The sequence below is a fragment of the Clostridium sp. Marseille-Q5894 genome, from assembly GCF_946902305.1.
Taxonomy (GTDB): domain Bacteria; phylum Bacillota_I; class Bacilli_A; order Erysipelotrichales; family Coprobacillaceae; genus Thomasclavelia.
Map to the genome: position 1 here is coordinate 1 of NZ_CAMPPT010000005.1, position 57,671 is coordinate 57,671.

58 protein-coding genes and 2 riboswitches (1 of these 60 running past the window's edge) are annotated in these 57,671 nt (G+C 30.8%); of the genes, 38 read left to right on the forward strand and 20 right to left on the reverse strand.

All coding sequences use genetic code 11. The annotated features are described in order from the left end of the window. The 12 genes from OC535_RS08550 to rpsO all read left to right on the forward strand — a co-directional run. Positions 1 to 1,055, forward strand: a 1,055-nt coding sequence (locus tag OC535_RS08550; protein ID WP_498823591.1) for a PD-(D/E)XK nuclease domain-containing protein, incomplete at its 5' end; no start/stop codon positions are given. 393 nt (positions 1,056 to 1,448) lie between these two features. Continuing rightward, entirely contained in the window at positions 1,449 to 2,735 is a 1,287-nt protein-coding gene (locus tag OC535_RS08555) for an SPFH domain-containing protein (protein WP_227053022.1), read from the forward strand. Positions 2,736 to 2,747: 12 nt separating this feature from the next. Further along, positions 2,748 to 3,815: a TFIIB-type zinc ribbon-containing protein gene (locus OC535_RS08560; protein WP_024722679.1), complete on the forward strand. Its 1,068-nt coding sequence runs from the start codon at positions 2,748 to 2,750 to the stop codon at positions 3,813 to 3,815. An 8-nt stretch (positions 3,816 to 3,823) separates the two neighbouring features. Continuing rightward, positions 3,824 to 5,095 carry a TPM domain-containing protein gene (locus OC535_RS08565; protein ID WP_498823592.1) on the forward strand — a complete coding sequence of 424 codons (1,272 nt, stop codon included), beginning with the start codon at positions 3,824 to 3,826 and terminating at the stop codon, positions 5,093 to 5,095. Positions 5,096 to 5,321: 226 nt separating this feature from the next. Next, positions 5,322 to 6,092: an EFR1 family ferrodoxin gene (locus OC535_RS08570; RefSeq protein WP_498823593.1), complete on the forward strand. Its 771-nt coding sequence runs from the start codon at positions 5,322 to 5,324 to the stop codon at positions 6,090 to 6,092. A gap of 4 nt (positions 6,093 to 6,096) precedes the next feature. Continuing rightward, positions 6,097 to 7,257 (forward strand): glycerate kinase family protein, encoded by a 1,161-nt coding sequence (locus OC535_RS08575; RefSeq protein ID WP_498823594.1) that lies wholly within the window; start codon positions 6,097 to 6,099, stop codon positions 7,255 to 7,257. Between the two features lie 249 nt (positions 7,258 to 7,506). After that, positions 7,507 to 8,133, forward strand: coding sequence for a type A chloramphenicol O-acetyltransferase (catA, locus tag OC535_RS08580; RefSeq protein WP_024722675.1), 627 nt, complete (start codon positions 7,507 to 7,509; stop codon positions 8,131 to 8,133). Between the two features lie 58 nt (positions 8,134 to 8,191). After that, positions 8,192 to 9,340 carry an aldo/keto reductase gene (locus tag OC535_RS08585; RefSeq protein ID WP_498823595.1) on the forward strand — a complete coding sequence of 383 codons (1,149 nt, stop codon included), beginning with the start codon at positions 8,192 to 8,194 and terminating at the stop codon, positions 9,338 to 9,340. Positions 9,341 to 9,349: 9 nt separating this feature from the next. After that, the gene (locus OC535_RS08590) at positions 9,350 to 10,096 is read left to right on the forward strand and encodes an alpha/beta hydrolase (RefSeq protein ID WP_024722673.1); all 747 of its coding nucleotides are present in this window, start codon (positions 9,350 to 9,352) and stop codon (positions 10,094 to 10,096) included. 67 nt (positions 10,097 to 10,163) lie between these two features. Further along, positions 10,164 to 10,919: an EFR1 family ferrodoxin gene (locus OC535_RS08595; protein ID WP_498823596.1), complete on the forward strand. Its 756-nt coding sequence runs from the start codon at positions 10,164 to 10,166 to the stop codon at positions 10,917 to 10,919. A gap of 4 nt (positions 10,920 to 10,923) precedes the next feature. Next, positions 10,924 to 11,682: a peroxide stress protein YaaA gene (gene yaaA / locus OC535_RS08600; RefSeq protein WP_498823597.1), complete on the forward strand. Its 759-nt coding sequence runs from the start codon at positions 10,924 to 10,926 to the stop codon at positions 11,680 to 11,682. Between the two features lie 109 nt (positions 11,683 to 11,791). Then, complete coding sequence (gene rpsO / locus OC535_RS08605; RefSeq protein ID WP_024722671.1) at positions 11,792 to 12,058, forward strand: 30S ribosomal protein S15; 267 nt, start codon at positions 11,792 to 11,794, stop codon at positions 12,056 to 12,058. 65 nt (positions 12,059 to 12,123) lie between these two features. Here rpsO and OC535_RS08610 read toward each other — a convergent pair whose 3' ends face one another. From OC535_RS08610 to OC535_RS08640, 7 genes are all read right to left on the reverse strand, one after another. Continuing rightward, a complete protein-coding gene (locus tag OC535_RS08610; protein WP_227053016.1) occupies positions 12,124 to 12,948 on the reverse strand; it encodes a hypothetical protein in 825 nt (274 codons plus the stop codon). Between the two features lies 1 nt (position 12,949). After that, positions 12,950 to 13,618 (reverse strand): sortase, encoded by a 669-nt coding sequence (locus OC535_RS08615; protein ID WP_024722669.1) that lies wholly within the window; start codon positions 13,616 to 13,618, stop codon positions 12,950 to 12,952. Continuing rightward, the gene (locus tag OC535_RS08620; protein ID WP_227053015.1) at positions 13,618 to 14,175 is read right to left on the reverse strand and encodes an LPXTG cell wall anchor domain-containing protein; all 558 of its coding nucleotides are present in this window, start codon (positions 14,173 to 14,175) and stop codon (positions 13,618 to 13,620) included. Before OC535_RS08620 ends, OC535_RS08615 begins: the two co-directional genes overlap by 1 nt. Before the next feature lie 85 nt (positions 14,176 to 14,260). Then, positions 14,261 to 15,286, reverse strand: a complete 1,026-nt coding sequence (locus OC535_RS08625) for a hypothetical protein (RefSeq protein WP_498823598.1) — start codon at positions 15,284 to 15,286, stop codon at positions 14,261 to 14,263. Next, positions 15,286 to 16,017, reverse strand: a complete 732-nt coding sequence (locus OC535_RS08630) for a CpsD/CapB family tyrosine-protein kinase (protein WP_227053014.1) — start codon at positions 16,015 to 16,017, stop codon at positions 15,286 to 15,288. The genes OC535_RS08625 and OC535_RS08630 overlap by 1 nt, the downstream gene beginning before the upstream one ends. Further along, on the reverse strand, positions 16,018 to 16,779 hold the full coding sequence (locus OC535_RS08635) for a tyrosine-protein phosphatase (RefSeq protein WP_498823599.1): 762 nt from the start codon (positions 16,777 to 16,779) through the stop codon (positions 16,018 to 16,020). After that, positions 16,779 to 17,465, reverse strand: a complete 687-nt coding sequence (locus OC535_RS08640) for a YveK family protein (protein WP_227053012.1) — start codon at positions 17,463 to 17,465, stop codon at positions 16,779 to 16,781. Before OC535_RS08640 ends, OC535_RS08635 begins: the two co-directional genes overlap by 1 nt. Before the next feature lie 280 nt (positions 17,466 to 17,745). Here OC535_RS08640 and OC535_RS08645 point away from each other — a divergent pair, with 280 nt between their 5' ends. Continuing rightward, positions 17,746 to 19,647, forward strand: coding sequence for a polysaccharide biosynthesis protein (locus tag OC535_RS08645; protein WP_227053011.1), 1,902 nt, complete (start codon positions 17,746 to 17,748; stop codon positions 19,645 to 19,647). 119 nt (positions 19,648 to 19,766) lie between these two features. Continuing rightward, entirely contained in the window at positions 19,767 to 20,288 is a 522-nt protein-coding gene (gene loaP / locus OC535_RS08650) for an antiterminator LoaP (protein ID WP_024722632.1), read from the forward strand. 53 nt (positions 20,289 to 20,341) lie between these two features. On the opposite strand, the gene OC535_RS08655 is transcribed toward loaP, so the two are convergent. From OC535_RS08655 to OC535_RS08670, 4 genes are all read right to left on the reverse strand, one after another. Next, on the reverse strand, positions 20,342 to 21,256 hold the full coding sequence (locus tag OC535_RS08655) for an RluA family pseudouridine synthase (RefSeq protein ID WP_024722631.1): 915 nt from the start codon (positions 21,254 to 21,256) through the stop codon (positions 20,342 to 20,344). 76 nt (positions 21,257 to 21,332) lie between these two features. Further along, positions 21,333 to 22,175 (reverse strand): 4Fe-4S binding protein, encoded by an 843-nt coding sequence (locus tag OC535_RS08660; protein WP_498823703.1) that lies wholly within the window; start codon positions 22,173 to 22,175, stop codon positions 21,333 to 21,335. A 52-nt stretch (positions 22,176 to 22,227) separates the two neighbouring features. Continuing rightward, positions 22,228 to 22,374: a CD1871A family CXXC motif-containing protein gene (locus OC535_RS08665; RefSeq protein ID WP_034864362.1), complete on the reverse strand. Its 147-nt coding sequence runs from the start codon at positions 22,372 to 22,374 to the stop codon at positions 22,228 to 22,230. Next, positions 22,374 to 22,997: a TlpA family protein disulfide reductase gene (locus OC535_RS08670; RefSeq protein WP_498823600.1), complete on the reverse strand. Its 624-nt coding sequence runs from the start codon at positions 22,995 to 22,997 to the stop codon at positions 22,374 to 22,376. The genes OC535_RS08665 and OC535_RS08670 overlap by 1 nt, the downstream gene beginning before the upstream one ends. Before the next feature lie 447 nt (positions 22,998 to 23,444). Here OC535_RS08670 and OC535_RS08675 point away from each other — a divergent pair, with 447 nt between their 5' ends. The 3 genes from OC535_RS08675 to OC535_RS08685 all read left to right on the forward strand — a co-directional run bounded on the left by OC535_RS08675 (position 23,445) and on the right by OC535_RS08685 (position 25,344). Further along, complete coding sequence (locus tag OC535_RS08675) at positions 23,445 to 23,687, forward strand: NTP transferase domain-containing protein (protein ID WP_498823601.1); 243 nt, start codon at positions 23,445 to 23,447, stop codon at positions 23,685 to 23,687. A gap of 213 nt (positions 23,688 to 23,900) precedes the next feature. Then, complete coding sequence (locus OC535_RS08680; RefSeq protein WP_498823602.1) at positions 23,901 to 24,362, forward strand: hypothetical protein; 462 nt, start codon at positions 23,901 to 23,903, stop codon at positions 24,360 to 24,362. A gap of 40 nt (positions 24,363 to 24,402) precedes the next feature. Beyond that, a complete protein-coding gene (locus OC535_RS08685) occupies positions 24,403 to 25,344 on the forward strand; it encodes a hypothetical protein (RefSeq protein WP_498823603.1) in 942 nt (313 codons plus the stop codon). Between the two features lie 121 nt (positions 25,345 to 25,465). On the opposite strand, the gene OC535_RS08690 is transcribed toward OC535_RS08685, so the two are convergent. Together OC535_RS08690 and glmS are read right to left on the reverse strand one after the other, a co-directional pair. After that, on the reverse strand, positions 25,466 to 25,789 hold the full coding sequence (locus tag OC535_RS08690; protein ID WP_024722626.1) for an alpha-helical endospore appendage domain-containing protein: 324 nt from the start codon (positions 25,787 to 25,789) through the stop codon (positions 25,466 to 25,468). An 87-nt stretch (positions 25,790 to 25,876) separates the two neighbouring features. After that, positions 25,877 to 27,694 (reverse strand): glutamine--fructose-6-phosphate transaminase (isomerizing), encoded by a 1,818-nt coding sequence (gene glmS / locus OC535_RS08695; RefSeq protein ID WP_024722625.1) that lies wholly within the window; start codon positions 27,692 to 27,694, stop codon positions 25,877 to 25,879. A 393-nt stretch (positions 27,695 to 28,087) separates the two neighbouring features. Here glmS and OC535_RS08700 point away from each other — a divergent pair, with 393 nt between their 5' ends. Further along, the gene (locus OC535_RS08700) at positions 28,088 to 28,606 is read left to right on the forward strand and encodes a hypothetical protein (protein ID WP_227053003.1); all 519 of its coding nucleotides are present in this window, start codon (positions 28,088 to 28,090) and stop codon (positions 28,604 to 28,606) included. 21 nt (positions 28,607 to 28,627) lie between these two features. Here OC535_RS08700 and OC535_RS08705 read toward each other — a convergent pair whose 3' ends face one another. Next, positions 28,628 to 29,293, reverse strand: coding sequence for a YoaK family protein (locus tag OC535_RS08705; RefSeq protein WP_498823604.1), 666 nt, complete (start codon positions 29,291 to 29,293; stop codon positions 28,628 to 28,630). Between the two features lie 34 nt (positions 29,294 to 29,327). Further along, positions 29,328 to 30,518: an acetate/propionate family kinase gene (locus tag OC535_RS08710; protein WP_024722622.1), complete on the reverse strand. Its 1,191-nt coding sequence runs from the start codon at positions 30,516 to 30,518 to the stop codon at positions 29,328 to 29,330. Positions 30,519 to 30,633: 115 nt separating this feature from the next. Next, positions 30,634 to 30,733: riboswitch (TPP riboswitch) on the forward strand. Positions 30,734 to 30,808: 75 nt separating this feature from the next. Between OC535_RS08710 and OC535_RS08715 the strand changes: the two genes are divergently transcribed. The 13 genes from OC535_RS08715 to OC535_RS08775 all read left to right on the forward strand — a co-directional run bounded on the left by OC535_RS08715 (position 30,809) and on the right by OC535_RS08775 (position 47,351). Further along, the gene (locus tag OC535_RS08715; protein WP_024722621.1) at positions 30,809 to 31,333 is read left to right on the forward strand and encodes an energy-coupled thiamine transporter ThiT; all 525 of its coding nucleotides are present in this window, start codon (positions 30,809 to 30,811) and stop codon (positions 31,331 to 31,333) included. A 127-nt stretch (positions 31,334 to 31,460) separates the two neighbouring features. Next, entirely contained in the window at positions 31,461 to 31,988 is a 528-nt protein-coding gene (locus OC535_RS08720; RefSeq protein ID WP_227053002.1) for a DUF402 domain-containing protein, read from the forward strand. Positions 31,989 to 31,998: 10 nt separating this feature from the next. Then, the gene (gene tsaE, locus OC535_RS08725; protein WP_024722620.1) at positions 31,999 to 32,448 is read left to right on the forward strand and encodes a tRNA (adenosine(37)-N6)-threonylcarbamoyltransferase complex ATPase subunit type 1 TsaE; all 450 of its coding nucleotides are present in this window, start codon (positions 31,999 to 32,001) and stop codon (positions 32,446 to 32,448) included. Beyond that, on the forward strand, positions 32,445 to 33,047 hold the full coding sequence (tsaB, locus tag OC535_RS08730) for a tRNA (adenosine(37)-N6)-threonylcarbamoyltransferase complex dimerization subunit type 1 TsaB (protein ID WP_024722619.1): 603 nt from the start codon (positions 32,445 to 32,447) through the stop codon (positions 33,045 to 33,047). Before tsaE ends, tsaB begins: the two co-directional genes overlap by 4 nt. Next, positions 33,041 to 33,484: a ribosomal protein S18-alanine N-acetyltransferase gene (rimI, locus tag OC535_RS08735; protein ID WP_227053000.1), complete on the forward strand. Its 444-nt coding sequence runs from the start codon at positions 33,041 to 33,043 to the stop codon at positions 33,482 to 33,484. The genes tsaB and rimI overlap by 7 nt, the downstream gene beginning before the upstream one ends. Positions 33,485 to 33,486: 2 nt before the next feature. Then, positions 33,487 to 34,521 carry a tRNA (adenosine(37)-N6)-threonylcarbamoyltransferase complex transferase subunit TsaD gene (gene tsaD / locus OC535_RS08740; protein WP_498823605.1) on the forward strand — a complete coding sequence of 345 codons (1,035 nt, stop codon included), beginning with the start codon at positions 33,487 to 33,489 and terminating at the stop codon, positions 34,519 to 34,521. Next, positions 34,514 to 35,143, forward strand: a complete 630-nt coding sequence (locus tag OC535_RS08745; RefSeq protein ID WP_024722617.1) for a redox-sensing transcriptional repressor Rex — start codon at positions 34,514 to 34,516, stop codon at positions 35,141 to 35,143. The genes tsaD and OC535_RS08745 overlap by 8 nt, the downstream gene beginning before the upstream one ends. 55 nt (positions 35,144 to 35,198) lie before the next feature. Beyond that, positions 35,199 to 36,584: an asparagine--tRNA ligase gene (gene asnS, locus OC535_RS08750; RefSeq protein WP_024722616.1), complete on the forward strand. Its 1,386-nt coding sequence runs from the start codon at positions 35,199 to 35,201 to the stop codon at positions 36,582 to 36,584. 106 nt (positions 36,585 to 36,690) lie between these two features. Continuing rightward, on the forward strand, positions 36,691 to 38,154 hold the full coding sequence (locus OC535_RS08755) for a metallophosphoesterase family protein (RefSeq protein ID WP_227052997.1): 1,464 nt from the start codon (positions 36,691 to 36,693) through the stop codon (positions 38,152 to 38,154). A gap of 384 nt (positions 38,155 to 38,538) precedes the next feature. Beyond that, entirely contained in the window at positions 38,539 to 39,552 is a 1,014-nt protein-coding gene (locus OC535_RS08760) for a D-2-hydroxyacid dehydrogenase (protein WP_498823704.1), read from the forward strand. 413 nt (positions 39,553 to 39,965) lie between these two features. Beyond that, positions 39,966 to 45,527, forward strand: a complete 5,562-nt coding sequence (locus OC535_RS08765) for a DUF7927 domain-containing protein (protein WP_498823606.1) — start codon at positions 39,966 to 39,968, stop codon at positions 45,525 to 45,527. 182 nt (positions 45,528 to 45,709) lie between these two features. After that, positions 45,710 to 45,859: a hypothetical protein gene (locus tag OC535_RS08770; protein WP_164468313.1), complete on the forward strand. Its 150-nt coding sequence runs from the start codon at positions 45,710 to 45,712 to the stop codon at positions 45,857 to 45,859. Between the two features lie 118 nt (positions 45,860 to 45,977). Then, complete coding sequence (locus tag OC535_RS08775; RefSeq protein WP_227053469.1) at positions 45,978 to 47,351, forward strand: sodium-dependent transporter; 1,374 nt, start codon at positions 45,978 to 45,980, stop codon at positions 47,349 to 47,351. A 94-nt stretch (positions 47,352 to 47,445) separates the two neighbouring features. Here the strand turns inward: OC535_RS08775 and OC535_RS08780 are convergent, their stop codons facing one another. From OC535_RS08780 to OC535_RS08790, 3 genes are read right to left on the reverse strand one after another with little or no spacing between them, the layout of a single operon-like run. Further along, complete coding sequence (locus OC535_RS08780; RefSeq protein WP_227053468.1) at positions 47,446 to 47,955, reverse strand: spore maturation protein B; 510 nt, start codon at positions 47,953 to 47,955, stop codon at positions 47,446 to 47,448. Continuing rightward, positions 47,948 to 48,520: a hypothetical protein gene (locus tag OC535_RS08785; protein WP_024722348.1), complete on the reverse strand. Its 573-nt coding sequence runs from the start codon at positions 48,518 to 48,520 to the stop codon at positions 47,948 to 47,950. Before OC535_RS08785 ends, OC535_RS08780 begins: the two co-directional genes overlap by 8 nt. Further along, positions 48,513 to 49,529: a D-alanyl-D-alanine carboxypeptidase family protein gene (locus OC535_RS08790; RefSeq protein ID WP_227053467.1), complete on the reverse strand. Its 1,017-nt coding sequence runs from the start codon at positions 49,527 to 49,529 to the stop codon at positions 48,513 to 48,515. Before OC535_RS08790 ends, OC535_RS08785 begins: the two co-directional genes overlap by 8 nt. A gap of 453 nt (positions 49,530 to 49,982) precedes the next feature. Next, positions 49,983 to 50,107, forward strand: a riboswitch (FMN riboswitch). 59 nt (positions 50,108 to 50,166) lie between these two features. Here OC535_RS08790 and OC535_RS08795 point away from each other — a divergent pair. Beyond that, entirely contained in the window at positions 50,167 to 50,766 is a 600-nt protein-coding gene (locus tag OC535_RS08795) for an ECF transporter S component (protein WP_024722349.1), read from the forward strand. Positions 50,767 to 50,778: 12 nt separating this feature from the next. Continuing rightward, a complete protein-coding gene (locus tag OC535_RS08800; protein ID WP_024722350.1) occupies positions 50,779 to 51,234 on the forward strand; it encodes a pyridoxamine 5'-phosphate oxidase family protein in 456 nt (151 codons plus the stop codon). Positions 51,235 to 51,270: 36 nt separating this feature from the next. On the opposite strand, the gene OC535_RS08805 is transcribed toward OC535_RS08800, so the two are convergent. Next, complete coding sequence (locus tag OC535_RS08805) at positions 51,271 to 52,794, reverse strand: 4Fe-4S dicluster domain-containing protein (protein WP_227053465.1); 1,524 nt, start codon at positions 52,792 to 52,794, stop codon at positions 51,271 to 51,273. A gap of 156 nt (positions 52,795 to 52,950) precedes the next feature. Between OC535_RS08805 and OC535_RS08810 the strand changes: the two genes are divergently transcribed. From OC535_RS08810 to thrS, 4 genes are all read left to right on the forward strand, one after another. After that, positions 52,951 to 53,676 carry a pseudouridine synthase gene (locus tag OC535_RS08810; protein WP_498823607.1) on the forward strand — a complete coding sequence of 242 codons (726 nt, stop codon included), beginning with the start codon at positions 52,951 to 52,953 and terminating at the stop codon, positions 53,674 to 53,676. Between the two features lie 67 nt (positions 53,677 to 53,743). Further along, positions 53,744 to 53,980 (forward strand): hypothetical protein, encoded by a 237-nt coding sequence (locus OC535_RS08815; RefSeq protein ID WP_227053463.1) that lies wholly within the window; start codon positions 53,744 to 53,746, stop codon positions 53,978 to 53,980. Positions 53,981 to 54,254: 274 nt separating this feature from the next. Continuing rightward, positions 54,255 to 54,779: a GNAT family N-acetyltransferase gene (locus tag OC535_RS08820; RefSeq protein WP_024722354.1), complete on the forward strand. Its 525-nt coding sequence runs from the start codon at positions 54,255 to 54,257 to the stop codon at positions 54,777 to 54,779. Then, entirely contained in the window at positions 54,776 to 56,509 is a 1,734-nt protein-coding gene (gene thrS / locus OC535_RS08825) for a threonine--tRNA ligase (RefSeq protein ID WP_498823608.1), read from the forward strand. Before OC535_RS08820 ends, thrS begins: the two co-directional genes overlap by 4 nt. Positions 56,510 to 56,577: 68 nt before the next feature. On the opposite strand, the gene OC535_RS08830 is transcribed toward thrS, so the two are convergent. Beyond that, the gene (locus OC535_RS08830) at positions 56,578 to 57,255 is read right to left on the reverse strand and encodes a beta/alpha barrel domain-containing protein (RefSeq protein WP_034595739.1); all 678 of its coding nucleotides are present in this window, start codon (positions 57,253 to 57,255) and stop codon (positions 56,578 to 56,580) included. 225 nt (positions 57,256 to 57,480) lie between these two features. On the opposite strand from OC535_RS08830, the gene OC535_RS08835 reads away from it, so the two are divergent. Beyond that, positions 57,481 to 57,671, forward strand: the 5' portion of a protein-coding gene (locus OC535_RS08835; RefSeq protein ID WP_498823609.1) for a helix-turn-helix domain-containing protein. Its footprint extends 166 nt past the window's final position; the window shows 191 of its 357 coding nt (coding positions 1-191); the start codon lies at positions 57,481 to 57,483; the stop codon falls past the right edge of the window.

Consider the following 57,671-nt stretch of genomic DNA (forward strand, 5'->3'; position numbering starts at 1 on the left):
AAAAATATCTGGATTATTTAAGACTGTTATTCAAAGAACAGCCATATGTCGAACTGGTCTATATGACGGGAATCTTGCCAATCAAGAAATATGGAACCCATAGTGCCTTGAATATGTTTGATGAAATTTCAATGGTTGATTCAGGATTGTCATCAGAATATATGGGCTTTACAGAAAAGGAAGTTGAAAAACTTTGTTATCAGTATAATATCAGCTATGATGAAATGAAAGAATGGTATGATGGTTATCATTTGACAGATACGATATCAACATTTTCGCCAAGATCAGTTGTAGCATCGATTACAAGGAAAAAGTTTGGGAATTATTGGACATCAACCGAGACGTATGAAGCCTTAAGAGTGTATATCGATATGAATTATGACGGCTTGAAAGATGATGTTGTCAAATTATTGGCTGGAGAAGAAGTATATTTGAATACAGACAAATTTCAAAATGATATGACGACGTTCAAATCAAAAGATGATGTCTTGACACTGCTGATACATCTAGGTTATCTAGGATATAGCAGTTCCAATCAGACATGTTATATACCTAATAAGGAAGTAACAAGTTCATTTATAGCATCGATTGAAGATTCATCATGGAATGAAACAACGAAGGCGTTATTAAACAGCAGAGCCTTATTAGAAGCAACATGGAATAGAGATGAAGAATTAGTAGCCAAGTATCTAGAAGAAGCCCATTTAGATACAGCGATACTAACATATAATAATGAAAATGCGTTATCCTATACAATTTCGATTGCGTATATGTATGCAAGAAATCATTATACGATAATAAGAGAGATGCCAAGTGGCAAAGGCTATGCAGATATGGTGTTTATTCCTAAAGGTGATAAACCAGCGATGATAGTAGAATTAAAATGGAATCAGGAAGTAGAGACAGCAATAGATCAGATCAAAGCGAAGAAATATTATTTTGGATTAGAAAAGTATTTGGATAATTTACTGATAGTAGGAATCAGTTATGATCAGAAAACCAAGAGACATATATGTAAAATAGAAGATATTCATAATATTAATATAATAAGATGAGATTAAAAAAGAAAATTAGGTTAGTGAAATACTATGGTGAAAAAATTGTATTAGTTAGTAAAATTATATTTATGACATTTACTAATATATTATTAAAGAATTTTAGATAATAATTTATAAACTGTTAGGTTCAATGCGATTGTATAATAGATAAATATTTAGAAATAAGTTATAATTTAAGGGATAACTAAGTAATTTAGTTATTACTTGATAATGGATAATAAAAAATAGAAATTAGACTTGATGAGGTAATTTTTATTGGTAATTCATTAAGTTATTATCAAGTTAATACTGGTGTTGATTTTGTCCTCTAGAATAGTGTTTTTAATGAAGAAATAGATAACCCGGCTTATAATTCTAGAGTTGTTAATAGGGGATTGAAAGGAGAAAAATATGGGCTTAATTAAAGCAATAAGTGGTTCTGTGGGAGGAACTTTAGCTGATCAATGGAAAGAGTTTTTTTATTGTGAAGCAATGGATAAAGATGTATTAGTTACAAAAGGAGTGAAAAGAACGTCTAGTCGTTCGTCTAATAGTAAAGGTGATGATAACATCATTTCTAGAGGCAGTGGAATTGCTGTATCTGATGGACAGTGCATGATTATTGTCCAGCAGGGGAAAATTGTTGAAATGTGTGCAGAACCTGGTGAATTTACTTTTGATAGTTCAACAGAACCAAGTATATTTACTGGTAATTTAGGTGATTCTGTGATGGAAACATTTGGAACTGTGATCAAAAGGGTTACTTATGGCGGAGACACAGGTAGAGACCAAAGAATTTATTATATTAATTTAAAAGAAATAATTGATAATAAATATGGTACGGCAAATCCAATTCCTTTTAGAGTAGTTGATGCTAATATTGGTTTAGATATTGATATTTCGATTCGCTGTCATGGAACTTATTCTTATAAAATCGTTGACCCTTTACTTTTTTACGTTAATGTCTGTGGTAATGTAAGAAGTGAATTTAAACGTGAAGAAATCGACAGTACTTTGAAAGGAGAACTGCTGACAGCATTACAGCCAGCTTTTGCAAGAATTTCTGATATTGGAATCCGTTACAGTAGACTGCCTGGGCATACAATTGAAATTGTAGATGCTTTAAATGAGATTTTAAGTGAAAAATGGCAACAGTTACGGGGAATTAAAATTGTTTCATTAGCAATTAATTCTGTTGTTGCTAATAAAGAAGATGAAGAGTTAATTAAAAAGGCACAACGAACGGCAATTTTAAAGAATCCTTCAATGGCTGCAGCAACTCTTGTTGAAGCCCAAAGCGAAGCTTTAAAAAAAGCAGCAGATAATGATGGCGGAGCAATGCTTGGGTTCATGGGAATGAATATGGTTCAAAATGTTGACAATCTAAATACCCAAAATTTATATGAAATGTCACAAAAACAGCAGGAAAAAGCTAAAGAAGAATGGATATGTTCATGCAAAACAAAAAATACTGGTAAATTTTGCATTGAATGCGGCAAACCTAAAATAGTTGGCTGGGTCTGTAAGTGTGGAAATATTAATAAAGGAAAATTTTGTAGTGAATGTGGAAAACCGAAACCATTAGATGAACCATTATATCGTTGTGATAAGTGTGGCTGGGAGCCCGAAGATCCTCGTCATCCCCCAAAATTTTGTCCTGAATGCGGTGATGTTTTTGATGATAATGATAAAAGATAGTGGAGCTAAGCTATGGAGACGATGATAGTATACCGATGCCCTAATTGTGGTGGAGAAATCAAATTTGATAGTGATAAACAAAAATTAGCTTGTCCATATTGTGATTCTGTCTTTGAGATTGCAACACTAAAAGAATATCAGAAACAATATCAAGAGATCAAAGAAGATGAAATGGCTTGGGATGAGATAGCGGACCATGATGTTTTTAGTGATGACAGTATAAGTGTCTATTCATGTGAAAACTGTGGTGGAGAAATCATTGGAAATAGTCAAACAGTTGCTACTACATGTCCATATTGTAATAGTCCTGTAATTATGAATAAAAATGTTAGTAATCAGTTAAAGCCTGATTATGTTATTCCTTTTAAATTAGATAAAGAAGATGCTAAAGCTAAATTACAAGAGTTTTTTAAAGGTAAACCTTTTTTACCTAAAACATTTAAAACAAACAGCACATTAGATGAGATAAAAGGAATTTATGTTCCTTTTTGGATCTATAATTGCACAGCAGATGTAAAACAACAATATCGAGCAACTAAAACAAGACATTATAGTGATAGTAGATATGATTATACAGAAACCAAATATTATTCATTGATTCGTGAAGGGAACATCGAATTTAATAATGTTCCAGTAGATGGTTCATCTAAGATTGATGATGAGTTTATGCAGTCGATTGAACCATTTGATTTTAATGAAGCAGTTGATTTTGATAGCGCATATTTAGCTGGTTATCTTGCTGATCGATATGATGAAAACAGTAAAGTTAGTGAAAGTAAAGCTAATAGTCGAATTAGAAATAGTACGAATACGATATTTAAAAATTGTATTAGTGGATATGATCATAAAATATTAGAAAATTCCAGTATTGAATTAAAAAATAAAAAGATAACCTATTATTTTTTACCAGTGTGGATCTTAAACTTATCTTGGGATGATAAGATCTATCCTTTAATGATGAATGGACAAACAGGTAAATTAATTGGTGATTTACCAGCGGATAAAAAAGAATTTTGGAAAGTAGTAGCAAGAAACACCATTATTATTACTTTGGTAATTTTTGTTATATATAATTTATAGTGGTAAAAATGAAAAAAATAAAAACGATTTTATTGATCCTATTAGTTATCTACTTACCAATTATTCCTGTACAAGCCCAAGAAAATTATGTTTATGATCCCAATAATTATTTTAATACTAATTGTTTAAATGTTTTAGAAACTCTAACTAATAGTTTTCATGATAAATATAATCTTAATATACCAATCATATATATTGATAATGATGATGAAGGATTTGATTTATCTAGTTATGCAAATCAATATTACTATGATCACTATGGTGACAGTGATGGTATTGTTATTGCTGTCAATCAATCTGGTGGTTTTTATGGAACCCAATATATTAATACTTATGGAAAAGCTAAAGAATATCTTGATCTAACAATGGATTTTAGCCCTTACTTTCATGTAAGTGGCAGATATAAAGAAACTTATTCAATTCAACAAATTTTACATTTAGTCCGACTAAATATTGAAGGTAGAGATAGTTGTAAAAGTGTTGTTGATATGGCGAATCTTTTGACGGATGAAGAAGTTACAGATCTGGTTTTAAAAATCAGTAATATAATTACAACTTATAGTCTAGATGTTGCAATCGTAACAACTTATTCAACAAATGATATCGGTTTAATTCAAAATTTTGCAGATGATTTTTATGATGAAAATGATTATGGACTTGGTTATACTTACGATGGTTTACTTTTAGTTTTAGATATGAGTGAACGTGAATGGTACATTACTACTCATGGAAAAGCCATCAAAATTTATACTGATTCAATAATAGAAGCTTTAGGAGATGCGATGCTGGCTGATCTTAAAGAAGAAAATTATTATAATGCTTTTAATATTTTCATAGAGCAGGTCGATGAATATGCTAAAAATTATCGTGAGCCTGTTTCAACTACTGTAACAACAGAAAATAATCAAAGTTCTCACCAAAAATATTATCTTATTGAAAACCTGTTGGCATCACTCCTTATTGGATTTGTGATTGCTTATATAATGGGTAGATTGAAATTACGGAAACTAAAAACAAAACAAAGGGTTTATGATGCAAATAATTATATCAAAGAAAATAGTTTTGTTTTAACTAAATCAAATGATCTATTCTTGTTTTCAAATGTTAAAAAACGTCGTAAAGAAGAGCCAAAACAAGATTATCATAGTTCTGGAGCTAAAACATCAAGTCATAAAACTACTAGCAAGGTCAGTAGCAGACCAAGTAGTAAAAGTAGTGGATCGACTACTCATCGTAGTTCATCAGGACGTACTCATGGTGGGGGCGGAGGAAAATTTTAAAGATTTGATTTATAAGAATATGATTTATATTATGATAAGGGTACCTAAAATGCTAGGTACCCTTAATATTTTTGAAGTATAAGTGATTTAAAGAGTTTGTTGTAACTATTTCATTAATTTATAAGTTGTAAAGATACAATGAATTAATAGTATTATTGCATTATAAAAAATAGTAGCTTATAATTATAAGTGGCTATAGGATGAAAAAATAGAAGGTGATAGACTGATGAAATTATATGGAATTTATTTTAGTCCCACTGGTGGGACTAAAAAAGTTTTAGATATGTTGATGAATGAATGGAAGATCGATGCAGAATTAATTGATTTAACACAACCGCAATTTAATCAAAAAAAAGTATTAGATCGTAACGATATTTGTATGATTGCGATTCCTTCATATGGGGGTCGGGTTCCTGAAATAGTAATAAAAAGATTAACAAATATTAAAGGAGATCATACTAGAGTAATTTTGATTGTTGTATATGGCAATCGAGATTATGATGATACTTTATTGGAATTAAAAAATACCGTAGAGGATAATGGTTTTAATCCGATTGCAGCAATTAGTGCGGTTGCTAGACATTCAATTATGAATCAGTTTGCCAGTGATAGACCAAATGCAATTGATCAAATGGAATTACAGGTTTTTAGTAGAGAAATAAAAAATTTGGTTGATACTAAGGAAAAATATGCAGAATTAAAAGTTCCTGGTAATTATCCGTACCGTAAATATGATGGTGTTCCTTTTAAACCAAAAGGGAATAGATTATGTAATAGTTGTGGAGTTTGTGCTAGATCATGTCCTTTACAGGCTATACCATTGGATAATCCTAAGCAGGTTGATAAAAGTAAATGTATTTCCTGTATGCGCTGTGTAAAGGTTTGTCCTAATCAAGCACGACAGGTTAATTTGACACTTTTAAAAGTGGCAGGTAAATTGATGGCAAAAAAGTGTTCTTTGAGAAAAGAAAATCAATTATTTTTTGAAATGGAGTAAAAAGATGAAAGTTGTAATTGCGATTGATTCATTTAAAGGGAGCTTGACTTCACTTGAAGCTGGCAGGGCAATTGAACAGGGAATCAAACGTGTATATCTGCAAAGTGAAGTTTTAGTAAAACCATTAGCTGATGGCGGTGAAGGTACAGTTGAAACTTTAGTTGAAGGAATGAATGGAAGAATTCGCAGATTAAATGCAATGGGACCTTTAGGTAATATGATTGAATGCTCATATGGAATAATTGATGCTAAAAATACAGCAGTTATAGAAATTGCTAAAATAGCTGGTTTAACTTTGATTACTAAAGAACAAAGAAATCCTTTAAATACTACTACATATGGAATTGGTCAAATAATCATTGATGCAATTAAGCAGGGCTGTCGTCATTTCATTATTGGAATTGGTGGCAGTGCAACTAATGATGGTGGAATTGGAATGTTGCAGGCCCTTGGGTTTGGAATGTTAGATAAAAGGGGTAATCAAGTTGAATTCGGTGCTAAGGGATTAAAGCAGCTTGAAAAAATCGATGATAGTGGTGTTTTACCAGTAATTAAAGAATGCAAATTTATGATTGCCTGTGATGTAACGAATCCTTTATGTGGACCTTTTGGGGCTAGTGCTGTATATGGTTTACAAAAGGGTGCTGATCAAGAAATGATCAAAGAGATGGATATTTGGTTAAATAACTATGCTGTATTATCGAAACAAAAATTCATTCAAGCTGATGCTTGTTATCCAGGCAGCGGCGCAGCAGGTGGTTTAGGTTTTGCTTTTTTAACTTATCTAAATGCTAAATTAGAATCGGGAATTGATTTGATTTTACGTGAAATTAAATTAGAAGAAGAAATTAAAGATGCTGATCTTGTAATTACTGGTGAAGGGCGACTGGATTATCAAACGGCAATGGGAAAAGCACCAGCTGGAGTCGCTAAATTAGCTAAAAAATATCAATTACCAGTTATTGCTTTTAGTGGAGCTGTAGCAAAAGGAGCTGAAAAATGCAATGATCTTGGAATTGATGCTTATTTTCCCATTTTAAGAGATGTGACAACTTTATCAGAGGCAATGGATCAGCAGACTGCTAGCGAAAATATGATCAATGCTGTTGAGCAGGTTTTTAGACTATGGCAAATATGTAAAAAAGCAGGTGATATAGAATATTAAATTATGAATCAGTAGATGAAAATATAAAAAAGTTAACGATTGAAAAAGTAATAATTTTTATTTGATGATAGTTGAAATTATAATAGCTTTTTTATTGATCTACTATTTCATACAAGATTCCTAGCTATTATGGTTATCAAAGATTGATTGCTAGGAAAATAGATATTAAAATTATCTAAGCGATTTTATTTTAGTTATAATATATTTAATTAGATTATTTTTATTAATAAAAAGTTGTGGGGGATGCACATGAAGTTTAAAGTTATTGACAAAGAAAATTGGAAAAGAAGTGAATATTTTGATCATTATTATTCAAATGTACCTTGTACATATACAATGACAGTTAAATTGGATATTACAAAAATAAGAGAATCTGAACAAAAATTATATCCAACGTTATTACACAGTATTACTAATATCGTTAATAGACATGAGGAGTTTAGAACATCATTTAATTCAAATAACCAATTAGGGGTTTTTGATTACATGTTTCCTCATTATACAATATTTCATAAAGAAACAGAAACTTTTTCAAATGTTTGGACTGAGTATACAGAAGACTACGATGTTTTCTATGAACTATACAAACGAGATATGCGGGCTTTTGGATCTGTAAATAAAAGAGAAGCTAAACCAGATCTGCCAGCTAATACTTTTAATATCTTTGCGATACCATGGATTACTTTTGAAGGTTTCAATTTTAATTTACAGAAAACGCAGGATTGTTTATTGCCGATTTTTACAATAGGGAAATATTATGAAGAAAATGATAGTTTGATATTACCTTTAGCTATTCAGGTACATCATGCTTTGTGTGATGGATTTCATCTCTGTCGTTTTGTAAATGAATTGCAATATTTAATAAATCGTTTATAAAATATTACTTGACATAAAGTTTGCTTTAACATGTAAAATAAAACCGAGGTGATTAACTATGAAATACCGTTTATTAGGAAAAACTGGGATAAAGGTTAGTGAAATAGCGTTAGGCTGTGAAGGTTTTATGAAAAAAAGTACTGCAGAAATCAAAGAATTCGTTGAAAAAGCGCATGAGGAAGGTATTAATTTTATTGATTTTTATTCTTCTAATCCTGATGTTCGCAGTGCTTTTGGTAAAGCAATCAAAGATAAACGCGACCAATTGGTAATTGAGGGCCATCTTTGTACTATTTGGAGAAATGATCAATACTTAAGGACGCGTAAAATTGATGAAGTAAAAGAAGGATTTAATGATCTTTTGACAAGACTTCAGACAGATTATATTGATATTGGGATGATTCATTATATTGATGCACAAAGTGATTTTGATGAAGTATTTAATGGTGAAATCATTAAGTATGCGTTAAGCTTAAAAAAGCAGGGAATAATAAAATATTTAGGAATTAGTTCCCATAATCCTAATATTGCAATCAAAGCTGTTAAAACAGGTTTGATCGATGTAATTTTATTTTCTATAAATCCTTGTTATGATATGTTACCGCCAAGTGAAGATGTTGATGATTTATGGAATGATGAAAATTATGAAAAACCATTGATAAATATCGATCCTGTTCGTCAAGAGCTATATGAATTATGTCAAAGTCAAGAAGTTGCTATTACTGTAATGAAAGCTTTTGGTGGTGGGGATCTGCTTGATGAAAAATTATCACCATTTAAGGTAAAGATGACACCATTGCAATGTATTCATTATGCTTTAACAAGACCTGGTGTTGTTTCTGTTATGGCTGGAAGTCATACGATTGCGCAAATGCAAGAAGCAGCTGCTTATAGTAAGGCATCTTTAAAAGAAAAGGATTTTGCTAATGTGCTTGCAAATGTTGAGAAGCATTCTTTTTTTGGTAATTGTGTTTATTGTGGTCACTGTGCTCCATGTATAAAGAAAATTTCGATAAGTGATGTTAATAAATTTACGGACTTATGCATAGCTCAGGGTGAAGTTGTTGAAACTGTAAAAGAGCATTATGCTTCACTAAAACATCATGCTAGTGAATGTATTGCTTGTGGTAATTGTATGAAAAATTGTCCATTTGCAGTTGATATTATTACAAAAATGAAAAAAGCAGTAGAAATATTTGGTTATTAGGAGAAGAAGATGATTGAGAAATTTGATGTTAAAATAACGCCATTTGATTTATTTAGAACGATTCACGTCTATTTACCAGATAGTTACTTTTATAGTGATGAAAGATATCCTGTTATGTACATGTTTGATGGACATAATTTATTTTATGATGAAGATGCGACTTATGGTAAGTCATGGGGCTTAAAGGAATTTATGGATCATTATGATAAGCCACTAATTATAGTTGGTATTGAATGTAATCATGAAGGTCATGAGCGTTTAAATGAATATTGTCCATATGATATTAAGAAAGGCTATTTTGGACCAATCAAGGGTCGTGGTAAACAATTAATGAAGTGGCTTATCGATGAATTAAAACCACTAATTGATCATAAATATCGTACTTATCCTTTTAGAGAATGCACTGGTGTTGCGGGTAGTTCAATGGGTGGTTTAATGGCTTTATATACTGTAATTAGACATAATCAGTATTTTTCTAAAGCTGCTTGTATTTCACCAGCAATATCTATATGCATGAATGAACTTAAGCAGGAATTAAAAGATAATCGAATTGATGAAGATACCAGGGTTTATTTTAGTTTTGGAACAAAAGAAATCAAAGATGTTGATAAGATGCTTAAAAATATTTCTTATTTTAATGATTATTTGCTTAGTTTGAATGCTGGCAGTTATATTAATGTAGTAGAAAATGGTGAGCACAATGAAAATTCATGGCAAAAAGAAAATGTTGTTTATTTAAATTATTTATGGAAATAAAGTTCAAATTAAATCTTTGAACTTTTTAATATTATAACAGTAATTATCATATATAGGAGATAGATCAATGATTTTATATTTTAGTGGAACAGGCAACAGCAGATATCTTAGTGAAGTACTTAATTCAGAAATTAAAGATGAAATTATTTCAATAAATGATTGTTTAAAAACAAAGAAAAAATATTCTTTTACTAGTAAAAAACCATATGTTATTATTTGTCCTACATATGCATGGCAAATACCTAGAATCGTTGAAAGCTTTATTAAAAAGACAAATTTTGAAGGAAATAAAAAAATATATTTTATTTTAACTTGTGGAGGTGGAATTGGTAATGCGAAAAGATATGTAAAAAGGCTTGTTCAAAAAAAGAATTTAGAATTTATGGGAATAAAAGCAGTAATAATGCCAGAAAATTTTATTACGATGTTCAAAGCGCCAGAACCAAGTGAAGGTAAAAAGATTATAACCAGGGCTATCGAGCCAACTTTACAACTTGGTAAAATAATTAAAAAAGAAATGAAATTTGAAAAAGATAAATATCATTTTGGTGATATTATAAGTAGTTCTCTTATAAATAAGTTATTTTATGCGATATTTGTAAAAGCTGATGGCTTTTATGTTAATAAAAATTGTACTGGCTGTGGTAACTGTAAAAAAATATGTCCTTTAAATAATATCGAAATAAGTGAAGAAAAACCTAAGTGGTCAAGTCATTGTACACAATGCATGGCCTGCATTGGATCATGTCCTATGCAAGCTATAGAGTATAAAAATAAAACACAAAATAAAGTTAGATATTATTTAAATGAACATTACGAGTGATAAAATGAAAGTAATAATAACACCAGCTAAAAGAATGAAAGATGATATCACTTATCTTGAAGCCAAAAGCAGTCCAGTATTTTTAAAAGATACAGAAATTTTATTGAAAGAGTTAAAAAAATTGTCAGTTTCAAAAGTTAAACAGCTATTAAAATGTAGTGATAAGATTGCATTTGAAGCATATACTAATTACCAAAAAATTGACTTAAAGAAAAATACGGTTCCCGCAATCTTATCATATGAAGGAATTCAGTATGATAATTTAGCTGCCCATATTTTTACTATTGAAGATTATGAGTTTTCCAACAAATATATCCGTATTCTTTCAGGTTTTTATGGTGTCTTAAGACCATTTGATGGGGTCATCCCATATCGTTTAGAATTAAATAATAAGTTATCTTTTGGTAAATATCGTAATCTTTATGAATTTTGGGGTAATAAGATGTATCTTGAATTAATTAAAGATGATAAAGAAATTCTTGATTTAGGCGCAAAACAATATACTAGAATATTAAGAAAATATTTAGATGATGATGTAAGATATGTAAAATGCTATTTTATGGAGAAAGTAAATGATGAATATAAAGAAATTGGTGTATATGTAAAACAAGCTCGAGGTGAAATGGTTCGTTATATCGTGAAAAATCGTATTACTACTTTTGATTCAATAAAGCATTTTAATGGTTTAGGATATCGTTTTTGTTTAGAAAAATCAGATTCTCAAAATTATATTTTTATCCGTGAAAAAAGAAAATTTACTTGACTTTAGCATGATATTTGGTAAAATAATGATTGCGGCAACAGCTAGGATATACGAATACTCGACGTATAGCTTGGGGTTAGCTAAGTTAAATTAATGGAGGAAATAAACGATGTTAACTAAAGAAGAAAAAACAGCAATTATGCAAAAATATGCTACTAAAGAAGGAGACACAGGTTCTCCAGAAGTACAAATCGCAGTATTAACTGCTGATATCAACAAATTAAATGGGCATTTTAAACAACATCCAAAAGATAAACATTCAAATAGAGGTTTATTAAAAAAAGTTGGACGTAGAAGAGATTTATTAAAATATTTAAAAAATAAAGATATCGAAAGATATTCTGCTTTATGTGAAAGCTTAGGATTAAGAAAATAATTTTAAGATGCTTTGAAGAGCATCTTTTTCTTTTGATAAAAAATAATCTAGGGAAAGTCCCTAGATTAATGTCTTTTTTTAAACCTTAAATATGCAGTTATATTACCGATAACGATCATAACAATACCAATAATAATATATATTAATAAATAACTGCTAATTGTAGATGTAACAAAATCATAGAAATATTGTGGTGATAAGCTTATTCTATCAACAAAATTACCAAAATAGATAAATGCGGGAAGAATCAGACATATTAATCCTGTACTTGATAGAGCATAAGCAAAATATCTTCTTCTAGTACGATAATGACTATGTAAATGATATAAAATAAAGCTGGTTATTAAAATCAACAAAATTAAAATAACTGCAATAAAATAGTAATATGTATTGTATGTATTAATAAGATTAATTATTAAATTTAAATAAGGAATTGTTAAATAGGTTTGATAATAACTAATCAAATTGCCTTTTAGTGTTGCAATAGCTATTTCCTCTTCACTATTAATAATAATGTTAGCTGATTGAAGATATTCATCAATATCTTCAGTTAGTTTTGTTTCAAATGTCGTAGTATCAATATCGGTATTTCCTGTTGAAAAAGCATTTTCAATATATTTTTTCATTATTTCATCTGCCGATTCTTCATCAACATAATTTTCAAACATTTCTAAAGGAAATCCGGTAGACTGTGTCTCTTGTTGAATTTGTTTATTTAAATTAATAATAGATTGTCGATAAAAATCAGCACTTTCCATTTTAGAAATTAAATAACTAGAATTCATGATCGTTACATTAGTAACCGTTAGAACAATAAAAATACTAATAAATATAGTCAATAATAAAGCTAATAAATATGATAAATGATTACGACTGCTTTTTCTACTCATCTTACTGTCCCTCCACTATAGTAGGTCCACTTATTTTATCAGCATAAACAAATAATCGCTGTGATTTATAACCAATTATTTCAAATGGATAACATGTATATAAAATTAATTGTTCTTGATCATTTTGTTCAAGATCATAATTGCTGCTATCATTAGCATCAGAAATTTTAGTATTAGTAATTTTATACTCAAAATCTCCATAGTGTGTAGAAATTTTAATTATGTCGCCAATTTTAATATCGCCTAAAGGTTCAAAATATGGAATTGAATGACCTGCAATCAAGATTGTTCGATTAAAACCAGGTAAAAAAGATCCCCCAAATAGCCCTACACCATTACGAAGCTGGTCTCTACCATCTCCATAATATAGATTTACTTTAATATTTACAGAATCAATGGTTAATTTTCCAAATAGATCACCATAAGTTGGCTGAACTATTTGAGATGCATTGATTGTATCTGAAGCTACTAATTTATTTGCATATAAATCTTTAGAATTTTCATCATTTAAAGTAGGTGCATAATCACTTGAAATTAAGCTATAGATAGACATTAATGGCTCAATTACAGGACTTATTAATAAATATAATGTTAAATAACAAAGAAGCGTAAAAGATAATGGCACTAAAATTAGTGCCATCACTTTACGTTGTTTATGATTTAATTTCATTATTTAGAAAACAAACGTTTCTTCTTAGCATAATATCCTGCACCTAATAAAATAACAACTAAACCTGATGCAATAACTACAGTTTGAGTTATATCATAACCAGTTTTTTTGATAACCTGAGTTGTAGTATAAATTAGTTTATCACCATCATAAAATAGAATTGTTCTATCAGCAGCATTTAATGTGACTGTTAAACCAATTGCACCTCCAGCTGCTTGAAGAAACTCTAAAATATCATATGCTTGTTTTCTTGTGATCGCATCGAAATTTGTAATATGATTAGCTTGTAAATAAGCTTTAGTAGCTTCAATATTGTTAATAATAATATTTTTTTGCTCAGTTGTTAAATCGAATCCATCTTGCATCATATAATTTTCTGCTGTATTAATATCAGCAGCTTGTAATTTAAGTGTAACGCCATCTACTTTTACTGTAGAATTTAAAGCAGTTAAAAGCTCTTTTTCGTTATCATTTAAATATCCTACTGCATGTGTAGGTGATATAGTTGAAATAGCAAGAAGACAAGCCACAAGTAGTGAACTGATGATTTTCTTCATATTTCCTTCTTCCTCCTTTTTGAGTTTGCGTATATACATATCTATAATATCCTTTTTTTTTTCAAATGACAAGTAATTTCACAAATTACTTTAAAATATTTTTGTTAATATATTTTAAATCGATTAATTCATTTAAAATTTGTTGAGCTAATAACTCACTGTATTTATCATTACCGTTTATATCATTAGCCCGGAGACTGGCAGGAATCTTATTATCAGAGATATTTTGTAGATCCTGTTCAGTAGCGGTTATTCCAGCATCTTTTAAACCATCATCTAACAAATAACTTTTAAAATCTAGATAATGTTCACCGAAAGCAGTTTTTAAAGATTCATTAGTTTCATTACGATCATCTTGAGTCAATGATACAACGATATATTTATCGGTATTAAAAGCACTGATGATTTGTTTTTGGTATTCAACTAAACTTCCTTTAACACTTTTTTCATAAGCACCACTATAAAGAACTAAAATACCATCAGGTTCGATATTATTATTAACTTGAATCAACGTTGGTGAATTAACAGTTACTTCTTCACCAGGTTGATCTCGAGTAAATAATAATGTGTTACCTTCATAACGATAGGTAATTTTACCAGTAATACCGTTTATTGTAACGCTATCGATTGAACCTTGACTTTTTAAAAGATCATTATTAGCTTTACCACCTTGATTCAAAAAGACGATTGGTGTAGGTGTAGTTGAAGCCGGTATCGTTAATTTATCAACATAGACAGGAGTAACTCCTAATTTTACTAACAAACCGGCACTTGTTATATTTTTATCACCAATTAATTTGATATTAAAATTAGCAAGATTATCTATATAAGTTGGATAAGCGTTATTTTGATTTTCAACACCTAAAGTAGTACTATCACCAACACAATATAAAGTCGGGATATCAGTTGAAGTTGAATCTACTTTTTTTGTTGTTGTTTGATTACTTTCATTTTCTTCAAGATTAGCTGTCTCACTAGTTCCATTATCAGTAAATTGATTTGCAAAGTTTCGTGTTTTATTACGATCATAAATAAATATTAAAGCAGTTAAAGCACATAGAGCAATGACAACGATGGCAAAAATAAGATTATTTTTCTTTTGCTCAATCATTAATAGTAGTAATAATAGTAATATCCAGAATTTGTACCATCGTTTTCAATTTGAGTTAAAACTGTCCCTAAAATATTTACATTATTTTTTTGTAAAACTTCAACGGCTGCTTTAGCATCTTTGCGATTTGTAGATTTAGATGAACATACGAAGATCGTCCCATCAACTACATTACCAACAGGAATGGCATCACTGACTAACATTACTGGTGGACAATCAACAATAATGAAATCATAACTTTGCTTCAAGGTTTTAATGAATTCTTCAAAAACCGGATTACTTAATAACTCTGAAGGATTAGGAACCTTTACCCCAGAAGTTAAAACAGTCAGATCACCAACAAATGATTTGTCTTTTATTTTTTGAAAACATGATTGATTGATTTCTTTTGTTTTTCCATAATCGATCAATGCATTAGTAAGACCACTGCTGTTTGAGATATTTAAATATTTATGCTGTACAGGTTTTCTTAAATCAGCATCAATCAGTAAAATATTAGGATACTTTGTAGCATAGATCATCGCTAAATTTAATGCTGTAGTACTTTTTGATTCAGTTGGTACAGCAGATGTAAGATTAATTGCTTTAATATCCTGTCCAACAGTTGAATATTCAATGTTTGTACGAATATGACGGTAAATTTCTTTATAATCTATTTTATTATTTTTTTGTTTAGGATTTGTTATTAATAACGTTGATTTGTTTTCATGTTTTGTTTTTTTCTTGAACATTTATTTTCTCCTTTTAAACCAGGGTATTTTTGTAACTTTCACAGGCAAAACAGTTTTTCCATTAATAATAGCAAGCGGATTATCATACATTAACTGCTTTATTTGGTTCTGTGAATATTTTTTTATTAATAATTCATAAGTATCTTTTAAATTTGGACATCTACGATCACTGCTTCGATGGGTATCATTGGCGATAACATGAATAAGACCTTTTTCTAATAGTTTATAGGCATTATTTTTTATGTGTTTACCATTTTCACCCAAAAAGCTTGAACTATTTACTTGGATGATATAGCCATTATCGATCCATGATTGGATCATTTGTAAATCCAATTTATTATAAAAGTATCTTTCAACATGAGCAATTACTAATTTATATTTTAGAGAATATTCATAAAGGCGATCATCACTTTCTTCATTGATACCTTGAGAAAGATTGAATTCTACTAATAGATAAGGACCATTATTCAAAGGTATTAATAAGTTGTTTTTTAGACCAGTTAAATAATCACTGTTAAGCATTACTTCACTGCCATAGTATCCTTGAATTCCATAATTTTTAGCTAATTCAATAAATTCTTTGATTCGTTGTTTGATTAAACAAAGATTAGTAGTTGTTTCAGGAATAATATGTGGTGTAGCTACTATTTGTTTGATACCTTGTGCTTGTGCTTTTGCTAAAGCATTTTTGGCATCTTCAAGACTGCTGATTCCATCGTCAATATCCCAAGCATAATGACTATGTATATCAATAAATTCCATTATTGATCCTCAAAATATGGAATGGCACCTAATACTGGTAGATCCAAAACTTGTTCTGCAGTTTCACCGTTTTTAATTTTACTATCTAATAAATATGCTAATAAGATATATCCTAAAGATATTACAACGCCAGCAACCGCTCCTAACATCATATTCTTTTTAATACTTGGGGAAACAGGACTTGTGTTGATCTCAGCATTATCAACAATGATAATATTGGAGATATCTAACATTTCCTTTACTGTTTCTGTAAATACACTGATCGTTTCATCTACAATTCGTTTAGATAGCCCAGGATCAGTAGTGATTGCCCCAATTTCAATGATCTGGGTGTCTTCAGTATTAGAAATTTGTAAAGCACCGCGAACTAGACCAGTCGAAATATCTAAGTTTTTAGCAATCTTATCTTGGATATTGTTTCCTTGCAATAATTTAATATAATTAGCAATCATGGAATTATTAGAATTTAACTGCGTAGAATCTACCGTTCCATCAACTACTTGCGCTTTTAAAAGAATCGTTCCTTGAGAAGAATATTTTTTATCGATCATGAAGGTTGTATAAGAACCAGCAACAATGACTCCTATTAACATAAAAATAATAATTAGTTTAAGATGTTTTTTTATTAATTTAAATAATTCTGATAAGTCTATTTGAACCTCATCATTTAATTCAGTTTTATCCATAAGTCCTCCTAATAAATACGTTTCAGGAGTATTATGCTTTATTAACAGATAAATTGCAAGAATTAATCAACAAAAAATGTTAAAGAATTACTTTTTTTATCTAATTCGGACATCTGTAATAATAAAAATCTAATAATCTAAATTATTTCTTTGAAAAATAAGAAATAATAAAAAATAACTTGATTTATTACTATAAATTTATAATAATAGAGTTGATTTTGTCATATAATGTTTTTTATTTATTTTTTTGACTTATTATAAAAGGGGAGGGTGTGATTCAATGGATGAGACAAAAAAATCCCAGTTAAATTTTAGAAGAATTATCTTGATACTGGTAGATTCATTATGTATCACTTTATCAGGATATGGCGCACTGCTGCTTAGATTTAATGGCCCAATACCTAATCAGTATTTAGAAAATCTAACAGTGATGCTTTTACCAATGATTGCCTGCGGTATAGTAGTCTTTTTCTATTTTAAACTTTATCACAGCTTATGGCAGTTTGCCTCAATTATCGAACTTAAAAATATTGTGTTGGCGACTTTTGTTGACAGTATCGTTAATGCATGTTTTCTTGAAATTACCGGCAATAATTTGCCTCGAAGCTGTTACTTTATTTATTTTCTTCTTTTAACAATGTTTTTAGGCGGTAATCGTTTTACTTATCGTCTAGCTAGATTAAAAAGAAGCAAGATTGGCTTTGGCAGTGTTAAGGAAAGAAAAGATTTAGAAAAAGTTATGATCATCGGTGCTGGTCTCGCTGGTGAAAAGGTATATCGTGAAATCATCAATTCTCAGGAAGTCTATAAACAGGTAATGTGCTTTATTGATGATGATCGTTCAAAACACGGGCGAAATGTTCATGGCGCAATTATTTATGGCGGGAGAGATAAGATCATTGAAGCTGCTGAAAAATATGAGATCGAAGAGATTCTCGTAGCAATACCTTCAGCTGATAAAAAAGAATTAGCAAAGGTATTAAATATTTGTAAAGAAACAAAGTGCAAGATCAAAAGATTACCAGGAATCTATCAGTTACTAAATGGCGATATCCATATCAGTGACTTTAAGGAAGTCGAAGTTCAGGACTTATTAGGACGTGATCCGATCGAAGTCAATTTAGAAGATATCATGGGATATGTAACAGATAAAGTGATCATGGTAACCGGCGGTGGTGGATCGATTGGAAGTGAGCTCTGTAGACAAATAGCAGCCAACAAACCAAAACAGCTGATCATCGTCGATATTTATGAAAACAATGCCTATGATATTCAATTAGAACTAAAAGATAAATATCCAAAATTAAATCTAGAAGTAATGATTGCATCGGTAAGAAATACGAAGCGCATGGAAAGTCTGTTTGAAAGATTCCATCCTGAGATCGTTTATCATGCCGCAGCACATAAACATGTACCATTGATGGAGGATTCACCAAATGAAGCGGTAAAAAATAATGTCTTTGGGACTTTGAATACCGCCAGAGTGGCTGACAAGTATGGAACGAAACGCTTTATCCTGATTTCAACCGATAAAGCCGTAAATCCAACGAATGTCATGGGAGCGACAAAAAGGATCTGTGAGATGATCGTGCAGTCATTCAACAAGAAATCAAAGACGGAGTTTGTCGCAGTAAGATTTGGAAATGTCTTAGGATCAAATGGATCAGTAATACCGCTGTTTAAAAAACAGATCAAAGCAGGGGGACCAGTAACAGTAACCCATCCAGATATCATCAGATATTTCATGACGATACCAGAAGCAGTGTCACTAGTACTACAGGCAGGAGCATATGCAAAAGGTGGCGAGATATTTATCTTAGATATGGGAAAACCAGTCAAGATAGCAGACATGGCAAGGAATCTGATCAAGCTTTCAGGATATGAACCAGATGTAGATATAAAGATCGAGTATACCGGACTACGTCCAGGGGAGAAACTGTATGAAGAGCTGTTAATGAAAGAAGAGGGGCTACAGGAGACACCGAACAATCTGATTCATATTGGGAAACCAATTGAGATGGATGAAGAAAGTTTCTTTGAAAGATTAGTAGATCTAAAAGAAGAAGTATATAAGGAAGTTGACAATATCAGACCATTTATTCAGGAGCTGGTACCAACTTATACATATAAAAAACCATTTAAAAGAAAAATACCAGAAGTAAAATCTAAAGAAAAAGTTTAAAAAAAGATTATCAAAAATAATCGTCGCGATGTCGCGTTATTAAAGATAATCTATTATATTATTTAAAGTCGGTATAAAATATACGGACTGGTAAAGTATGCCCAAATGGAGGTATTTTCATGTATGATAACTGGTATGTTATTCAGGTTAAAAGTGGAAAAGAGGAGAAGATCAAAGAAATTTGTCAACGATTGATTTCGCCAAAAATATATGAAGAATGCTTTATTCCTAAGTGTAAACGAATGAAAAAATATCGTGGTAAGTGGAATGAAGTAGAAGAGATTTTATTTAAAGGTTACGTCTTTATGATAACTGACCATATTGATATATTATTCAACCAATTAAAGCTTGTTCCTGATTTAACAAAGGTATTAGGAAATGATGGTAGTAATATTTTACCGATTCTTGAAGAAGAAGCAAAAGCATTGCTTAGATTTGGGAAGAGCGAGCATATTATTGAAATATCAAAAGGTTATATTGTTGGTGACGAGGTTAATATTATTAGTGGACCTTTAGTTGATTACCATGGTAAAATCGTTAAAATAAATAGGCATAAACGTATTGCGTATATTGAGTTGAAGTTATTTGATCAGGTTACTACGGTAAAGGTAGGTTTAGAAATTATCAGTAAAGAAATGTAGAAAATATTTAGATAAATAAAAGGTTTGAAAATTAGTTTCAAATCTTTTTTTGATTAAAGAGAAGAAAAATCTATTTGATTACTAATAAATTCCATATCTTGAGGCAGTGGTGCCTTTACAATAATTGGGCTATTAGTAATAGGATGAAGAAATTCTAATTTATAAGCATGTAAAGCAGTACGCTTGATAAATTTACTTTTATATCCATATAAAGGATCGCTTAATAAAGGATGATTGATCGAAGCTAAGTGAACACGAATTTGATGTTTGCGTCCGGTTTCTAGATCACATTTACAAACAGTATAGTTTTTTTTGTGATTAGAAGCTAAAATTTTTATGTTTGTAATAGCTTTTTGACCACTTTTTGAAATTCTCATTTTATTTTGATGACGATCACGAGCAATTGTTTTATTAATGGTAATATCATGATCGATAATACCGTTACAAACAGCAAGATAACTTCTTTTAATTAGTTTATTAGCCATCATATTATCTAATAATGGTTGAATAAGAGGGCACTTGCAAAATATTACCAGACCAGTAGTATCTTGATCAAGACGATGGATATGGCGAATCGTTAAGGCTTGATTTGTTTCTAGATAATAGTTAGCTACATAATTACATAATGTATTTAATTCTTTTTTTGTTTCTGGATATATAGTAGTGTTTATTGGTTTATCGACGATCAAAATAAAAGCATCTTCATAAACTATTTTTAAAGGAAATTCTTGAGGGAGATAGTCAATATATTCTTCATTAAAAGCTTTTATTTTAAATAGATCATTTTTATTTAGAGGATGGTTTTCATTTACATAGGTATTATTTAAAAAATATTCTTTATTTTGTTTTAATAAATGAATAGTTTTTTTAGATAAATGTAACCAGTCTAGTAATTCTCTAACTGTTTTATTGGTAAACTGTTCATCAATGATCAATGTTAAATAATTCCCCTGAATTTTATAATTCATTTAGTTCACCCCTATTATATATTTAAAGTTTTTGAATAAATCAGGTCATCTGCATTATAACATTATATTAAAATTATTAAATATTTATTTTATTACAGTTTTTATTTGTTTTGGCAAATTCACTTTTTAAATAACCGGAAGTAATTGCACCAGTCGGACATGCTTTTTTACATGATCCACAGCGAATACATTCAAAATAATTAGCATTTTTAACAGGATCGACCTGCATTTTACAAACTTTAGCACAGTTATTACAATGACAGCATTTTTCTTTATCTACGCGATATTTAAAGATTGAAACAGAATTAAACAAAGAATAGATGGCCCCTAGTGGACAAAGATATTTACAAAACGGACGATAGATGATAATTGATAAAATAATTATTGATGCTAAAAGAAAATTTTTCCAGACATATAGCCAGCTAAGAGCACTATGCATCGATTTGTTTAATAAAACTAATGGAATTCCGCCTTCTAAAGTTCCTGCTGGACAAATCAATTTACAAAAATAAGGCGTGCCTTGACCTAAAATATCTACTAAAAATAATGGCAGCAGAATTACAAAAATCACAAGAATAACGTACTTTGATTTTCGCAAAAGTCGATCAGCAGGAAATGTTTCTATTTTTTTGTAAAAAGGAATTTTATGCAGTAGATCCTGAATCAATCCAAAAGGACATAACCAGCCACAAATTAAGCGACCCACTAGTCCACCAATAAATAAAAGGAAACCAATCACATAAAAAGAAAACTTAAAATTCCAGCTTCCAATAACGGCTTGAAGGGAACCGATGGGACAAGCTCCTAATGCTCCTGGACAAGAGTAACAATTCATGCCTGGGACACATAAGTTTTTTAATTTTCCTTTATAGATTTTCCCTTGAATAAAACCAATTAAATAACTATTAGTTAGTAACATCCAAAAAATTTGAATTCGATGTCGTCCCCACTCTTTTATTTTTATATTTTTCTTATCCAATTCCAATACACTCCAAACAAATATTTATCGCTTTTGTAAATAATACAGCTACTTCACCACGATAGATTCCTAATAACATCATTATGAGTCCTAAAACAGTTATTAAAAGACCGTTTGCACATGAACGATAGCGCTTCATTAATTATCCCTCTTTAAATCAGCTAAATTATCTTCTATTAATTTTTTCCAATCTTCAAAATCACGACTGCCGCTGTAAGTTTCACCAACGATATTACCGTTTTTATCGACAAAGAAACTTTCTGGAATTGCTTCAATGCCTATTAATCGCCCATTCATATAAGTTGAATCAGGTATTAAGATAGGATATGTGGCACCGGTTTGTTTAGCTAATGATTGTGCTTTTTCAAGATATTCTTGAATAATATTGCCTTTTTCATCTAAGACATCCAATACTACTCCTACAACATTAACTTTTTGTTCAGCCATGGTAGTATGGATTTTTTCTAAGTCAGGAATTTCAGCTACACAAGGCGAACACCAGGTAGTGAATATATTGATCATCGTCAAATCATAATCTTTGAACATATCTTGATTATATTGTTTGCCGTTGATATCTTTAATAGTAAATTTACCTAGTGATGTACCAGTAAAATCGGATTGTAGAGATTCGTTTACTGATACATTATTTTTATCAATATTGTTGTTATTTGAGGATTCGGTAGAAGAGCAGGCGCTTAAAGCTGTAAGCCACAGCATCCCGGCAATTAAAATTTTATTACTTTTTTTATTTTTGAATGTCATTTAAATTACTCCTTTCTTTTAGTATCGTTACATAATTAAGATAAAATCTTTATTAAAAATAACGAAGATTGTAAATTATATTTGTTCTATTCAAGATGGTTTTAATTGAATAGAACAAACTATTATAAAATTAGTATAATATAAATTATTAATATTATGAAGACTAAAATACAATATGCTTTTAAAAGGATGATTGCATATAGTAAAAATGATAAAAAAGTAAGAAAGATTTTATTAGTATGTGAATGAATTTTAAGATAGTGTTGAAAGGGTAAATGTGTTTGATTAAAGTAATTTCTTGAAGAATCAATAAAGTTTAAATTAGGAAGTAGTATTTGTATCAACGCTGTTTTTTATGACAAATTAAGGCAATTTACTACATTGCCTAGAAAAAAAAGATGTTATGGTATATAATTAATACGATAACGCTAAGAAATGGGGGAAAGTATGAAGAATATTACATTAGTTATTATGGCGGCAGGTATCGGCAGTCGTTTTGGTGGTGGGATAAAGCAATTAGCACCAGTGGGACCAAATGATGAAATTATTATGGATTATTCAATTTATGATGCAAAAGAAGCAGGTTTTAATAAAGTGGTATTTGTAATCCGTAAGGATTTAGAAGAAGAATTTGATCGGGTGATCGGCTCAAGAATCAAACAAGTTATCGATGTTGAATATGTATTTTAGGAGTTAAATAATATTCCTGAAGTTTATCAAGAAAAATTAAAAAATAGAACTAAGCCATGGGGAACAGGGCAGGCTATTTTATGTTGTAAGGATGTAGTTAAAGAACCGTTTCTAGTAATTAATGCTGATGATTATTATGGTAAACAGGCATATAAAGAAGCATATGATTATTTAGTTAATGATCAGGTAAGTAATGGTAAAGAACAAATTGCCATGGTGAGTTTTATTTTAAAAAACACTTTAAGTGATAATGGTGGGGTAACTAGAGGTATCTGCAGTGTGAATGAAGATAATCATTTAATTGATATAGTTGAAACACATAATATTGAAAAAGGTAATAATTGTGCATTTGTAAAAGCGGGTGAAGATATGATCGATATTGATTTACAAGTGCCTGTATCAATGAATATGTGGGCATTACAACCAGGTATTTTTGAGATTTTAGAACGAAAATTTAAAGAGTTTTTATCTCAATTAGATGATGAAGATATAAAAGCTGAGTATTTATTACCGACAATAATAGGAGATTTATTGAAAGAAGAAAAAGCTGATGTTACTGTTTTAAAATCGCTGGACAATTGGTTTGGTGTTACTTATCAGGAGGATAAGCAGTCTGTAATTGACAGTATTAAAGAATTGATTAGTGCAGGTATTTATCCAGATAAGTTATATTAAGAGATTATGAAAAATAATCTCTTTTTTAAAAGGAGAAGTGATGATGGAAATAGTTGAGATGTTAGAAAAGGAAATAAAAGCTGGTAATTTTATAATTATTGAATGTGAATTTGATTATCAGTGTTATCGAGCTTTTTTGAAAAAAAGCTTGCAACTAAGGAAGATTATTATCAAATATGACAACATTTTTGATGAAGCTTATTTAAAAGTATTTAATCGTTTACGAGATAGTATTTTAAAGGCATGGCGTATTTATGAAAAAGGTGATATACGAAGTGCCAGTAATATTATTTATAATATTCTTTTTTCAAATAAATATTTAAATCATTCTTTAGCTGATGAATTTGAAAAAGAGAGTAAAGTTGATTTGTTGTATCGAGGGCGGATCATCAATGATCATGATTTGATTGATGCCAAAAGATTTGTGAAACAAATTTTTCATATTCCTTTTGATAAAAGAAATCTTGTTGGTAATGAAAGATATAGTATTTCAGGATTTCCTTGTTTATATTTAGCTAGCAGTGTTGAAGGTGTCAAAGCGGAATTGAATATAGATGATTTTACGGAAAATTTTTTTATTGGTGATTTTGAGGTTAAAAGACCGTTTAAATGTTTTGATTTAACACCATTCTTTTTAAAAGATCTTGAAAAAATGTCATTAATAGAGATAAAAATGGCAATGTTAAAGCTATTGTTATTGATGGCTTGTAGTATTAAAGTTAATAATAAAAAGAGTACTTATAGTTCAAATTATGTAATTCCTCAATTGGTTACAGCTTCAATTGCTAGTAAGCGTAAATATGATTATCGGTGTATAAAATATTTATCAATCAAAAGTTATGAAAATAAACGTTTTGATGATAATTATGTTTTTATTCCTGAATATCATCAGGATGAATTGTATGATCATAAATTGCTAAGTCTATTTAATATAACTCCTAATAAAAATTATAATATTTTTAAAGAATTGACATATAATTAATTTTAAAAGAAACAAAATATAAAAAGTAAAGGTGCTTTTTTGAATACATGTTGATATAAATATGAAAGGAATAAGACATTGAGCTTATTCCTTTTGCTTGTACACTGTTTTTAATAATAGTCTATTTTTTATTTGATAATTCGTTTAGAGCTTCAATTGCATAAACAGCTTTTTGTTTTAATGATTCTTCTAATTGGCTAATTGCATCAAGTGTTTCTTGAACAGATTCATTAATTCTAATTAATGAATCAAGATCATTAGCTAAACAAACAGCTTTTTTTAATTTCATTGCTTCAACACAAATGATTGAAGATAAAGAAGCTTCTATCATAGCTACTGATTGAATAATTGCAGTTAAAGCACAGCGTTGATCAACACAGTGAATGTTGTTGCAGTCTTCAATGCACCATTTGTCGTTACAATGTTTTTTATCATATGATTCCATTCTCTCATCTCCTTTCTAATTTAAGATATGTATTAGAAAGAAAATGAACTAGACGATTATAATAAAAGAACGCGATTTCACGTTCTTTTATTCTACAGTAACTGATTTTGCAAGGTTACGAGGTTTATCGACATCGCATCCTTTAATTTTTGCAGCATAATAGCCAATCAATTGTAAGGGAATAGCTACTAACACAGCTTGAAGAATCGGATTTACATTAGGCATATAATAAGTTTCATTAACATTACCGACTTCTTCACCTTCTAAGGTAAATAAGATAACTTTCGCTCCACGAGCAATCGTTTCTTGAATATTGCTGATCGTTTTAGCAGCAATATGCGGTTGTGTTGCAACAGCAATAACGACACTGCCATTTTCAATTAATGCAATTGGACCATGTTTCAATTCTCCAGCAATATAGGCATCAGCATGAATATAAGAAACTTCTTTTAATTTTAATGCCCCTTCTAAAACAGAAGCATAATCTAAACTACGTCCGATATAATAAGCATCATGCTGATCTTTTAAATAATTAGCATAATTTTCAAAAATCTTTTCATCTTTTAAAATATCTTCGATTTGTTGAGGTAATTTAGCAATTCCTTTAATAAGGTCTTTATAAATTTCGTCCTCTTTACCTAAACTTTGAGCAATATAGATTGCAAGTAATAGTAAAACAATTACTTGGGTTGTATAAGCTTTAGTACTGGCAACAGCAATCTCTGGTCCGGCGCAAGTATAAATAGTGGCTTCAGCTTCTCTAGAAATACTTGAACCAAGGACATTTGCAATTGCAAGAGTCGTTGCCTTTTTTTCTTTAGCTAATCTTAAAGCTGCCATTGTATCAGCAGTTTCTCCTGATTGAGAAACAAAGATACATAAAGTCTTTTCATCAATGATCGGATCACCATATCTAAATTCAGAGGCGGCCTGGGTAAAAGTTGGAATACCAGTAAGTCTTTCTAAAATATTAGCTCCTGATAAACACGCATGATAAGCGGTACCGCAGGCAACGAAGTATACCTTATTAAAAGTTGCAAAACGATCTTTTAAACTATCAAGTTCAGGTAGAATGATTTGATCTTCACCTTCAACACGTCCTCTAAGAGTTTCACTGATAGCATAAGGCTGTTCATGAATTTCTTTTAACATAAAAGTATCATAACCACCTTTTTGCGCTGCTTCATTATCATATGGGATATGAGTAGTCTTTTTATTGATCGTGTTACCTTGATGATCATAAAAAGTGATTTTATTTTTACATAATTTCGCAATTTCATAATCTTCGATGAAATAAACATCTTTAGTATAGTCCAATAACGCAGGAATATCACTTGCTCCAAAGCTGGCTTCGTCATTTATTCCTAAAACTAAAGGACTGTCTTTTTTGGTTACGTAAATCGTATCTGGTTCTAAAGTTGAAACAATACAAAGAGCATAGCTGCCTTCAATTCGATCGATTACTTTTCTTAAAGCCTCAAGCATATCTCCTTGATAATAAGAATCTAATAAATGAACAACGACTTCACTATCAGTTTCACTATGAAAAGTATAGCCTTTAGCAATTAATTTTTCTTTTAACTCACGATAATTTTCAATAATTCCATTATGCACTAAAGAAATAGTGTTGTCATTATTAGTATGAGGATGAGAATTAAGATTTGATGGGACTCCATGAGTTGCCCAGCGAGTATGACCAATTCCCACACAGCCGCTAGGGACAGCTTGATCTAAACGATCAACTAGATTTTGAAGTCTTCCTTTAGCTTTGATCGTGAATAGTTTATCTTTATCAACAAGAGTCACTCCAGCTGAGTCGTAACCACGATACTCCAGCTTGTGAAGTCCTTGTAATAAGAATGGTAAAGCTTCTTCTTTACCTGAAAACGCAGTAATTCCGCACATAAAAAATTCCTCCATAATATTTAATTTTTATTATGTTATTAATGGAGGATACCGAATGAATTTGTTTAATGATCACTCATTATTTTTGTTCATTGTTTAGGTAGTATCATACCTCTAGGTCACCCGCCGAATATTTCGATAAACCTAGTCCTCGTCAACTAATTGAATTAGTCCTGGCGCTATTTTTTTACTTGTCTCCTTAATAACAGTTGCTATTATATACAAATAGAAATAAAAAAGCAACCTAAATTATTATATGTTTTTTTGCTGAAAACGTTACCAAAATAAAAAAATTAAAAAATTGTTGTAATAATGAATAAAAAAATAAAATCAGTAAAAAATAAAAGTAATTTTACAATTAGTGATGTAAAAGATAATAGGAGGATAAAAAATATGAGTATTCATGATAATTTAGCTGAAATCAGTAAATCATTAGAAAACCTTGAAGAAACAGGCATTTATGATGTAGAAAAATACAGCTGTTCGTTAAAACATTTAACAAATCAGTTAGAATATTTTTACTGTCACTTAGTTAAAGATGGGGGTCGTGATATTGACAGTACATATTATCATTTACCTTGTCGACCTAAAATTCATCAGTTGGCTTATTTCAATATCGGCCGTGGTTTTCCTAAAGAACTAATGGATGGACATTGGTGTTATGTACTTAAAGATTTAGGGTATAAAATGTTGATCATTCCCTGTACTTCGTTGAAAGGAACTAGCTGTAATCCGGAATTTGAATTTGATATTGATGTAATGATGTCAAAAACCAAAACAAAGAGCCGTTTACAATTAAGTGAGATTCGTTGTGTGGATATGCAGCGTTTAGATTTAAGAAAACCGTTTTGTGAAGTTTTAAGTAATCGTCAGGAAATTATCGATTATGTAGAAGAGCATTTATTAAAATAAAAAAAGAGCCTAATCAATAGGCTAATAAACTAAAATAAGTAAAATGATAATTAGAATAAGACAGCAAAATAATAAAGCCATATGATCAAAAATACTAACTAAAATAGTTGCAATAATGGCACCTGAAATAAAAGAAGCAATGATGATCAAATAACGAAAACAATGACTTAAAGCATCTTTATCGTCTTTAAATAAATAAGAAGCTAATTTTTGTCCCGCTGATCTTAAATTACCTGTACACATAGTTGATGCATAAGGTAGGCCGTTTGTGGTCTTAAAAGCATTTACTTGTAAAGAACAAACTAAACCGATCGTAACATTACAAATTAGATTTGGGACATTTTTAGGAAGAAAAGCAATTATTACTAGAATGATGATCTCAATAATGATGATCAAGTGCTGCCATTCGATATATTGAACTTTACTTAATTTATGTTTTATATATTCACTAATGATAATTCCCAAAAAAAAGGCTGATATAGGAATCAAATAGTAAAAAGCACCAAGATAATCCTGATTAGCTAATTTTAACCCCATTAAAACCATATTCCCAGTTTGGGCATTGGCAAAAACATTACCTTTTAGAATGTAAGTATAAATATCTAAAAAACCCCCAACTAAAGCAAGTAGAATGCCGATAAGCAGTGATTCGTGAATCGTTGCTTTAAAAAAACTTTTGATCTTCATAGACAAAACATGTAGCTTAAAGCTACATGTATTTTTATAAGTTTAATAAGCGTTTAGTATCGCGAGCGATAACTAACTCTTCATTAGTTGGGATTACAAAAACTTTTACTTTTGAATTAGGGGTGCTGATCAAACGATCGCCCTGACCATTTACATTAGCATCTTCATCAATTTCAATACCTAAGGCATCTTTTAATAAATCACAAATTCCTTTACGAGCAAAGAAAGAATTTTCACCAATTCCAGCCGTAAAGCAAATTGCATCTACACCACCTAAAGCAATGAAATAACGTCCAATATAAGCAATGACGCGGCGATAGAAAATATCGATTGCCAACTGGGCTCTTTCATTTCCTTCCATCGCAGCATTTTGAACATCTCTAAAATCACTGGATATTCCTGAAATACCTAATAACCCTGATTCTTTATTCAACATCTTGATAACTTCTTTCATATCCATACCGACTTCTTCGATCAAATAATCGATTACCGAAGGGTCAACATCACCGCTACGCGTTCCCATCATGATACCTGCTAATGGTGTAAAGCCCATTGAGGTATTTACAGAGATTCCATCTTTAACAGCACTTAAAGATCCGCCGGCTCCTAAATGAGCGACAATGATTTTTGAATGTTCAGGATTTCCCATCATTTCAATGCAGCGATGAGAAACATAGTAATGACTAGTTCCATGAGCACCGTATTTACGAACTTTATAATCAGTATAGTATTTATATGGAATAGGATAAATATAACATTTTGGTTCTAATGTTTGATGGAAAGCTGTATCAAATACAGCTACAGCACCAGCATTAGGAATAGCTTCTTTAAATGCATAATACCCTGTTAAATGAGCTGGATTGTGTAAAGGTGCAAGTGATTTTAATTCATCAATCTTATTTACAACATCTTCATCGATAACTGCTGATGAGCTGAAATAAGCGCCCCCTTGAACAACACGATGTCCAACCCCTTTGATTTCATTTAAATCTTTTACGATTCCTTTTTCGATTAATGTATCTAATAAAAGCTGCACTGCAACTTTATGGTTTTCGATCGAACTAGTTGTAACGGTTTTTTTACCATTGTATTTGATCGTAAAAATTGAATCATTTAAACCAATTCTCTCGATTACCCCAGAAGTGATAACAGATTCATCATCCATTTCAAATAATTGAAATTTTAATGAAGAACTACCTGCGTTTACAGAAATAATTTTTGCCATTTTCACAAAGCCTCCTTAATCTATGGACATTATAACACCATTTTATAAAATTGCTAGTTAAATGCATAAGCTTTATTGTTTTTTTCTTGCTATTTTGTCGATAACATTTATAATATAAATGAGCCAGGGGCGCGTTAGCTGAGAAAGGATAAAACCTTGTCCCTTATCATCTGAACTGGGTAATGCCAGCGTAGAGAGAGCAATTTTAAATTATTTGCTTTTTTACGCTTGTAAAAAAGCTTTTTTAATTTTGTTTGGCTCTTTTTATAAGAAAGGGGAAACAAAGAAAAATGAAAAACAAAAAATTTGAAATCAACACCAAGACCATGACTTATATGGCAATATTTGCAGCATTACAAATTGTTTTAGAATATCTAACCCAATTTACACCAACTATGCCACAAGGCGGAAACGTTGCATTTTCACTAGTAGTATTGATGCTTTGCAGTTATTTGATGGGAGCCTGCTATGGAATCGTCGTTTCGTTAGTTTGTGTCGGATTACATTTTGTCTTAGGATTAGCGACTTTTTATGGCGCACTATCAGTAATATTTGATTATTTACTGCCAATGGCAATTGTGGGAATGGTGGGATTTATTCCCTTGATCAAGATCAAAAATTTTGATCTTCCGATTGGAATCATCATTGTAATGATATTAAAGACGATTTGTCATTTAATTTCAGGATGGTATGCTTTTGCAACACCGTTACAAGCAAATTTAGCTTATAATGTTCCATATAATCTAGCAACTTTAGTAGCTTGCTTTGTTTTATTTGTGATTCTATATCCACGATTAAAAAATACCATCAAATAATAGTTTTTTAAATCTCATTACCAGTTAGTGAGATTTTTTTGATTGGTATCAAGAATTAAAGTTACATCTTTAAAAAGGCACTCAATTTGTGTATAATGTTACTGTTATAAAAGAGAGGTAGTAAAAGATGTCAAATTCCCTGATAGGAAAAAAAGTATTAATTCATTGTTATAAGCATGATGGAAGTATTCATCGTTGCTGGTCCAAGGGATTTATTTTAGATGAAAATGAAGAACATTTTATTGCAATAAATAATCGTACTTTGGTAACGGAAGCAGATGGGAGAATGTGGCATACAAGAGAACCGGCGATTTGTTATTTTCCTAAGAAAAAATGGTATAATGTTATTTGTATGATTCGTAAAACGGGAGTCTATTATTATTGTAATATTGCTTCTCCAACTTTATATGATGGTGAAGCTTTAAAGTATATTGATTACGATTTGGATCTAAAGGTATTTCCTGATGGAAATTACCGAATCTTAGATGAAGAAGAATATAAGCAGCATGCAAAACAGATGAATTATTCAAAAGAATTAGATAAAATATTGAAAAAACAGTTAAATATCTTAATTGATCGTGCTTCAAAGGGTGAAAAGCCTTTTAATGAAGACTTTACTAAACACTGGTATCATGTTTATGAAGATTTAACATAGGGAGGTAAAGATGGAGAAAGTAATCAAAGTAAATAATCTCGAAGAAACAATTGAATTAGGCAAAAGATTAGGCGAAAGCTTAAAACCCCAAATGCTGATTACTTTAAGCGGTGATCTAGGGGCTGGTAAAACTACTTTTACTAAAGGAATTGGTTTAGGATTAGGAATTGAAAAGATTATAAATAGTCCTACTTTTACCATCTTAAAACAATATCATGGTAGATTGAATCTATCACATTTTGATGCTTATCGCTTAGAAGATCAAGATGCTGATCTAGGTTTTGAAGAAATTTTTGATAGTGATGATATTTGTGTGATTGAATGGGCAAAATTTATTGCTGATATTTTACCAGTGGAGAGATTAGAAATTATAATTAAAAAAATCGATGAAGATGCTCGTGAGTTTACTTTTAAAGCAGTAGGTTCTAAATATGAACAATTGATGGAGGACTTTAAATGAAAACAATTGTAATGGATACATCAAATATTTATTTAGTAATAGCTTTGTATGAAGATGGTCAATGTATTGATAAATATCAAGAAAAAGGCAATCGGCGCCAGTCAGAATATGCTTTAACATATTTAAATGAGATGTTAGAAAAAAATAATTTTGATGTTCTCGATGTTGATGAAATGATCATCACGATCGGTCCTGGTTCCTATACCGGACAAAGAGTTGCTTTAACGATTGCTAAAACTTTAGCTGCGATAAGTAAGATCAAAATCAAAGCAGTATCTTCTTTACATGGTTATGTAGGAAAAAATAAAGCAATCAGTGTTATTGATGCCCGCAGTAAAAAAATATTTGTTGGTGTTTATGATAATAATCATAGTGTTGTCGCTGATCAAATCATGTTGATTGAGGAATTTGCGACTTTTAAAAAGCAATATGCCAATTACCCTGTTTGGGGTGATAGTGAAATAGTGGGTCATGATAAAGTTGAAATTGATTTAAGTAATAATATATATCAGGCTGCTAAAAGTGTCGATTATGTAAAGGATGTCGATAATCTAGTACCGCAGTATTTAAAAGATGTTGAGGCTAAAAAGATATGCTGATTAGACGGATGGATCTTTTAGATATTGATAAAATCGTCGCTTTAGAGCAGGAACTGTTTAGTTCCCCTTGGGATAAAGAAGCATTTTATTATGAATTGGAAAAAAATGCGTTTTCAACAATTCTAGTTTTAGAAGATGAGTTAGAAATAATTGGATATATTGGGATGTGGTTATTAGGCGATCAGACGCAAATAACGACGTTAGGGATAAAGAAAGCATATCAGGGTAATGGTTATGCTAAAAAATTAATGGATAAATGTGAAGAAATCACGAAAATGATGGGATATGCTAATATTAATTTAGAAGTTAGGATATCAAACCAAAGAGCAATCAGGTTGTATGAAAAATGTGGTTTCAAGATCGTAGCAATTAGAAAGAACTATTATCAGGATAATCATGAAGATGCATATTTAATGATAAAAGAAATGGAGGTATAAAGATGTCACTGATTTTAGCAATCGAATCAAGTTGTGATGAAATGGCAATGGCAATATTAAAAGATAAACGGGAATTTTTATCAAGTGTAGTAGCTTCACAAATTGATGTTCATGCTCTATATGGAGGCGTCGTTCCAGAAATTGCCAGTAGAAAACATGTAGAGTGTGTAAGTCTAGTATTAAAAGAAACTTTAAAAAAGGCCAATATCACGATTGATGAAATTGATGCCATAGCGGTTACTAAAGGACCAGGGCTGGTTGGATCACTGCATATTGGTCTGCAGGCGGCTAAGACGATAGCCATGGCATATCATAAACCATTGATCGGAGTTCATCATATCGCCGGACATATATACGCTAATAATTATAATCAAGATATGATTTATCCAAGTTTATGCTTAGTTGTAAGCGGTGGACATAGTGAACTGGTTTTGTTGAAAGCACCATTTGAATTTGAAGTAATTGGGATGACTTTAGATGATGCTGTTGGTGAGGCTTATGATAAAGTAGGTCGAGTATTAAACTTACCATATCCTGGTGGACCGGTAATCGATAAGATGGCAAGTGCTGGTAAACATACTTATGATTTGCCTGTTCCTTTAGATGATGATAGTTATAATTTTAGTTTTAGCGGGTTAAAATCAGCAGTAATTAATTTAAATCATAAAGCTAAACAGCGTGGTGAAATAATAAATAAAGATGATTTAGCTGCTTCTTTTCAAGAAGTCGTGATTGAAGTTTTGGTCAATAAAACAATCAGAGCCGCTAAAACTTATGGGATAAAACAAGTAATGCTGGCTGGTGGTGTCAGTGCTAATCGGGGATTAAGAAAAGCTATGGAAACAGCTGTTAAAGATTTAGATGGGGTTGAATTATTATTACCGCCAATGAGCTGTTGTACCGATAATGCGATGATGATTGCTTTAGCAGCTAAAGAAATGTATGATTTAAAAATGTTTAGTGATTTATCTTTAGGGATAAAACCTAATTTGGATCTTGAAAATGAATCGGTTAGTGAGGTAAATCGAAATGGATAAAAAAATCTCTAATGCGACGATGTCGCGTTATCCGGTTTATTTAAAAGCATTAAGAAAGATGCAGCATGAAGGAAAAGAAAATTGCTTATCTAGTGAACTATCAGAATTAACCGGAATCCAGGATACCACGATTCGTCGGGATTTTACTTATTTGTCAAAAACAGATAATTTTGGACAACGGGGTAAAGGTTATGACGTTAAACACTTGATCGATGGCTTAAGTGAAGTGCTTGGTTTAGGTCTAGATGAGTCGATTATTTTGATCGGAGTCGGAAATTTAGGTAGTGCGATCTTAAAATATAATCGCTGGCAATATACAGTAGGAAAAATCGTTTGTGGTTACGATCAGGATAAAAATAAAGAGGGCGAACGTTTTGGGGTCAAATTATATAATATCGATGATTTAGAAAAAACGTTTCCTAGAGATTGTAAGATTGCGATTCTGGCTATTTCAGAAAATGTTCAGGCAACGGTCGATCGTTTGATGGATCTAGGAATAAAAGGAATCGTTGATTTTACTCATACCCATTTTACGGTTAGACCAGGGGTTGAAGTACAGCAGGTCGATGTAGTTGTCGCAATTCAAGAATTAGTAATTAAGATGGATTCAAATCAGCAATAATACTTGAATAGTCGCGTAAATAAAGTATATAATATGTAAAACTAGGAGGATTAATATGTTTGAATTTATAACGGTTAGAGAACTATATGAAATGTTTTTAAGTAACCAGGTAATGGATTTAGAGGGTTATGAGTATGTTGAACTTGAAGGATGGGTTCGAACTAATCGTAATAGTGGTAAATTAGGGTTTATTGCACTTAACGATGGGACGTATTTTAAAAACTTACAAATTGTTTACACTGAACAAGGAATTGAAAATTATGCTGAAATTGATAAGTTATCAACAGGAAGTGCAATCAGAGTAGTTGGTAAATTGAAATTGACGCCAGAGGGAAAACAGCCATTTGAAGTTGAGGCAACAGAAATTGAAATTGAAGGTCGCTGTGATGAAGATTTTCCTTTACAAAAGAAACGGCATTCATTTGAATATATGCGCGAAATTCCTCATTTAAGACCAAGAGCTAATTCGTTTTACGCAATTTTTAGATTACGTAGTGTATTGTCGATGGCGATTCATGAATTTTTCCAATCACAAGGATTTGTTTATGTTCATACACCAATCATTACTAGTAATGATGGTGAAGGTGCTGGAGAAATGTTTAGAGCAACAACGATCGATGATACAAATTTCAAAGAAGATTTCTTTGAAAAAGAGGCTTTCTTAACAGTTACTGGACAATTACATGTTGAAGCATTTGCGATGGCTTTTAGAGATGTGTATACATTTGGACCAGCGTTTAGAGCAGAAAATTCGAATACTTCTAGACATGCTAGTGAGTTCTGGATGATTGAACCAGAAATAGCTTTTGCAGATCTTGAAGATGATATGGATCTTATTGAAGATATGGTTAAATATTGTATTGATTATGTTTTAGATAATGCACCTGAGGAAATGAACTTTTTTGCATCGATGATCGATAAAGATTGTATTGAGCGTATTACTAAAGTAAGAAATAGTGAATTTAAACGAATGACATATACAGAGGCAATTGAAATATTAGAAAAAGCAGATGTTAAATTTAAAAACAAAGTATCTTGGGGAATGGATTTAAACAGTGAACATGAACGTTATATTTGTGAGCAGGTTGTTAAAGGACCGGTATTTTTAACTGATTATCCAAAAGAAATCAAAGCGTTCTATATGCGTTTAAATGATGACAATAAGACTGTTGCTGCTTGCGATTTGTTAGTTCCAGGAATTGGTGAATTAGTTGGTGGTAGTCAGCGCGAAGAAAGATATGATGTTTTAGAGAAAATTATGGACGAGAAGAAAATGAGTAAAGAAGGATTACAGTGGTATATGGATCTCCGTCGTTTTGGGGGTTGTAAACATGCTGGATTTGGTTTAGGATTTGATCGTTTCTTAATGTATTTAACTGGTATGCAAAATATTCGTGATGTTGAACCATTCCCAAGAACACCAAGAAATTTGAAATTCTAAAAAGCCTATTTTTATAGGCTTTTTCTTTTAAAATCGTTGAATTAATATATTTTAATTATTTATTCTTTACTTGATTGCGGTATAATATAAAATAGGAGGCGATAAAATGAATGAGTATGATTTGATCAACTGTTATTTGAATTTGATTTATGATAATAGTGTAACTTATTTTAGTCGCATTCTTGATGGATATCGTGGCTTATGTCAGTTTAGAAAGTGGATGTATAAACGTAATATTAACATAAATGCAATTGAAAATATTGGTTATGATACATTTATGGCAATTATTAAAGCTAAGAGGGTGGAACAGATAATTGATAAATTTGATCCTAAGCACTATCAGGAGTTAATTGATTATATAAAGGTGGAAAGAGATAAGTATCAAATTGTAGCGTTATCTAGTTTTAATTATGATGAGTCAATCAATATTTATTTAACTTCGACCCAGCTGGTTGAAGATTTAAGTAGTGATAAAGTAAGTGTATTAAATTGTCATAGCTTATTAAAAAAGAATGATCTATCATTTTATGGTCCGTATAAGCATTTTGTTAATGCTTTGTATCAAATTGATCGCTGGCCGGGTTTATTAATTTTTAAAGGTGATGATTGGGCTTTTGTACCGGTATATACGATCAAAGATATTGAGGATGCAATGTTCAAAATAGAACATGGGACGATTTTTTCAAGTAAATATTTAAGTCCTTATGATAGTTATTTTGTTCAGTTGAGTGATTTGCATTTAGGAAACAAAAAGAAAAATCAGGGTCGTTTGGCTTTAGAGGAAAGTTTAGATGATACTTGTAAACAATTACGTTCATATTATCAGTTAAAGTTTTTAATTACTGGTGATTTGATGAATTCACCAAATCAAAAGAATATGTATGAAGCATCAGGGTTTATGAAATTATTAAAAAATAGGTATGGGGGCGATGTTTCGTTTATTTTAGGTAATCATGATGTTATTGTAAATGGTTTTAATATTTTTAAGAAACAAAAGAGTAAAGTGATTGCTTTTTTGTTGAATGAAAGTATTAAAGTATTTGAAGAAGAAAAAATTATTTTAATTAAAATCGACTCTACAGTTGAAGGGAATCTAGCCCGGGGTAAAGTGGGACAAGAGCAGTTAGCTAATATTGATGAAGAATTAGAAAATATTCCTAATTTAAAAAACTATACATTAGTAGCAATGTTGCACCATCATTTATTTCCGATTACAAGAGATGAGTTTTTAAAACAGAGATGGCGGGAAAAGATGTTTGTTGGTAGAATTATGGATAGTTCTAAGGCCTTAGTTGATAGTCAGGAACTAGTTGAATGGCTTCGAAAACATCAGATCCAGTATGTTTTACATGGTCATAAACATTTACCGTTTTTTACGAATCATGATGGGATGTATGTAATTGCTGCAGGTTCTTCATGTGGTAGTGGAGCTAAAGAATGTGATAGTCGTTATTTGAGCTATAATGTATTGAAATATGATCATCGTTATAAAAGATTTAAGTATTGCTTTATTATATATGATGATATGACTTTACAAGATCGACAAAGAATTATAGTGAATATGTTTTAGGAGAAGAAGATGAAGTTAGTTGATGGAATGAAAGATGAAAAATTAGGGAGTGCAATATTATATAATTTCACAAAGGGATATGGTTCTGTACCAATGGATCTTTATAATATAGTTTTACCTTTATTGTTTAATGATATTTTTAGGGAAGAAATAAATAAGTTTGATACTTTTTTAGATTGTGTCAAGTCTTGTTCGGTAATAGATCCTAATTTTACGGATAAGATCATGGCTGATATTGAAAAGATGGATGATATGACTAATCGGGCGTTAGGAATTGCTTTATTGAATAAAGCTCTTAGTTTTAAAATTAATAGTGGTGTGATGAGTGGTAATTGGAAGCCATCAAAGATCTTAGATTTGAATGAAGCTATTTTGTTAGGTAAAATGTTAAGTGGAAAAACATTAAAAGATGTAATAGAGATTCTTCAAGAAGATTTAAAAATTGTTTTTTTGGATAGTGAGACATTAGGAAAAGATGTTGATTTGTCTAAATTAAATAAATATGGAGCTGTAACAGTTTATGATCAAAGCTCCAAAGAAGAAATAAAAGAAAGAATTAAAGATGCCAGTGTTGTAATTACTAATAAGCATTACTTAGGAGCAGAGCAGTTAAAAGATGCTTCAAAGTTAAAATTAATTTGTGTAACGGCAACTGGGGTAAATAATATTGATTTAGAATATTGTAATAAAGCTAAAATCGTAGTTTGCAATGTGAAAGGTTATTCTACAAATGCAGTAGCACAACATACATTTGCTTTACTTTTAGATCTTTATAATAAAAATCATTATTATCATAACTACATAGATTCTGGAAATTATTCTTCAAGTTCAATGTTCACTCATTTAGGTCATACTTTCCATGAATTAGCAGGAAAAACATGGGGAATTGTCGGAATGGGAGAAATTGGTCGTAAAGTAGCAAGTATCGCAAGTGCTTTTGATTGTAAGGTTCAGTATTTTTCAACTAGCGGAAAGAATAATCAACAAAGTTATCAACAGGTAGATTTTGATACGTTATTAAAAACTAGTGATATTATTTCTATTCATGCTCCATTAAATGCGCAAACGCAAAATCTTTTTGATAAAGAAGCTTTTAGAAAAATGAAAACTTCAGCATATCTTATTAATGTTGGAAGAGGTAAAATAGTAAATGAAAATGATTTAGTAGAAGCATTAAAAGAACATCAACTTGCAGGAGCTGGTTTAGATGTTTTTGAAAATGAACCATTTAATAATGAATGTCCTTTATTATTAATAAAAGATGCAACAAAATTGCTTATGACACCACATATTGCATGGGCACCGATCGAAACACGTAATCGTGTAATTGAAGAGGTTTGTTTAAATATCGAAGGTTATAAAAGTAATAAATTGAGAAATGTTTGTACTAATTTTTAAAAAAATCTGTAATGAATAGGAAGTTTTCTTATTTGTTACAGTTTTTTATTGATTGAGTTTATTTAATGATTTTTGATATTTAAGATTAAAAGAGTATTTATATTATTAATGACAGAATTTTTTAAACAAATTTTTATAAGAATAATAAATTTATTTAGTATAAAGTTATTATTAATAAATAAAATCAAATTTTTGGTAATATAAACATTTATTTTAAAATATATTCTATTATTCCTACTAATATAGGGAATTTTTGCATTTGACTTGATAAATGAGAGTGCTATAATTAAAGTGTGTATTACTTAATATTAGGATATGCACATCAATATACCAGTAACAAATAAAAATTTTAAAGAAAGGAGATTAATAAATTTTACGCGGATTAAATAGTCTAATTTATTATGGGAAAAAAGATGAAAAAATTAAAAAACATCAAAAAAATATTAATATTGCTGCTTGCCATAGTAACAGTGTTTTCTATATCTGGTGTGACAAGTTATGCAGAAACTAAACCATTTGGTGGAATAGACGTTGATTTGGATTTGTATGAAATTACAGTTCGTGAAGCGGACGATTCTTTTATTACAGATCTAACAAGTGCGGAGAATGTTGTTTTCACAAATAATGAGGAATATGATATTAATTTAAGTATTAGAAGTGGTCGTATTTATGGGTCGCCATCTAATTTGATAAAAAGTGAATATAATTCTAATATTAAATTACAATATGCTTCAACTTTTACATTCAATTGGGGAACTCAGCAATTACGTACTTTGGAACCGCTTACGTTTGTGAATAAAGTTCCTGAATCAGTTAATGTTCCGGTACCTTTTTATTTTGAAGAAGGTGAGCAGGCGGGATCATGGATTTTTACTGAGACCAGACCAAATGAATTATCTGAAAGTACAAAAATCAATGTTCAAAATTTACGTTCTTTAATGAAAGAAAATAATTATACATATACTTATAATTCTGGAATACTTCATTATAGTCCTAGAGTAAAATATTTGGCTTCTAATGGCACTGAATTGTGGAGTTCTAATAATGCTGCTTGGCAGTTTAGTGTTCCAATGAATGTTAAATATACTGTTGATATTAAACCTGTTACGGCTGGGGGAACACCTACTATTGGAGGTAATAATACACCAGTAGATGTTCCAAAAATTAGTGAAGTTAATAAAGAATTTTTCAGAAATAGAAATATCAACACTTATGAAAACGATTACACTGCTCCTGAAGGAACTACTGATCAAGCATTATTAAATTATGGTGATAGCTATAATGTTGCAACAAATCCTATTGATGAAAGTATTGTAGTAATGTCAACTAATGCGACAGTTGCTGATCCTTTAACTGGTGAAGGAAATCAGGCAACAAGTGTTGGTGTTGTTGGGGGACAAACTAGTATTGAAGTAGCATATGGGAAAAATGTTACTTTTACAAAGGTAGATGAAAACGGTGACTCTATTGCAGGTGCGGAATTTACAGTATATGATGGGGATTCAGTTATTGGTAGTGCAACATCAGATAATGCGGGAACTGTAAATTTGCCAACTTTACGTATGCCTAAGTTGGGAGAAAATGTTACTTATACTATGAAGGAAACAAAGGTACCTGAAGGATATGTGGAAAATGATGCTGTTTATACAATTACTATTGATGACAAAGGTAATGCTACTATTGGTGGAGCTGAAGATGGCAAAATAGCGAATTATAAACCAGTAAAAATTACTAAAACAAGTAATCCTGAATCTGGTGAATATGTTAAAAAGGGTCAAAAAATAGATTATATTTTAACAGTGGAAAACACTTCTGATAAGGTAAGAGATATTGTTGTTACTGATCAATTACCTGATGGTGTAGTATATGATACTAGTAAACCATATACTATCATTGATCAAAGTGGTGAGGTAGTTGCAACAGGAAATCATTGGAATGAAAGCTGGGAAGGTCAAATAGATGGAAAAGCGATATTAAAAATTGTCATTCCAACAGTTGTCACAAAAGAATATGATCCTGTGAATATGGAAGAAAATATAATTACCAACCAAGCAAGTTTAAAAGCTAAGAAGATAATTGGTAATACAGATGAGTATGATAAAGAACAATTTACAGAAAAAGTTACGCATTATATTACACCAAAAGTAAGTTATACGATGAATAAAGTTCGTGTAACGGAACCAAAAGAAGGCTTAAAAGGCTTTGTAGCTGGAGCTGATGAAAAAATTAAATATGAAGTAACATTCGAAAATACTGGAGAGCTTGATTTAAATATTGATTTAAATGATGTATTTGAAAATGCTGGTTACTTCACATTTGTTGGTAATAGTACAGCAAATATAACACTTGAAAAAGGTAAAACTAAGACTGTAACATTCATAGCAACAGTAAATGAAGGTACACCATCTAATATTGATAAAGGATATTTGAATACGGTAACCTCAGAAGGAACAGCTACGTATACTGATCCAAAAAGCGGTAATGATGTAACGATTGATAAAACAACGCAAGAGGATCTAGAACAAACAAGTACTGCTAATACACCAGTAATTGAAGTAAAGGATCCAACGATTACAAAGACAAGTGATCCTGTATCGGGGTCAACAGTAGCTAAAGGTGACAAGATCACATATACATTAACAATAGAAAATCCATATGATGTTGAAAGAGAAATAGTAGTAACAGATAATCTACCTGATCAAGTAAAAGCGGATGGAAAATATACGGTTAATGGAGTAGAACAAGATCAGGCTTGGAATGGCAGCTACGAAGGAACGATCGAAGCTAATGGAAAATTAGTAATTAAAATTCCGGTAGAAGTAATAAAAGCATTTGATAAAACAAACGGTGAAGTCAATGTTATTAAAAACCAGGCAAGTTTAAAAGCAAAAGATGTTTTAACTGATGAATATGGTGATGATATACCAACAGAAGAAGTTACACATTATATTACACCAAAAGTAAGTTATACGATGAACAAAGTTCGTGTAACGGAACCAAAAGAAGGCTTAAAAGGCTTTGTAGCTGGAGCTGGTGAAGTAATCGAATATAAAGTGACTTTCAAAAATACTGGAGATCTTGATTTAAATATTAATTTAAATGATGTATTTGAAAATGATAGTTACTTTACATTTGTTGGTAATAGTACAGCAAATATAACACTTGAAAAAGATGAAACAGAAACAGTAATCTTTAAAGCAACAGTAAATGAAGGTACACCAGCAAGTGATGATAAAGGATATTTGAATACAGTAACCTCAGAAGGAACAGCTACATATACTGATCCAGAAAGCGGTAATGATGTAACAATTGATAAAAACAAACAAAAAGATCTAGAACAAACAAGTACAGCTAATACACCAGTAATCGTTGTAAAAGATCCAACGATTACAAAGACAAGTGATCCAGAAAGTGGATCAACGGTAGCTAAAGGAGATAAGATCACATATACATTAACAGTAGAAAATCCATATGATGTTGAAAGAGAAATAGTAGTAACAGATAATCTACCTGATCAAGTAAAAGCAGATGGAAAATATACAGTTAATGGAGTAAAACAAGATCAGGCTTGGAATGGCAGCTACGAAGGAACGATCAAAGCTAATGGAAAATTAGTAATTGAGATTCCAGTAGTAGTAATAAAAGCATTTGATGAAACAAACGGTGAAGTCAATGTTATTAAAAACCAGGCAAGTTTAAAAGCAAAAGATGTTTTAACTGATGAATATGGTGATGATATACCAACAGAAGAAGTTACACATTATATTACACCAAAAGTAAGTTATACGATGAACAAAGTTCGTGTAACGGAACCAAAAGAAGGCTTAAAAGGCTTTGTAGCTGGAGCTGGTGAAGTAATCGAATATAAAGTGACTTTCAAAAATACTGGAGATCTTGGATTAGATATTAATTTAAATGATGTATTTGAAAATGATGGTTACTTTACATTTGTAGAAGCTAATGAAGCAAGTATCAGACTTGAAAAAGGTGAAACAGAAACAGTAATCTTTAAAGCAACAGTAAATGAAGGTACACCAGCAAGTGATGATAAAGGATATTTGAATACAGTAACCTCAGAAGGAACAGCTACATATAAGGATCCAGAAAGCGGTAATGATGTAACGATTGATAAAACAACGCAAAAAGATCTAGAACAAACAAGTACAGCTAATACACCAGTAATCGTTGTAAAAGATCCAACGATTACAAAGACAAGTGATCCAGAAAGTGGATCAACGGTAGCTAAAGGTGACAAGATCACATATACATTAACAATAGAAAATCCATATGATGTTGAAAGAGAAATAGTAGTAACAGATAATCTACCTGATCAAGTAAAAGCAGATGGAAAATATACGGTTAATGGAGTAGAACAAGATCAGGCTTGGAATGGCAGCTATGAAGGAACGATCGAAGCTAATGGAGAATTAGTAATTGAGATTCCAGTAGTAGTAGTCGAATCATTTGATGAAACAAACAGTGAAGTCAATGTTATTAAAAATCAAGCAAGTTTAAAAGCAAAAGACGTTTTAACTGGAGAAGATGGTGAAGATACACCAACAGAAGAAGTTACACATTATATTACACCAAAAGTAAGTTATACGATGAACAAAGTTCGTGTAACGGAACCAAAAGAAGGCTTAAAAGGCTTTGTAGCTGGAGCTGGTGAAGTAATCGAATATAAAGTGACTTTCAAAAATACTGGAGATCTTGGATTAGATATTAATTTAAATGATGTCTTTAAAGAATCTGATTACTTTACATTTGTAGAAGCTAGTGAAGCAAGTATCAGACTTGAAAAAGATGAAACAGAAACAGTAATCTTTAAAGCAACAGTAAATGAAGGTACACCAGCAAGTGATGATAAAGGATATTTGAATACGGTAACATCAGAAGGAACAGCTACATATAAGGATCCAGAAAGCGGTAATGATGTAACGATTGATAAAAACAAACAAAAAGATCTAGAACAAACAAGTACAGCTAATACACCAGTAATCGTTGTAAAAGATCCAACGATTACAAAGACAAGTGATCCAGAAAGTGGATCAACGGTAGCTAAGGGTGACAAGATCACATATACATTAACAATAGAAAATCCATATGATGTTGAAAGAGAAATAGTAGTAACAGATAATCTACCTGATCAAGTAAAAGCGGATGGAAAATATACGGTTAATGGAGTAGAACAAGATCAAGCTTGGAATGGCAGCTACGAAGGAACGATCGAAGCTAATGGAGAATTAGTAATTGAGATTCCAGTAGTAGTAGTCGAATCATTTGATGAAACAAACAGTGAAGTCAATGTTATTGGAAATCAAGCAAGTTTAAAAGCAAAAGACGTTTTAACTGGAGAAGATGGTGAAGATACACCAACAGAAGAAGTTACACATTATATTACACCAAAAGTAAGTTATACAATGAACAAAGTTCGTGTAACGGAACCAAAAGACGGATTAAAAGGATTCTATGCTGGTACTGGTGAAGTTATTGATTATAAAGTGACTTTAGTAAATACTGGTGATATCACTTTAAATATTGATTTAGAAGATATCTTTGTTGATTCTGAGTATTTTGAATTTGTTGGTTCTAATCAAACTAATGTAACGATTGAACCTGGTGAAAGTAAAGAAGTAATATTCCAGGCTACGATCAATGCTAATACACCGGTAAATGCTGATTATGAAAATATTGTAACTTCAATTGCAAGTGGAAGTTATGTTGATGCTGAAACTGGTGAAGTAGTATTGGTAGATGAAAATAATTGGCCTGATGGTGATACTAGTGCAAGATTAGAGGATAATGCTTTTACACCAGTAATTGCTCCTGGAGTAACTCCAGTTGATCCTGAAGAACCTGCTAAACCTGAAAAGCCAGGTGTTGATACTGGAGATAACTCATCAATTGCTTTATTTGGTTCTCTTGCAATAGTTTCTGGTTTAGGTTTAATATTAAAAAGAAAAAAAGAAGATTAATAGATGATCAAAGATAATTGATTGAAAAGGAACTGTAATTTTACAGTTTCTTTTTATCTATTTTGAAGAAAATTAAAGAAATTGATTTTAACTCCGTTTTTTCGGTTTTATGATGGGGGTAACTCAAAGCATGATTAAAAAAAATCCTTTATAATATAAGTAATATAAAGGAGGAACTAGAAATGAAATATGCTGTTGTAAATGGAAAACTTACTCATGTTAATAAGGTTGCTAAAGGAACTATTGCAAGAGAATTTGGATATACGAATTATTTGGTAATTGCTTGTAAAGGGAAATATCGCTCATATTGGAAGTATGTAAATATTAAATAAAGATGATGCAAATGAGTTTATTTATAACGATTGTACGACTTTTGAAACATTTAGTTGAAAAATTATAGATACTAGGCTAAAATTAAAAGGTAACGATTAAAAGAAGGGTTAGAATGTTATGAAAGAAAGAGAAAAATTTTCGTCAAGATTAGGATTTATCCTAATCTCTGCAGGTTGTGCAATTGGACTTGGAAATGTATGGCGTTTTCCATACGTTGTAGGTCAATATGGAGGAGCTTTATTTGTTTTGATTTATTTGTTTTTTTTGGTTGTTTTAGGAGCTCCTATTATGACAATGGAGTTTGCGGTTGGTAGAGCAAGTCAAAAGAGTGCTGCACTAGCTTTTCAAACAATTCAACCAAAAGGGAAAGTTTGGAATTGGATAGGGAAATTCCAGATGTTAGGGAATTATGTTTTAATGATGTTTTACACAACTGTTGGTGGCTGGATGTTATCATATTTTGTAAAAATGATCAAAGGTGATTTTGTAGGAGCCATACCTCAGCAAGTTGAAAATATTTTTAATAGTTCTTTACAAGATCCGTTATTACAAGTTTTTTGGATGGTAGTAGTTATTGCAATAGGTTTTGGTATTTGTTCACTAGGACTTCAAAATGGTGTTGAAAAGATTACTAAAATTATGATGAGTTCATTGTTAATAATAATTTTAATTTTAGTTATTAGAGCAATTACACTGCCTGGAGGTAGTGAAGGATTAGCATTTTATTTGATTCCAAATTTTGAGGCCGTTGAACAGTATGGTTTATTAGAGATAATATTTGCAGCAATGGGACAAGCTTTTTTCACACTTAGTTTAGGAATTGGAGCAATTGCTATATTTGGCAGTTATATTGATAAAAGTCGTCGTTTGTTTGGTGAAACGATAAGTGTATGTACTTTAGATACTTTAGTGGCTTTATTATCGGGGTTGATAATTTTTCCGGCTTGTTTTGCTTTTGGAGTTAATCCGGGAAGCGGACCAGGTTTAGTGTTTATAACGTTACCAAGTATTTTTAATGAAATGTGGTTAGGTCAGGTTTGGGGTACGTTATTTTTTGTTTTTATGAGTTTTGCGGCTTTATCGACAATTATTGCGGTGTTTGAAAATATTATTTCATTTGGAATGGATTTATTTAATTGGAGTCGTAAAAAAGCAGTGATTATTAATTTGATTTTAATTTTAGTTTTATCTTTGCCTTGTGCTTTAGGCTTTAATGTTTTAAGTGATTTTGCTCCTTTTGGAGCTGGTACTACAGTTCAGGATTTAGAGGATTTTTTAGTTACGTATAATTTTTTACCATTAGGGTCACTAGCGTATTTGATTTTTTGTACTTATAGATATGGCTGGGGATTTGATAATTTTATTAAAGAGGCTAATACGGGAAGAGGGATCAAGTTTCCTAAATGGACAAAAGCTTATTTGAAATATGTTTTACCATGTGTGATTATTTTTATTTTTATTCAAGGTTATTATACGTTCTTTATTAAGTGATAATATTTTTGATCAAGATTAGATAAAACCAGAAGCAAAAAATGATTTTGTTTCTGGTATTTTTTATAGTTGATAAAAAGGAATAATATTTGGATCAATTAATAAATAACAAAAAGCTAATAATAGCCAGCAGACAAGCAATGATATCTAACCATAATCCTAATTTTAGGGCATAGCGGTTATTTTGTAATTTAATACTGCCAAAATATAATGTGACAACATAAAAAGTTGTATCACTACCTGTTTGAATGATTGAGGCAAGTATACTATAAGGATGATCAACACCATATTTTAAAAAGACATTATTTAAGACACTAAGTGATCCATTAGATGAAAATGGTCTAATGATCATCATCATAAAAATATCTATGGGGATATTTATAGTTTTAAAAATACTTTTAAAAACGATTTCTAAGATATTGATAATGCCACAGTTTTGAAAACAAGTCACCCATAAGATAAATGCCATCATAGTTGGAAATAAAGTAATTAATAATTTACTCCCCTCTTTTACACCATCGATAAATTCATTAAAAATATCAACTTTTTTAAAACAAGCTTCTATTAAAGCAATTAAAATTATAATTAAAATAATACTATCCATAATGTTCAATCACCTTACTAGCAATGATTCCTACAACTGTAATAATAAAACCAATTATAAGACTATAACTAAAAAAACCTAAAATATCATGACTGCCGTAACTTTGTCTTAAGGTCATCATCGTAGTAGGAATTATTGATAATCCTGTTGTATTGATGATTACTAACAACATCATTTCTTTACAAGGAACCTTAGGATCAGTTTGATATTTAGTTAAAGATTTCATTGCTTTAAGACCACTAATTGATGCTAAAGAACCAACCCCTAATAAGTTAGCAATAAAATTAGTAGATAAATATAGATATATTTGTTGATCTTCAACAGCTTTACCATAAACTAATTTTAAGATGGGTTTTAAGATAAATGATAATTGCTTTATTAAACCAGAAGCTTTGATAATATTTAAAAAACCATTCCATAAACATGCGGATAAAACTAAAATTTTAATTAATTCAAAAACTTGATTAGGAGACTCTAATATTGCTTTAAACATATCATTTTGATGATTAGTTGCAAAGGCTGTTAAAACAAAGAAAACTAAGCCAAATTTAAAGACTTTAGCCATAAAATAAATCCTTTAAAATCATTTTAAAACCAAGAAAAAAGTTATATGGAACTACTTTTTGTTTACTAACAGGCTGGTTATTTAATGAAACAACTATTTGATCATCAACAAATGAAACATCTACTTTATCTGTAGGTTTTTTATTCACACATATATCAAAATCTAAATAATACTGCTGTTGTTTAAATTCCACGATTCCCTTAGAAAAGACTTTAGTTTCTTTCAATAATTCATAACATTCCTCATATTTATTTTGATGAAACTCAAAATCATTACCACAATTAAAAGTCACAATAATTAAATCTAGATCATCTTTACGTGCCATCGTAATCAAAGTACGTTTAGCTTTTTTAGTAAAACCAGTTTTTCCTCCGATACAATACTTATAATTAGTTAATAACTTATTTTTATTATGCCAGGTTCCATTACCATCTTCCCTTGTATATTCCTTAGTACCAACGATTTCATTAAATATAGGATTTTGATGACAGTAGGCCATTAATTTGGCCATATCATAAACAGTAGATTGATTACCATTATCTTCTTCATCCAGACCAGTAGGATTAGAAAAAGTTGTGCTATGAAGCTCTAATTCTTTAGCTTTATCATTCATCATATCAACAAACTTAGGAATATCTTTAGCTACTGCTTTTGCAATCATAACAGCTGCATCATTTCCGCTTCTTAACATCAAACCATATAGAAGATCACGTAAACTAATTTTATCGCCTATATGTATATAGATTCCACTTCCCCAAGCTTTGTTGATAGTATCATCAACAGTTATAATAGTATCAAGTTTCATATTTTCAATAGCAATTATACATGTCATGATTTTAGATATTGAGGCTACACTTTGAATATATTCTTCATTACTACCTTCAATTACAATTTGATTACTTGCTTCCATAACTATATAACTCTTGCCTTGAAAAGGAACAGTTTTAACACTATCTAGCGGCATGAAGGTTAAAGAAATAATTAGGCCAATCATTTTTATATAGTTCATTTTAATCACCCCTATAAATCTATGCATAAATTATAAAGTTTAGAAGGAAATTTAAGTAAAATATATTTGCTTTTATATTTTTTGAGTTTTACTATTAAAAAATAGAGCAAAACTTTTATATGATGAATAATATCTTTTTTCATTAACATAATAGCTCACTTGAATCATAGTTATTTTTTAGTTTAGATTTCTGATTGAATGCAGTAATGATCATCTAATTCTTTTTTGTTGTTAATGTGGTAATAGATCTAGGTAAAAATGTTGAAATAAATTTTTGATTTTTCCTGCGTTTTGATAATTTAATATTAATTGTTTTATCATGATGTTAAATATTTACGAATGCTTATTATTAAAAATAAATTTATATTTCTTAGAAGAAAAAGTAATTGCTTTTATATATAAAGAGGTGTAGAATGATGTCAATAGATAATGTTTCTATCATCCAAAATTTAATAAAGTCTTTGTGGCAGGGTGAAAGTCCCTACCGATGGTTATAGTCCATGACCCATATCATTGATATGGCTGAGTTAGTGAAATTCTAACACCGACGGTTAAAGTCCGGATGAGAAAAGACATTTTCTAGAATTCTACCTGAAGACTTTTATTGTTTTCAGGTTTTTATTTTAGGAGGAAGAAAATGAAAAACGAAAAAACAAAAAAGTTAGTATTGATTGCAGTTCTTGGTGCTTTATCAGCAGTTTTAATGGTATTTAGGTTTCCATTACCATTTATGCCGCCTTTTCTAAGTTTTGATTTTGCTGGTGTTCCAGAATTGATCGGGGCATTTACATTAGGGCCTATAGCAGCGATTTTGATCGTTATCGTTAGAATATTGTTACAGCTTGTTTTGTCAGGTACCAATTCAATGTTTACTGGGGAATTGCAGGGGCTGATGTTAAGTATTGCTCTTGTTTTACCGGCAGCCATAATTTATAAACATAATAAAACAAAGCAAGGTGCATTAAAGGGGATGTTAGTAGGAGCATTAACGAATATTATAGTTGCAGTTTTTACTAATCTTGTAATTATTATTCCATTTTACGTAGCATTATATGGTATGAATATGGATATGATCATTGATATGTGCAAAGCGGTCAATCCGTATGTTGATAGTACATTTAAATTAGTTATTTTAGGAATCGTACCTTTTAATCTTATTAAAAATGCAGTAGTGTGTTTTATTACATTTATAATTTATAAAAAAATTAGTTCAGTCATTAAAAATTATATTAAATAGGGAGGAAAAGAGATGGAGTTTAATGAAGGAAAAGCATTGTTGTTTAAAAAACTTGGAGATTGGAAGATCATGGCACTTGCTTCTAGTGTAAATGATTATGTAATGGTTAGAAATGTAAGTTGTTTATTTTATGATGATAAGATTTATTTTAAAACAGATAAGAATTTTAGAAAAACGCAGCAATTATTTAAAAATCCTCAAGTAGCTTTATGTACGGGCGGTGTTCAAGTAGAAGGACTAGCTAAAAATCTAGGTTTAGTTGTTGAAGAACCAGGGCGTAAATTTGAAAAATTATATAAAAAATATTTATGGCAAAGCTATAATGCTTATAGCCATGAAGATAGTGAAATATTGATTGAAGTAACGCCTAAGTTTGTCGAAATCTGGGATGAAGATGAAAATCGATATGCTTTTCAAACATTTATTGATTTTGATAAACAAACAGTAGAAATAAAAAAATATGATTAAAAAATACGCAATCTAATTGATTGCGCATTTTTAATATCATTTGTACTTTTCAATTAATAAATCTAAATATTCTTTATATTTAGAATCATTAGCATTTAATTTATCAGAAGTACTAGTGTATTTTTTAACTGCCATCGTTGCACGATTGATTGGAAGAAGAGTTCCAGCTCCAGCGACACATCCCCCTGGACAAGCCATCCCTTCAAGAAGGTAACCATCGTATTTTCCTTTTTTAGCAAGATTCAACATTTTTTTACAGTTTTCTAAGCCTTCTGCAGATTCTACTAATACCTCACGTTCAGGGTCTTTAGCTTTAATACAGTTAACAACAGCTTTAGCTACACCACCGCTTATGGCAAAACCGCGACCATCACTGCTAGCTTGGGTAAACGGATCATCTTCGTTAGGCTGTAAAGATGCAAAATCAATTCCTTTAGCTTCAAACATTGCTCCTATTTCTTCAAAAGTTAAAACAAAATCAACTTCACTACGAACTGATTTTCTAGAAGCTTCCAACTTTTTAGCGGCACAAGGACCAATAAAAACAACTCTGCTGTTAGGATGCTTTTCCTTGATTAAACGTGCCGTCAATACCATTGGGGTAAGAGCCATCGAAATATACGATTTAAATTCTGGGAATTCTTTCTTGGCCATCATTGACCATGAAGGACAGCAGGAAGTAGCCATAAAAGGCTGTTTATCTGGTACCTTTTCTAAGAAATCCTTAGCTTCATCGATGGTACATAGATCTGCACCGATGGCAACTTCGACAACATCTTTAAAACCAAGTTCCTGCATTGCTTTTTTTAGGATCTCTGGGGTTACTTTAGCTCCGAATTGTCCAATAAAAGCTGGGGCAACGGCAGCGATGATTTCATCACCTTCTTTTATTGCTTGAATCAGTTGAAAGATTTGACTTTTGTCAGCAATTGCACCAAATGGACAACTAACTAAACACATTCCACAAGAAACGCATTTATCGTAATTGATATGGGCATTACCATATTCATCAGATTCAATCGCATTCATCCCGCAGGCTTTGGCACAAGGACGTTCTTTTTTTAAAATAGCATCATAAGGACAGACGTTTTTGCACAAGCCGCATTTGATACATTTGTCCTGATCGATATAAGCTTTCCCTTCTTTAAAGCTTATTGCTTTTTTAGGACAAATTTCCATGCAGGGGTGAGCCAAACAAGCTTGACATCCATTGCTTACCTCAAATTTTTTTTCAGCACATTTATTACAGGCAAATTTAATGATGTTAATAAGTGGTGGTTCATAATATTTATCGGCAATAATGCTATCTTCAATACCTTTAGAAATCGGAGCCGGCTTATCGATCGGACGTAATGATAACCCCATTGTTAGACGGAGACGTTCACCGACGATTGCCCGTTCTAAAAAGATACTATCACGATAAGTTGCAATTTCGCCAGGGATTATTTTATAGGGCAGATCTTCAATCCGACTATAATCATTACCTTCATAAGCGAGTTTTGCAACTTCGACGAAAACTTTTCGTCGAATCTTAGTTAATGATGAATAAATTCCTCTCATAATATTTCCTCCAAGTCTTTTATAATTATATTTTATCGTAAAAAAATTTTTTGTTAAAGAGATATCCGATTATTTAATAAATATTAAAAATTAGTTTCTGATATTATTGCTTTTAATTTACATTTCAGTATAATGTATACGAAGTAGGTGAGAAACATGGAAAGATTGCAAAAAGTAATTGCTGCCAGCGGTTATACGTCGCGAAGAAAAGCTGAAGATTTAATTGTTCAAGGTAAAGTTAAAGTAAATGGCCAAGTAGTTGATGAGTTAGGAACTAAAGTAAAAAAAGGAGATTTTATCACTGTTGATGGTAAACCGATAGTAGGGGAAAATAAAGTATATTATGTATTTTATAAACCTAAAGGATGTGTTTGTACTTTAGATGATGAGTTCGATCGACCAATTATTACAGATTATTTTACAGATGTAAAAGAAAGAATATATCCAGTAGGACGATTAGATTTTGATACTACTGGTTTGATTATCATGTCTAATGATGGAGAGTTTGCAAATATGATCATGCATCCACGCTCACATTTGGAAAAAATCTATGAAGTTTCTATTAAGGGATTGATTACCGGTTCAACACTAAATAAATTGGAAAAAGGAGTTTATTTAGAGGGAGTAAAAACATTGCCTTGTAAAATCAAAGTTGTTGGTAAAGATATTGAACATAAGACGACAATGTTAAAAATAAAGCTGGTAGAAGGTAAAAATCGTCAAGTAAAAAAGATGTTTGAAAGTGTCGGACATCCAGTTAAAAGATTGCATCGTGTTAGTATAGGTTGTGTGAATTTAAAAGGATTGACACCAGGAAAATATCGAATTTTAAAACCTCAGGAAGTTAAAGATTTAAAAAAATTAGTTAATACAGTTAAGTAGCAGGACATGTCTTTATTTGACAATAATTTTAGTTTTATTAGTGCATACTGTATGATGGGTGATGAAAATGAGAATACAGATAGTTGAACCACAAAATACGAATGAATGTGGTATATGTAAAGCACAAGGAGATTGGATCAAAAAGATAAATGTTCGTAATATTCCAGGTATATATTGCTTAAAATGTAATACTTTAACGATGTTTGATAAAATGCCTTCAAAATATGTTTATCGAGCATTTAAAAAAGAGACTGATAATATTAGAATGGAGTATTTGGCTAAGCAAAATGATAAAGTTAAATAAACAAATTTGTTGACTTTAGTCAATAAATGAGTAGAATTAAAAGAGTAAATAAGATGCGATGATTTAGGATATGTCTAGATAGTGCTTTGATTTAGAGAAAAGACGGTTGGTGCAAGTCTTGATGAGGCTATTTAGGTACTCCCTGATATGCAACACTCGAAAGAGAATGTCGGTAGCGCGTTATAGCTTTGAGGTTATTTAATAACAAATTAAGGTGGTACCACGATACTCTCGTCCTTTGGATGAGAGTTTTTTATTTAAAAGGAGGGATGGCATGGCTATATTAGTTTATCCTAGTATCGAACACCGTGAAATGATCTTAGCTTATATGAATGAGACTTTTGCTTATGGTGAAGAATATATCAATGGTGTCGGTGGAAATCAAAATTTTAATGAATATGAAGATTGGCTTAAAAGAGAAAAACAAAATCATTTAGGAATTAATTTAAAAGATGGTTTTGTACCTGATACGGTCTATTTTTATATTGAAGGTGATAAAATAGTTGGGGTAATCAATATTCGACACTGTTTAAATGAATTCTTATTAAAAAGAGGTGGTCACATTGGCTATAGTGTTGCCCCGAGTCAAAGAAAAAAAGGTTATGCTACAGCAATGTTAAAAGAAGCAATTGGAATCTGTAAAAAATGGGATATTTATCCAATTTTAATTACATGTAATAAAGAAAATACAGCTTCTAGAAAAACGATTGAAAAATGTGGCGGTAAATTAGAAAATGAATATTATGATAAAGAAAGTAAAGAAACATATTTACGTTTCTGGATAGGAGAAGAAAAATGATTGATTTTAAAGAAGATGCAAAATTAAGTGTTTTAAATCATTCTTGTGCTCATGTAATGGCTCAAGCAATTAAACATTTATATCCTCAAGCTAAATTTTGGGTAGGACCAGTAGTTAGTGAGGGATTTTATTATGATGTTGATTTAGGTGATGATGTTATTAAAGATGAGGATATCGCTAAAATCGAAAAAGAAATGAAAAAAATTTGTAAAGATGGTAAACGTATCGTTCGTGAAGAAATTACTAAAGAACAAGCTTTAGAAATGTTTAAAAATGATGAATATAAGATTGATTTAATCAATAATTTTGAAGATGGTACTAACATTAGCTGTTATCGTCAAGGAGACTTTGTTGATTTATGTCGCGGACCTCATGTGGAAACAGTTAAAGCTTGTAAGAATTTTAAGTTAATTAAACATTCGGGAGCTTATTGGAAAGGGGATAAAGAAAATAAAGTTCTTCAAAGAATTTATGGTGTCTGCTTTGAAACACCAGATGCTTTACAAGAACATCTTGATCTATTAGAAGAAGCAAAACGTCGTGATCATAAAAGATTAGGTAAAGAATTAGGATTATTTATGATGAGTGAATATGCTCCAGGAATGCCATTTTTCTTACCTAAAGGGATGATTTTACGAAACACTTTGGAACAATACTGGTATGAAGAACATACAAAAGAAGGTTATGAATTTATTAAGACACCAATTATGATGTCACAAGAATTATGGGAAACTAGTGGTCATTGGGCAAATTATAAAGAGAACATGTATACAAGTATGGTTGATGATCGTGAGTTTGCCATTAAACCAATGAATTGTCCAGGAAGTTTATTAGTATATAAAAATAGTTTACATTCTTATAAAGACTTACCGCTTAGAATGGGAGAACTTGGTCAAGTTCATCGTCATGAAGCTAGTGGTGCTTTAAATGGTTTATTTAGAGTTCGAACATTTACTCAAGATGATGCTCATATTTATATGACACCAGATCAAATTGAAGGCGAAATCGTTAGATTGATCAATTTTATTGATCGTGTTTATAGCAGTTTAAATTTAAGCTATGAAATAGAATTATCAACTCGTCCAGAAAAGAAATATATTGGTGATCTTGCTATTTGGGAAAAATCAGAAGCTGCTCTTGGAGCTGCTTGTAAAGCAGCTGGTAAGGATTATAAAGTTAACCCTGGTGATGGTGCTTTCTATGGTCCAAAATTAGATTTCCATGTTAAAGATAGTTTAGGAAGAGTCTGGCAATGTGGTACGATTCAATTAGATATGAATTTACCAGAAAGATTTGATATTACATATATTGATGATAAAGGTGAAAAAGTTCGTCCAATCATGATTCACCGTGTTATCTTTGGTTCAATTGAAAGATTTATTGGTATCTTGATCGAACACTTTGCTGGTGTTTTCCCATTATGGTTAGCACCGGTACAAATAAAAGTATTACCAGTAAATAACGAATACCATTTAAAATATGCAAAAGAAGTAACTGAGTTATTACAGAATGAAGGATTCAAGGTAGAAATGGATGCTCGTGAAGAAAAATTGGGATATCGGATTCGTGAAGGACAAATGGAGAAAGTACCATATTTGTTAGTTCTTGGTAATAATGAGCGTGATGAAAAAACTGTTACATATCGTAAACATGGTGAACAAGCGCAAACAACTGTTCCTTTTGATGAGTTTGTTACAATGTTAAATAAGCAAATCGAAGATAAAAAATAAATGCCCTGATAAAGGGCTTTTTTATTATTAATAAAAAGGGAATTTATATTCCCTTAAAATTATTATTTTTAATCTTTATGGCAACGTTGTCGATATTCTTCCATCATCAATTTAAAGATATCGCCATTTGAAGGTGGGGTGTAAGTAACTGCATTGGCTCCTGCATCAATAACTTCCTGAATAGTTGCAACTGATGGTCCACCGGTTGCAATAATTGGAAAGTCTGCTGATATCTTTCGAAGTTCTTTTACGATTGCAGCAGTATTTTTTCCTCCAGAAACATTGACGATCGTTGCTCCTGAATGCAGCATTCTTTCTTCTAAGTCTTCATCTAAAGATACAATTGATAAGACAACAGGGATATCAACATAGTCAGATAATTCTTGAATAAATTCAGTCTTAGTTGGGGCATTTAATACTACAGCCGTAGCGCCGTGTAATTCAGCATCTAAAGCAATTTCACGAACTCGTGGGCCAGCAGTCGTTCCGCCACCTACGCCAGCGAAAACAGGTCTTTGTGAGACGTCGATAATCGCATTAGTAATCTGCATTGTTGGGGTAAAGGGATATACTGCAATTACAGCATCGGCATTGCAGTTAGAAATTACAGCAACATCAGTTGAAAATAATAATGATTTTATTCTTTTGCCATTGATTACGATCCCGCTAGCTTTACGGATACATTCAGGAACAATAATTGTATGACTACGTAATCTTGTATTTATTTTAGGAGCTTCTTTTTTCATCGTGATCATCCTTTCTGCTCTATCATAGCATTTAAATATTAACTAATTGTTACAAAATGACTAATATTGTTAAATTATAACATAGTTAAATTTAAATATATATAGTAAAAAACCAATGAATAAAAATAATAAAAAACGGGAATAATATATTATGTATCCTAATGGGATGTGCAATATATTTTAAGATATCTTTTTCAAAGATACAATTAAATCATTGGAGGAATTATGATGAAAATTGATTACAAACTTATTGGCAAAAGAATAAGAGAAGAGCGGATTTCTCAAAATCTTTCTCAACAGACATTGGCTGAGATTTCAAACATTTCTCCGACAAATATTTCACATATTGAACGCGGAGCAACTAAATTAAGTTTGCCAACTTTGATTAGTATTGCAAATGCATTAGCGGTTTCTGC

What these genes read in the sequence shown, in the direction of transcription:
- OC535_RS08625 (WP_498823598.1), bottom strand. Translation starts at nt 15,286, where the DNA reads ATGATTGAGCAAAAGAAAAATAATCTTATTTTTGCCATCGTTGTCATT.
- catA (WP_024722675.1), top strand. Translation starts at nt 7,507, where the DNA reads ATGAAGTTTAAAGTTATTGACAAAGAAAATTGGAAAAGAAGTGAATAT.
- OC535_RS08620 (WP_227053015.1), bottom strand. Translation starts at nt 14,175, where the DNA reads ATGAAGAAAATCATCAGTTCACTACTTGTGGCTTGTCTTCTTGCTATT.
- OC535_RS08670 (WP_498823600.1), bottom strand. Translation starts at nt 22,997, where the DNA reads ATGACATTCAAAAATAAAAAAAGTAATAAAATTTTAATTGCCGGGATG.
- OC535_RS08655 (WP_024722631.1), bottom strand. Translation starts at nt 21,256, where the DNA reads ATGAATTATAAAATTCAGGGGAATTATTTAACATTGATCATTGATGAA.
- OC535_RS08585 (WP_498823595.1), top strand. Translation starts at nt 8,192, where the DNA reads ATGAAATACCGTTTATTAGGAAAAACTGGGATAAAGGTTAGTGAAATA.
- OC535_RS08700 (WP_227053003.1), top strand. Translation starts at nt 28,088, where the DNA reads ATGAGTATTCATGATAATTTAGCTGAAATCAGTAAATCATTAGAAAAC.
- OC535_RS08805 (WP_227053465.1), bottom strand. Translation starts at nt 52,794, where the DNA reads ATGAGAGGAATTTATTCATCATTAACTAAGATTCGACGAAAAGTTTTC.
- OC535_RS08760 (WP_498823704.1), top strand. Translation starts at nt 38,539, where the DNA reads ATGTTAAGTGGAAAAACATTAAAAGATGTAATAGAGATTCTTCAAGAA.
- OC535_RS08555 (WP_227053022.1), top strand. Translation starts at nt 1,449, where the DNA reads ATGGGCTTAATTAAAGCAATAAGTGGTTCTGTGGGAGGAACTTTAGCT.
- OC535_RS08800 (WP_024722350.1), top strand. Translation starts at nt 50,779, where the DNA reads ATGGAGTTTAATGAAGGAAAAGCATTGTTGTTTAAAAAACTTGGAGAT.
- OC535_RS08780 (WP_227053468.1), bottom strand. Translation starts at nt 47,955, where the DNA reads ATGGATAGTATTATTTTAATTATAATTTTAATTGCTTTAATAGAAGCT.
- OC535_RS08635 (WP_498823599.1), bottom strand. Translation starts at nt 16,779, where the DNA reads ATGGAATTTATTGATATACATAGTCATTATGCTTGGGATATTGACGAT.
- rimI (WP_227053000.1), top strand. Translation starts at nt 33,041, where the DNA reads ATGCTGATTAGACGGATGGATCTTTTAGATATTGATAAAATCGTCGCT.
- asnS (WP_024722616.1), top strand. Translation starts at nt 35,199, where the DNA reads ATGTTTGAATTTATAACGGTTAGAGAACTATATGAAATGTTTTTAAGT.
- OC535_RS08595 (WP_498823596.1), top strand. Translation starts at nt 10,164, where the DNA reads ATGATTTTATATTTTAGTGGAACAGGCAACAGCAGATATCTTAGTGAA.
- OC535_RS08645 (WP_227053011.1), top strand. Translation starts at nt 17,746, where the DNA reads ATGGATGAGACAAAAAAATCCCAGTTAAATTTTAGAAGAATTATCTTG.
- OC535_RS08815 (WP_227053463.1), top strand. Translation starts at nt 53,744, where the DNA reads ATGAGAATACAGATAGTTGAACCACAAAATACGAATGAATGTGGTATA.
- rpsO (WP_024722671.1), top strand. Translation starts at nt 11,792, where the DNA reads ATGTTAACTAAAGAAGAAAAAACAGCAATTATGCAAAAATATGCTACT.
- OC535_RS08775 (WP_227053469.1), top strand. Translation starts at nt 45,978, where the DNA reads ATGAAAGAAAGAGAAAAATTTTCGTCAAGATTAGGATTTATCCTAATC.
- OC535_RS08710 (WP_024722622.1), bottom strand. Translation starts at nt 30,518, where the DNA reads ATGGCAAAAATTATTTCTGTAAACGCAGGTAGTTCTTCATTAAAATTT.
- OC535_RS08715 (WP_024722621.1), top strand. Translation starts at nt 30,809, where the DNA reads ATGAAAAACAAAAAATTTGAAATCAACACCAAGACCATGACTTATATG.
- OC535_RS08570 (WP_498823593.1), top strand. Translation starts at nt 5,322, where the DNA reads ATGAAATTATATGGAATTTATTTTAGTCCCACTGGTGGGACTAAAAAA.
- loaP (WP_024722632.1), top strand. Translation starts at nt 19,767, where the DNA reads ATGTATGATAACTGGTATGTTATTCAGGTTAAAAGTGGAAAAGAGGAG.
- OC535_RS08785 (WP_024722348.1), bottom strand. Translation starts at nt 48,520, where the DNA reads ATGGCTAAAGTCTTTAAATTTGGCTTAGTTTTCTTTGTTTTAACAGCC.
- OC535_RS08720 (WP_227053002.1), top strand. Translation starts at nt 31,461, where the DNA reads ATGTCAAATTCCCTGATAGGAAAAAAAGTATTAATTCATTGTTATAAG.
- OC535_RS08705 (WP_498823604.1), bottom strand. Translation starts at nt 29,293, where the DNA reads ATGAAGATCAAAAGTTTTTTTAAAGCAACGATTCACGAATCACTGCTT.
- OC535_RS08675 (WP_498823601.1), top strand. Translation starts at nt 23,445, where the DNA reads ATGAAGAATATTACATTAGTTATTATGGCGGCAGGTATCGGCAGTCGT.
- OC535_RS08755 (WP_227052997.1), top strand. Translation starts at nt 36,691, where the DNA reads ATGAATGAGTATGATTTGATCAACTGTTATTTGAATTTGATTTATGAT.
- OC535_RS08830 (WP_034595739.1), bottom strand. Translation starts at nt 57,255, where the DNA reads ATGAAAAAAGAAGCTCCTAAAATAAATACAAGATTACGTAGTCATACA.
- OC535_RS08690 (WP_024722626.1), bottom strand. Translation starts at nt 25,789, where the DNA reads ATGGAATCATATGATAAAAAACATTGTAACGACAAATGGTGCATTGAA.
- tsaD (WP_498823605.1), top strand. Translation starts at nt 33,487, where the DNA reads ATGTCACTGATTTTAGCAATCGAATCAAGTTGTGATGAAATGGCAATG.
- OC535_RS08615 (WP_024722669.1), bottom strand. Translation starts at nt 13,618, where the DNA reads ATGAAATTAAATCATAAACAACGTAAAGTGATGGCACTAATTTTAGTG.
- OC535_RS08770 (WP_164468313.1), top strand. Translation starts at nt 45,710, where the DNA reads ATGAAATATGCTGTTGTAAATGGAAAACTTACTCATGTTAATAAGGTT.
- tsaB (WP_024722619.1), top strand. Translation starts at nt 32,445, where the DNA reads ATGAAAACAATTGTAATGGATACATCAAATATTTATTTAGTAATAGCT.
- OC535_RS08790 (WP_227053467.1), bottom strand. Translation starts at nt 49,529, where the DNA reads ATGAACTATATAAAAATGATTGGCCTAATTATTTCTTTAACCTTCATG.
- OC535_RS08680 (WP_498823602.1), top strand. Translation starts at nt 23,901, where the DNA reads ATGGTGAGTTTTATTTTAAAAAACACTTTAAGTGATAATGGTGGGGTA.
- thrS (WP_498823608.1), top strand. Translation starts at nt 54,776, where the DNA reads ATGATTGATTTTAAAGAAGATGCAAAATTAAGTGTTTTAAATCATTCT.
- OC535_RS08660 (WP_498823703.1), bottom strand. Translation starts at nt 22,175, where the DNA reads ATGTTACTAACTAATAGTTATTTAATTGGTTTTATTCAAGGGAAAATC.
- OC535_RS08560 (WP_024722679.1), top strand. Translation starts at nt 2,748, where the DNA reads ATGGAGACGATGATAGTATACCGATGCCCTAATTGTGGTGGAGAAATC.
- OC535_RS08590 (WP_024722673.1), top strand. Translation starts at nt 9,350, where the DNA reads ATGATTGAGAAATTTGATGTTAAAATAACGCCATTTGATTTATTTAGA.
- OC535_RS08795 (WP_024722349.1), top strand. Translation starts at nt 50,167, where the DNA reads ATGAAAAACGAAAAAACAAAAAAGTTAGTATTGATTGCAGTTCTTGGT.
- OC535_RS08610 (WP_227053016.1), bottom strand. Translation starts at nt 12,948, where the DNA reads ATGAGTAGAAAAAGCAGTCGTAATCATTTATCATATTTATTAGCTTTA.
- OC535_RS08630 (WP_227053014.1), bottom strand. Translation starts at nt 16,017, where the DNA reads ATGTTCAAGAAAAAAACAAAACATGAAAACAAATCAACGTTATTAATA.
- OC535_RS08565 (WP_498823592.1), top strand. Translation starts at nt 3,824, where the DNA reads ATGAAAAAAATAAAAACGATTTTATTGATCCTATTAGTTATCTACTTA.
- OC535_RS08575 (WP_498823594.1), top strand. Translation starts at nt 6,097, where the DNA reads ATGAAAGTTGTAATTGCGATTGATTCATTTAAAGGGAGCTTGACTTCA.
- OC535_RS08820 (WP_024722354.1), top strand. Translation starts at nt 54,255, where the DNA reads ATGGCTATATTAGTTTATCCTAGTATCGAACACCGTGAAATGATCTTA.
- glmS (WP_024722625.1), bottom strand. Translation starts at nt 27,694, where the DNA reads ATGTGCGGAATTACTGCGTTTTCAGGTAAAGAAGAAGCTTTACCATTC.
- OC535_RS08665 (WP_034864362.1), bottom strand. Translation starts at nt 22,374, where the DNA reads ATGAAGCGCTATCGTTCATGTGCAAACGGTCTTTTAATAACTGTTTTA.
- yaaA (WP_498823597.1), top strand. Translation starts at nt 10,924, where the DNA reads ATGAAAGTAATAATAACACCAGCTAAAAGAATGAAAGATGATATCACT.
- tsaE (WP_024722620.1), top strand. Translation starts at nt 31,999, where the DNA reads ATGGAGAAAGTAATCAAAGTAAATAATCTCGAAGAAACAATTGAATTA.
- OC535_RS08640 (WP_227053012.1), bottom strand. Translation starts at nt 17,465, where the DNA reads ATGGATAAAACTGAATTAAATGATGAGGTTCAAATAGACTTATCAGAA.
- OC535_RS08810 (WP_498823607.1), top strand. Translation starts at nt 52,951, where the DNA reads ATGGAAAGATTGCAAAAAGTAATTGCTGCCAGCGGTTATACGTCGCGA.
- OC535_RS08685 (WP_498823603.1), top strand. Translation starts at nt 24,403, where the DNA reads ATGATGGAAATAGTTGAGATGTTAGAAAAGGAAATAAAAGCTGGTAAT.
- OC535_RS08745 (WP_024722617.1), top strand. Translation starts at nt 34,514, where the DNA reads ATGGATAAAAAAATCTCTAATGCGACGATGTCGCGTTATCCGGTTTAT.
- OC535_RS08765 (WP_498823606.1), top strand. Translation starts at nt 39,966, where the DNA reads ATGAAAAAATTAAAAAACATCAAAAAAATATTAATATTGCTGCTTGCC.